The following is a 57,009-nucleotide window of genomic DNA, read 5'->3' on the forward strand; positions in this document are numbered from 1 at the left end:
TTAACGAAGTAAATGTACTGTCTGGTCCATGTGGGATATGCAGGCAGATGCTTTGGGAGTTTGCCGAATTGTCAAAAGGAGACATAGAGATATTGGTGGCTGACAGTAGCAAGGATAAAGTTTTAGTCACAACGATAAAAAACCTGCACCAATATGGGTTCGGGCCAAGATTGTGTGAGGGTGACTTCCAGAAGTACATAAGGAATGGTAACTCACATAAGCATTCAAAGCGTCAAACTGTGAAATCTTAACTTCATAAGACGAGAAGAATTTGATAGAATAAATAAGGTGCGGGCTATGAACAAAATGAATAACACCTGCTTCGGGCGATATTAAAACGGCTAAGAAACCCAGTCCAGGTCTATTACATCGTTGCCGAGATCGTTTATCTGGACCTTGTACTTGGCTATGACGTCGCTTAGCTTCACGAAGCCCACGTACTTCCCGTTCTCCTCCACTATTGGCATCCACCTGGAGTTGTTCTTGTGCATTGAGGACATGAGGTTGTCTATGTTGCTGGTCTGCCTTATTGGGGTCATGTTCTTCATTATCGACTTTCTGATGCTTCCGTTAACCTTCTTGTAGGATAGGACGCCCACGAACTTGCCTGTGCTTGTAACCGGTATCGAATTGAGCTTGTATTTTTTCATGAAGTCTATTCCCTGATCCGTGGTCGCATTTACGTCCAGGCCGTCCTTTATTATCAGGCTTTCCGATATGCTGTACCTCATCGCATCCTTGAGCAGCGGCTTCAGGTGCTCTATCTCGTGGGCTGGGGAAACCTCCCTGTTTTCCACCTGCGACTTGTAAAGGCTGCCGCTGCCCGAAATGAAATACGCTATGAACGTGGCTATCATCGCCGCGGCAAGAAGCGTCAGGCTTCCTGTCATCTCTATCACCATGATCATCACGGCTATCGGCGTCTTTCCTGCCGCGCCGAAAAGGCTTAGCATGCCTATTATGACGAACGGCGTTATCGAAGGCACCAATACCGGGAACATGATGTGCATTGAAGTTCCGAACAATGCACCAAGGGATCCTCCTATGAATATTCCTGGTGCAAACTCCCCTCCGCTTCCTCCCGAGCCGAGGGTGAGCCCTGTCGCGAGTATCTTTGCCAATGGCAGCATGAACAGCACCATCAACAGCGGGAGTCCGAAAGTCGGTATCAGGTTCAGCTGCTGGTTCACGAAAATCTGCAGCCACCCGTACCCTATGGCGATGGTTTCGGGGAACATTATGAATATCAATCCTGCAATAAGGCCGCCCAAAGCGGGCTTGAGGAACCTCCTTATCTTCAGCTTCCTGAACTTGTCGCTTATGTAGTGTGACGACTTGTAGTACATTACCGCATACAGGCCAGTAAGCAGGCCGAGTATGCCGAAGAATATCAGCGTGGTGAGGTTTATCACCCCCGAGTACCTGCCCAATATTGGCGCGAACCCGAAGAACGAGCAGAATATGGTGTAGCTTATCGCTGTTGCTATGAACGACGGGAGTATGGCATTCGCCTCAAAGTCGTTCTTATAAAGCACCTCTGTTCCGAAAATTGCACCGCCAAACGGCGCCTTGAACACTGCTCCAAGCCCAGCGCCTATCCCTATTACGAGCGCTGTCCTCCTCTCTTCTGCATTCAGGCCAAGGAATTCCCCTATGCTCGATCCTATTCCTGCGCCTATCGCCGAGCTTGGGCCTTCGTTCCCTGCGCTTCCACCTGTGCCTATCGTGATGACCGATGCTATGAACCTTATTACCGTGCTCCGCTTCTTTATCTCGCCGTTGTCGTTGTGGAATGCACTTATCGCGCTGCCGGTTCCTCCATAGCCCTCATCAGGCTCGAACGAATGCCTTATCAGCCCCACTATAAGGCCGCCTATTGCTGCTATAATCGGTATGAGCCATATCTTTGCATCAGGCGTGTAATGGTAGCTTATGGTGCCTCCCTCGCTGTAGGAGTTCGGTATGCTCAGTCCTATTATCTTGCCGAAAACCGAGCCTAGCACCGAGCTTACAGTAAAGAAAAACAGAGAGATGGTTAAGCCTACAACAACCCCTATGATAATACTCAATATTATCCATTTGGGGAGGTACGGCAAATCCCTCAGTCTTGTACGTTGCATTTGGTCGCCCTGCTGATAAACACTATATCTATGTAAAAAAAGATTTTAATGCTAGCAAGGGAAAACCAGCTATAAACTACAGGGATTAGTACATGCTCTCCAGCCTTTTTATCCTGTCCTCTATCGGCGGATGGGTGGAAAACAGGTTCATTATCGACCTAACCGTAAACGGGTTTGCAAAGTAGAGCGATGCTGTCATCTCGTTCGCATTCTTTACCGGCGTTGCGTTTGGCTTCTTCTCATATTGCTGTATCTTCTTGAGCGCGCTGGCAAGGTATTCCGGTTCCCTTATTATCCTTGCGCCGTTGGCATCCGCCATGTACTCCCTCCTCCTTGATATCGCAAGCCTGAGCAGCAGGGCGAAGAGCGGCGCCAGGAGCCCAAGCACTATGCCCACAAGCACCAGTATGCCTCCGTTCCCCCTCTCCTCCCCGAATCCGAAGAAGAACAGGTTCCTCAGCACTGCAGACATCAGCCCTATGACCCCTGCAAAAACTACCGCGAACAGCATGAACTGTATGTCATTGTTGTATATATGGGACATCTCATGTGCGATGACCCCCTCGAGCTCGTTCTTGCTCATCATTGAGAGAAGCCCGGTTGTCACTGCAATCGATGCATGGTTCTTGTTCTTCCCGGTTGCGAATGCGTTTGGGTTCGGGTCGTTTATGACATACACGTCAGGCATCTTTATCTGCGATGCCATGGCAAGCCCCTCTACTATGTTGTACAATTGCGGATACTGCTTTTTGTCCGCAATTTGCGCCCTTGACATCTTGAGCACGAGCGCGCTGCCGTACTGGTAAGATACAAAGGCGTAAAGCACTATTATCGCAATGCCGGCGCCGAATGCTATCGGGCCTCCGCCAAGCAGGTACACGAACAGGAAGACTATGCCGCCGAATATCGCGCCGAATGCGAGCATGAGCAGGATGGACTTTAGCTTGTTCCTATGTATCTCGTCAAAGAAGCTTGCCATGATCATCTCCTAATGTGCGCGTTTTGCGCAGTTCATTTGCCCTGGGGCTGCGCCTTGCGCTTCCTGCCACTTCCTTTCCTGGGCTGCTTCTGCGGTGCAGCTGGCGCTGCCTGTGCAGCGGCTGGCTTCTGCGGAGCATTCACGTCATCGAAGTTGACCTGCACCGGCTCAGCCGCTTCAGCCGGGGCCTGGAAGAATTCAGCCTTCTGGAAATGGAATGAGCTTGCGAACACGCTTCCCGGGAATGTCTGTATCGCGTTGTTGTAGTCAAGCACGTAGTCGTTGTACGAGGTCCTTACAAATGATATCTTGTCTTCGGTATCCGTAAGCTCGTCCTGGAGCTGCTTGAAATTCTGCGAGGCCTTCAGATCCGGATAATTCTCAGCCACGGCGAATATCGTCTTCAATGCCTGTGATATCTGGTTGTTGGCCTGCGCCTTGTCCTGCATGCTTCCTGAAACTATCGAACTTCTCAGCTTTGTGACAGTGGTTAGCACGTTCTGCTCGTATTTCATGTAACCCTTTACGGAATTCACAAGGTTGGGTATCAGGTCAAACCTCCTTTTGAGCTGCACGTCTATCTGCGCCTGCGCATCCTGCACCCTGTTCCTCAGGCCTATAAGGTTGTTGTACCCGCCTATGATTACAAGGACCACTATTATTATGACTGCAACAACGGCAAGCGCAACCCAGCCCAGCAAACTCAATAGTAAGAACATATGATTACCTTGGAGGATTTAATCGCTCCACCCAATACTATTTATGGAATTAAATCTTTTAAACCTGATGTTTTTGCGCAAATGCACTGCCATTAGACAAACGGCACAAAAACGCCGCAAAATCAGAATTCATTTTTATGAAAAAAGCAAAGATATATATGCTTTGAATGTAGGGTAATAGTACATTTTATCACTTGGTGGTAGGCTGAGCCACGGTTTCTATCGCTGTGGCATACTACCATCCAAAAAATCCGAAAAACAAATGATCGTTCATGAGGAGCGCGGATGCCAGCACTATCATAAGGACGGGTATAATCCTCTTTGTAATCTATCTGATACTGGTCAAGGCGGATCCGCTGATATCAATAGCGCTACTTGCATTCGCTTTCATAATGGACGGGGTTGACGGATTCCTGGCCCTGAGCGAGGAGAGCAAGGGAAAGATAACGCTGCGCATGTACGTAAGCTACTCCCTGGGGAACAAGAGGTACGCAAAGAAAATAAAGGACACCAAGAACGGGATAGAAAAGAGCGCAAGGTACGGACCAAGATTCGACGTCGCAGCTGACAGGATATCCGAATACTCCTTCTGGGCGCTTTTCACCTTTGTCGGGATACTGCCTTTCTTCCTTCTTGTAATAGTAATAATACGCCATTCTATAGCTGATGCGTTCCTGGGCACCAAGGGCACATCATCTAAGATGAAGACCGGAATAGCAAGCGCGCTTTACGCCTCAAGCATATCAAGGGCAGGCGTCAACGTCCTTAAATTCGTCACGTTCTCATACCTTATACTGGCATATGTTTCGTCATATCCGCTGTTGCCCGCATATGCGCTTAGCGCGCTGCTAGTGATATTCATAGTCGCAAGGGGCGCTGCAGAGGTGTACGAATCAATAAAAGATTGAAGCCGGGTTTTTCTGATGATCCCAATACTGCAGCTTGAAAGCGTTGCCATAACGACCATAACGTTCATACTGACGCTGGTGCTTACGCTGTTCCTCACGAGATCATATCTGAGGGGCAGGAAGGCCAGCAGCCTTTTCTGGAGCCTGGGCATGTGGGCGTTCGCAATAGGTGTCTTGCTCGAGATCCTGTTCGCAATAGGCATATACTCCGAGTTCCTGATGGCCTCGTACATATTCATAGTCGCCATACTTGTGGAGCTGCTGGCGCTAGGATCTATACAATTGGTGAACTCCAGAAGGATAAAGCTGGCATATTACGCATTCTGCGCCGCAAGCACAGCATTCATGCTTTATTCCGTAATCGTATCAAGGTTTGCCAACCTGGTGGTGAGCTACATAGTATACGGACTTCCCCCATTGCTGACGGTTTACGCATCTTCCTTCATAACCTTCCCGGCTGCTGCCATACTGGTCATCGTTGCATTGTCCGGATACCTAAAAGGCAAAAGCTACAGGCACCTAAGCATAATAGCTGGTGTAATACTCGTCAGCATAGCCGGGACGCTGTACATAGCTGCGTTCCCCTCCATGCTTTACATAGCGGAGTTCCTTGGCATACTCCTGCTGTGGGTGGGATTCTTCAGGCCCAAGGGGTAGCATTTAAATAACTTAATTCTTATATTTTAGAGTTTATCGGGGGTTAGATATGCAATTCTACTATTATAGCTTGTTAGCTGGTATAGCGTCGGTGCTTTTCGCCATTTACGCCGCGATGCAGGTGCTCAAGAAACCTGAAGGCACCCCTAAGATGCGCGAGATAGCGAAGGCAATCAAGGAGGGCGCGAGCGCCTACCTGAACAGGCAGCTGCAGGTCATAGCTGTGTTCGCGATAGTGCTCGGCATACTTTTCGGCATATTCCTGCCCTCTGGCTTGCAGATTGTTTTGGCATTCGCAGTGGGTGCGGTTGCATCTTACCTTACTGCATACTTGGGAATGAACGTGGCAGTAAGGGCTAACATAAGGACCGCAAAGAGCGCGGAGAACGGGGTAAAGGAAGCGTTCTGGACCGCAATACTCGGCGGCTCGGTCACCGGCTTTGCAGCAATAGGGTTCGCATTGGTGGGATTGAGCGTGCTTCTGATATTCCTCACCGTATCGCGCATAGCAATACTCATAGGATTCGGGTTCGGCGCCTCGCTAATATCCCTGTTCGCAAGGGTCGGCGGTGGCATATACACGAAGGCGGCTGACGTCGGCGCGGATCTGGTCGGCAAGACCGAACTGAACCTTCCGGAAGACGACCCGAGAAACCCTGCTGTAATCGCTGACAATGTCGGAGACAACGTGGGCGACTGCGCAGGAATGGCAGCGGACGTGTTCGAAAGCTACGCTGTCACGCTGGTAGCCGCGCTCCTCATTGCGGCCGCGCTTGCATCGTCAGCAGGATCCGCAACATCATTCTACGTTACAAACGGATTTGCATACCCGCTGTACGTTGCGATACTGGGTTTCTTCGGAAGCCTTGTGAGCATTCCAATCCTCGGGCGCTTCGGCAGGAAGCCGAACAAGGCGCTCTACATGGGCATGGGATCCGCTGTTATAGTGTCTGCGCTGCTGGATCTAGCGCTCGTATACGCGATGCATCTTGGAATGGGTGCATTCATACCTGTGCTGTCAGGTCTAATACTCGCCATGCTCCTGTTCTGGGTAGCTGATTACTATACCGGGAGCAAGAGCAAGTCCGTAATCAAGATAGCCAACGCCTCAAGGAGCGGCGCGGGCACCAATGTCATAACGGGATTGGCCGTCGGGCTCCGCAGCACCTGGATGCCTGTGCTTTTCATCGTGATAGCGATACTCGTGAGCTATTACACCACCGGGGTTTACGGGATAGGCATAGCCGCAGTAGGGATGCTGTCGCTTACGGCCACGGTGCTCACGATAGACTCATTCGGCCCGATAACGGACAACGCCGGAGGCATAGCAGAGATGGCATCGCTTCCTTCCGGCGTAAGGAAAGTCACGGACCAGCTTGATGCTCTGGGCAATACCACAAAGGCAACCACAAAGGCATACGCAATTGGCGGCGCAGCCCTTTCGGCAACGGCACTGCTGGTTGCGTTTGCGCAGGCCACCCACCTGACAGCAATCGACGCGATAAACCCCTCCGTAATGGTCGGGGTTTTCATAGGCGCATTGATACCATTCGTGTTCTCTTCGTTCCTGATGGAATCTGTAGGATATGCGGCAAACCTGATGGTGGAGGAGGTAAGGAGGCAGGTCAAGACGATAAAGGGACTTCTCCAAGGCACCGCAAAGCCTGATTATGCAAAGGCCGTAGACATAGCCACGATAAACGCGATAAAGTCCCTTGCAATACCAGAGCTCATAGCAATAGTAACCCCAATAGCTGTAGGGCTTATACTCGGAAAGGCCGCGCTTGGCGGGCTGCTTGTTGGGATGATACCTGCAAGCCTGATGCTTGCACTGTTCATGGCAAACGGCGGGGCCGCAATGGACAACGCGAAGAAGTACATAGAGTCAGGCAAGTTCGGCGGCAAGGGCAGCGATGCGCACAAGGCGGCAGTAGTTGGCGATACGCTCGGGGACCCGCTAAAGGATACCGCAGGCCCTGCACTCAACTCAATGATAAAAGTGGTGAGCACGATATCGATACTTCTTGCGCCGGTGTTCCTGGTGTTCACGCTCATACATTAAGCTGCGCGCCTGAGCTTAAGAAGTTCCTGCTCAGCAGTCGGATCTGGTACTGACCAGGTTTCCTTCAGTGTCCACTGAGTACCTGATCCACTTGTTGCCTTCCCCTTCCTCCTTCTTGAATACGTAGTTCTGGCCCCTCAGGAGCACCTTAACCTCAATCACGTCTGTCGCATTCAGGAAACTTTCCACATCGTCATCCTTATGGGTGACCAGCCTGCCCAACCCGTTTCCCTTCTTGTTTACCATTACCATTTTATCACTCAATCCTGCCTAACCAATCTTATTAGGCCTATCAAGATATATATTGGTTTTGTACCTACGCGATTGATCTGCGACATCATTCAAGGTTCTCTATTTCGATGTTGTCCTCCATGTTCTGCATCCGCTTCTTTATGCCTTCCTCTGTGTATTCCGGGAACTCAACCCCGCTCACGACAATCATCACCTTGAGCGCATCCTTCTGCATCTCCGGGTCTATCCTTGCGCCCCACTTCAGCATCGCCTCTCCGCTTATCCTTCCTGCTATGTCCTGGAAGACCGTCTCTGCCTCCCTGAGGGTAAGGCTGTCCCCTCCAACGATATTGACAAGCGCCTTCCTGGCGGTGGTGAAATCAGCATCGAGCATAGGGCTCTTTATCGCGTTTTCAAGCGCCACTACAGCCCTGCTTGTGCCACCGTTGGTCGCCATGCCCTCCCCGCTGCCTATGACTGCATAGCCCGAGTCCTTAAGCACCGCCTTGAGGTCTGCAAAGTCTATGTTTACCATTCCGGGCTTGGTTACCATTTCCACTATCCCCTTGGTGGCACCTGCAAGCACCTCGTCCGATACCCTGAATGCCATGTTCAAGGGCAGGTCAGGGGCAACAGAAAGGAGCTTGTCGTTGTGTATTATGATTGTGGTGTCTGTTACCCTCCTGAGCTTCGACAGCCCCTCCAGCGCGTTTCGCATCCTTGTCCTGCCCTCGCTCGTAAACGGGAGCGTAACTATAGCTACGGTCAGCGCCCCGGCATCCTTGGCTATCTGCGCTATCGTGCTTATGGACCCTGTTCCGGTGCCCCCTCCGAGGCCGCATGTTATGAACACCAAATTCGCGTCGCCGAAAAGGTGCCTTATCTCCTCCTTGCTTTCCACTGCCGCGCCTTCGCCGACCCTTATGTCGCTGCCCGCGCCAAGCCCCCTTGTCAGCTTCTTCCCGAGGAGCAGCTTCCTGTCGGCCTTCATCTTCACGAGATGCGCCGCATCGGTATTCATCGATACTAGGGTGGCGCTCTGGACGCCGATGCTGAACAGCCTGTTTATGGTGTTGGTTCCGCTCCCTCCGGTCCCAACAACAAATATCTTGGGCTTTGCGCTTTCAATAAACCGGAGAATCTCCTCGTCATCCGGGCTCAGGGCATCCATCATACCACCATTGACCATTAACCAATCGTCTTTAATATAATAAAACCTAAAAAGATAAAAAGGTATTATCCAAAACCCAATACAGTCGTCCTAGAGCCCATCATGCAAAAGCCTAAATTATCAGATTACCAATTGGGATATCATGCCAAGGAAAATAGACCCGAAAAAGGCGCTGTTCAGGAAGAGCGTGGAGCTGGGGCACGGCAAAATCCGCGGGTACGACTTCGAAAAGGGGTTTGATGCCGCTGGGTTTTTCGAATCCTACAAGGATACGGGCTTCCAGGCAACCAACCTTGGAAAGGCTATAGACCTGCTCAAGAGGATGCAGAAGGACAAGGCAATCATATTCCTAGGGTTCACCTCCAACGTGTCCACGAGCGGGTTGAGGGACATCCTCACCTACCTTGTTAAGGGCAGGAAGGTGCATTTCCTAGTTACAACTACGGGAGGCCTCGAAGAGGACATAATCAAGACCCACGGCAGCTTCCTGCATGGGTCATTCTCTGCCGATGGCGCCTACCTCAGGAAAAACGGGGTGAACAGGACGGGGAACATATTCATACCCAACGAGCGGTACATATGGTTCGAGAAGTTCATGCGAAGAATTCTGGAAAAGGCATATGCAAGGCAGAAAGCATCGGGGGAATTGGTGGATAGCGTGGATTTCGTGAAGCATATGGGCAAGGCCCTTGAGGGGCTCCCGAACCACAAGGAGAGCTTTACCTATTGGGCATACAGGAACGGCATACCCCTGCTATGCGTACCGCTGGCCGACGGCGCAATAGGCGACCACATCTACTTCTTCAAGAAAGAGCACAGGGATTTCGAGATCGGCCTTGCAAAGGAGGTGGAGCTGCTTTACGACACTGTTATAAATGCGGAAAAGACCGGGGCAATACTGCTCGGCGGATCCGTGCCGAAACACCACATAATGAATGCGCTCATGCTGCGAGAGGGCGCTGATTATACGATTTACGTTAATACCGCATACGAGCAAGACGGCAGCAACGCCGGCGCGAACCCGGAAGAGGCAAAAAGCTGGGGCAAGGCCGCGCTTGACGGGAACAACATAAAGGTATGGGGCGACGCAAGCATAATATTTCCAATACTCGTAGCCGCAGGCTTCAAGCTTGCCGAAAAGGCTAAACCAGCAAAGGCGAAATTATAAATATTACTGCTGCTACAGATAAACTGGCGATAGCATGCCCACTAGATCTTTGGACTCTGATGGTATGAGGAAAGTGGTTCAAAAATGGAGAGAGGACGGCAGCCTTACGGTCAAGGAGAGGCAGATACTTGGCAGGCTCATGAGGGTTATGGACGCAGGCATCTCGGTGTCCGAAAGGCAGGAACTATTCAATCTGCCGATATTCAGGAAAGGCGAGAGCAAGCCTGGCGCTTACGGGACAGCGCAAATAACTGGCGAAGATAATGTTGGCAAAGGCACGATTAGCAAAGACGCAGCAACACAAATAGACGTATGCATACTAAAAATATACAAAATGAGAAATTCCCACCTATTCGAACGCACCAACCCGGCGTCGGAAACCAAATAAATTCAGACTGTCAAAAGAGTCCTTGTATTGTATCTTCCCCTTTTCTCTATATCTTCAAGCCTTTTCAGTATCGATGCGCTTTCCTTGCATGCCGCTTTGTAGCTTTTGATAAAAACGCCGAAATGCGCTTCATCTATTGACCTTTTCATCAATAATATGTCCATCGCCTTGTCCTCCGCGGAAAGGCTTATGTCTGACAATCCAAAATCTATAATGTGCGCATTCTGCTTTTTGTCAATCATTATGTTTGCAGGGGTATAATCTCCGTGGGTTATGTTGTTGTTGTGCAGCACCGCAATGCCCCTGCCTATTTCCGAGAACACGCTGCGCGGTATTTTTCCAGTATTGGATTCAAGAATCCGGTTCATGCTGCTGCCCCTGATCCTGCTCATCAATATGTCATACCTGTCCGCAAGCAGGACTGTGGGCGAATTTATCCCCAATGATGATACGATTCCCATTATCCTTGCCTCCTTCCTCGTCCTCCTAGTCCTTATACTTTCGTCTATCTCCCTTATCCTGTATGGCTTGCTCATCCTCCTCTTCAGTATGCCGTCAAGCCCCATGAAATTCACCGAGTATATGGATGATTCAGCTCCTTCCGAGATCTTGTCCATCGTCACACCAGCCGTATTTTATCTATCCTGTATTTTTGGCTCACCGTGCATTCGGACTTGCGTACCTTGATGCCCATCTCAAGCATTCTTTCCGCAACTATCGCTATCATCGCGCCGTTGTCCGCATTGAACTCGTTAGGCGCAACCCCGAATAGCACACCATGGCTTTTTGATACCGCCTTGAGCATCTCCTTCAGGCGGTCGCTCTGCGCTACTCCGCCGCACAATGCCAGTTCCCTCTTCCTGGTAAGGAGCATTGCCCTTTCCGTTGCCTCGCACAGCATCGAGAAAGCCGTTTCCTGCAGCGAATACGAGACATCCTTCAAGCCGTTCCTCTCGAGCAATCCGATTGCATTGGTGAGAAGCCCTGTAAATGTGAAATCCATGCCCTTTACCGTGTACGGCATTTGTATGTATTTTCCCCCAAGCGCCGACTTTGCTACGGTAGAGCCCCACGCGGGGTTCAGTTTTGCCGCGCGCGCGAATGTGTCAAGCATGTTTCCTATCCCTATGTCGAATGTTTCCCCGTATATGTGGTAATGCCTGTACGGCTCTTCCGATATACCGAGTATCTGGGAATTGCCTCCGCTTACATAAACCGCGAGCGGATCTTTCATGCCGGAAACTGATTTCACTATCTCTATGTGCGCAACCGCGTGGTTGACTGGGAATATGGGAACTTTATAGCGGCCTGAAAGGGATTTAGCAGCAACCTGCGCAACCTCCAGGCATGCCCCTAACCCCGGCCCCTTTGTGTAGCCGACCGCGTCTATGTCCCCCATTCTCAGATCCGCGGAATTCAGGGCCCTGGTCAATGCCTTTTTGACGTTACCGGCGTGGAAGTCTGCAACCCTTGCGGGTATTATGCCCTTGTCAGTTATGTTGTACATCAGCCTTTCGTTGGCTATTACCTTTCCATTCTCGACAATGCCTATGCCCAAAGTGTGCGCGCTGCTCTCTATACCTAGAACTGGCATTGTATCATATAATATGGCTTTATGTATCTTTAATAATTTAGGGATTAGTTAGGTATCTGCGATCCATGGGGCAAAGTACCGATACTGCCCATAACCATAAAATATAGATGGTATTTAAATATCTTAAAGGTCATAAAAGTACTTAGGTGTTTGATATAAAGGTAAAGGACATTAGGGCCCTGTCTGACGATTCGCTGAAGACCACGCTTGGCCAGCTAGTTCTTGAGCTCAACATAGAGAAGAGGAAGAGCGCATCTACTGGTGTTTCAAGCAAGACGGCAAATACTAGGACCGTAAGGCGCACTATAGCAAGGATAAACACGATACTTAAGGAGAGAGGTGCGAAGGTATAAATGGCGGAAATCTGTCCCAAATGCGGTTTGCCGACTGATATATGTGTATGCAACATACTGGACAGGGAGACCGAGACAAAGATAAAGGTCTACACAAAGAAGGCCAAATTTGACAAGTATGTCACTATTGTCGAGGGGATAAACCCGGACGAGATAGACAGGACCACAAAAAGCCTGAAGCGTATTCTCGCGTGCGGCGGTACGAGCAAGGACAATCTCATAGAATTGCAGGGAGACCACAAGCAAGCTACTAAAAAGGCGCTCATAAGCATAGGATACAAGGAATCCAGCGTCGACATGACGTAACATTCTTTTTTGCAATAATCTGGATTTTGTCAACAGGTAAATAAACTACCGGCAAAGCCACAGCCATGGCAATGCATTGGTATAAATATATGAACCAGCGCATTTTTACTGATGATAAAAACCCACGAGGCGCAACCCCCGGCATCGCTGCTATCCCTGGTCAGGGGCGACGCCAGCACGGAAGACGACACCTCGCAAAAGGGCAAAGGGTGGTCTGCCCTCGGAGAGCCTGCCAAGCTGATAAAGACCGAGGATATGGAATTCAGGGACTACCAGTCCAAGATTATAGCTTCCATATTCTCCGGAAAGAACACGCTGGTCATAGTGCCGACGGGAAAGGGGAAGACGGTAATGGAGATCTTTTCTGCAGCAAAGGCCATTTCCGAAGGGAAAAAGGCCCTGTTCGTAGCATCGACAAGGCCGCTTGTGGAGCAGCACTACAACGAATCTGCAAATGCATTCAGGGACAACGGGCGCATTGCAATCCTGACGGGGGAGACGCGACGCAAGGATCGTGATGGGCTGTCAAGTAAAGCGGATATTATTATTGCAACCCCTGAAACTGTGCTGAACGAGGCGAAGAAGGGAAACCTTAAACTTGATGTATTCGGCATGCTGATTATAGATGAATGCCAGAGGACGCGCGGAGAATACGCATACACCCACCTTGCAAGGATGTTCAGGAGAAAAGACACACAGATTGTAGCATTCACCGGCTCGCTGAGCAGCAGGACGGCAGTTGCGGATAGCATAATAGAGGCACTCGGAATTGAAAACATACAGGTCAGGGAGAAAAGCGACAGCGACATAATGCACTACATGATGCCCGTTAATGTAAGGAAAATCGTTGTGGAAAAATCAGAGACGATGCTTGCTGTAGAGAAGCGTTTCCAGGGCATGATGAATGTATACTTCGAATCGATGAGAAAGGTGGGCCTTGTGGGCGAAGACAAGGGCTTCGAGGAAATGCCGCGCGCAGAATTCATGAAGATAAGGTCGGCTGCAAACATGCTTATGGGAAAAGTATATAACAGGGAATTGGAATGGGACAGGCGCGATGACGCCATTGCAGGCGTGAAAAGCTTCTACAAGCTGATGTATATGTCGCATGCCTACGACCTCCTGGAAACGCAGGGCTTCGGGCCAACACTGGATTACCTAAAACAGCTAAAGGGCAAGAAGGGCAAGAGCAAAAGCCTTTCCGAGCTCCTTGAGAACAGCAGCAACCTGAAGGAGGCCGCAAGGATCCTGGAGAGGGCATTGGATTCCGGCGAGGAGCATCCCAAGCTCGGCGTCCTGGTGGACTCGATAAAGGCCAATGGCAAAGACAAGGTGATGGTGTTCGTGCATTACAGGCCCACGGTGAAGATGATAGTAAGAAAGCTGAGGGAGAACGGGATAGAATCAATGCCTTTCATGGGGAAAAAGGAAGGAATAACCGATAAGCAGCAGAGGCAGACGCTTGAGGATTACTCCAAATCCAAGTTCAAGGTTCTGGTATCGACGCTTATAGGCGAAGAGGGCATAGACATAAAGGCCGAGCCCAGCTTGGTGATATGCTACGATACGGTTCCCAGCGCCATCAGGAACGTCCAGAGGAAGGGGCGCACCGGCAGGAACATGCCCGGCAACGCGATAATACTGGTGACGAAAGGCACCAAGGACGAGGCTTACTACAACATATCCGCGTGGCGCGAGTACAGCATGGAAAGGATCACGAAAAAACTAAGGCATTATTCAGCCCCAGCTGCAACGACTGAGCCTGCAAGAACAGGAAAAACAGAAACCGCAAACGCGGTTCAGCAAAGCAAGCCAGCAAAGCAGCTTGATCTTTTCGATTTTAGGAGGCTCGAGACGTTCGAGTATCCCGACTAGATCTGCCACACCAAACAGCATAAATCCTGCTGATGCATAGGAGTCTGAATCCCGAAAGGATAGAGCAACTATTTTAATATTTATTGACTATATATATTGTGTACTCATTTTGGTAGAGACTAACATGGCTAAAACCACCGAAAACGTAAAGATACCTAGCAAGCTCATCGATCAGGTCATAGGGCAGAAAAAGGCAGTCGACATAATAAAGAAAGCCGCAAAGCAAAGGAGGAACGTACTGCTGATAGGATCCCCTGGAACCGGAAAGACGATGCTGGCGCAGGCAATGGCCGAGCTGCTGCCGCCTACGGAGCTTGAGGACATACTCGTGTACAGGAACTTCAACGACGAAAACGTCCCGATAGTCAAGGCCGTCAAGACGTATCCGGACCAGAAGTCTCTGGAGAAGCTCGGGGACGGGCAGGGCAGGCTGATACTGCAGAAGGAGCGCATGAAAAACAGGCTAGCTATGAACAAGGGCAATTCTGCAATAGGGCCAATAGTAACCGTGCTTGTCCTGATCCTCATGGGCCTGACGCTCTTCGGAGTTATAAAGGGATACAACATAATAGTTGTGGCTGCTGTGATTCTCGGGATAATGGTATTCGGATCCGTCGCGCTGCTCGTAAGCGGGCTTGCCAGAAGGGTAGGGCTCCCGGGAATGTCTGAGGGCAACGAGCCTAAGCTGATAGTTGACGACTCTGGTCTTACGCATGCCCCGTTCACTGATGCTACAGGAGCCAAAGCAGGAGCTCTGTTCGGAGACGTGCGGCACGACCCACTGCAATCCGGCGGCCTGGGAACGCCGGCGCATCTTAGGGTAGAGAGCGGGGCCGTCCACAAGGCCAACAAGGGCGTTCTTTTCATTGACGAGGTGTCAAATCTTGATCCGAGGTCGCAGCAGGAGCTTCTGACTGCACTGCAGGAGAAGAAATACTCGATAACGGGCCAGAGCGAGATGAGCTCAGGCGCGCTCGTAAAAACGGAGCCGGTGCCCTCCGACTTCATACTTGTCGCAGCAGGAAACGTCCAGGACCTGCAGCGCATGCATCCTGCCCTGAGGTCGAGGATAAGGGGCTACGGGTACGAGGTGTTCATGGAATCCACGATGGATGACACTGCCGCTAACCGCGCACTGCTCGTGCAGTTCATAGCACAGGAGATAAAGAAGGACAAGAAGATACCACAGTTTGAGCAGAGCGCCATAGACGAGATAATAGAGGAGGCTAAGAGGAGGGCAGGCAGGAAGAACAGGCTTACGCTCATACTCAGGGATCTTGGAGGGCTTGTAAGGGCTGCAGGGGACATAGCAATAGAAAAAAAGAAGAAGCTCGTGACAAAGGAGGACGTGATCGACGCAAAGAACCTCGCGTCGCCCATAGAATCGCAGATAGTGCTTCAGGAGCTTGAGTTCAGGAAGGACTACAGGGTGTTTACAACCCACGGCTACGCGATAGGCAAGGTCAACGGCCTGGCTGTTATGGGCAGCAGCTCCACATATGCAGGTGTCGTTATACCCATAGTTTCCGAGGTGGCTCCCGCTGGCTCAAGGTCCGAGGGCAAATTCATACCAACCGGAAAGCTGGGCAAGGTTGCCAACGAGGCGGTGAAGAACGTAAGCGCGATAATAAAGAAGCACATGGGCAGGGACATAGCCAACTACGACATGCATGTACAGTTCCTCCAGATAGAGGGCGTTGAGGGAGACAGCGCAAGCATATCCGTAGCTGTCAGCATAATATCAGCAATGGAGAACGTGCCAATAGACCAATCCATAGCTATGACAGGATCATTGTCTGTGAGGGGCGAGGTGCTGCCTGTTGGCGGCGTCACGAGCAAGGTCGAAGCCGCTGTGCAGGCAGGGATAAAGAAGGTCATAGTCCCTGCAAGCAATGCCGACGACGTGGTCCTGAGCAAGGACAAGCTCAAGGGCGTAGAGATACTGCCGGTAAAGACCCTTGCGGAGGTGCTGAAATACGCGCTCAAGGACAGCAAGCGCAAGGAGGACATAATAAAGGAGCTCGAGAACTACGAGCTCTCGTCATCAGGCCAGCGTAGGCACGACCACAACGTCAAGACTGGTGCGCCTGTAGGACAGGAAGGGGAGCCTGCACAAAAACCCAAAGCGAAAAAACACGCAAAACCAAGGGGCAAAAGAGCAAGATGAAGAACCCAAAGCCGAAGGAGAAGGACGCAAAGGCCAGCCTTGAGGAGTTCGGGGAAAAAATAGTAAAGGACATTGAATACAAGAGGAACCCGAAATTCGTGACAAAGGTAAGGACGAGGTCGAACATAGTATACGACGACAAGAAGGGCTACCTTTCCCTAGGGCCGTCCCAGGAGGAGCGCAACTTCCTGAATACCGCGCAGTCGAAAAGGTTCATGCAGACCGTCGCAATAGCTTCAAAGTGCCACAAGTTCGTGAAGGAGAACCTGCACACCACTATAAGGGGCCTTTACTACCAGCTCAAGTACTCCCTGGGAGAAGATGTAGACGAGAACATATTCAACGAGCAGGCGGAGTCGAATCCGATAATAGAGGACCTCGAAGTGGCAATGGACCTTAAGAGGGAAGACCTGCACCTCAACGCAAACAGGAAGGGCGTGCTAGCCGGGAACGTAAAGATAATGGACACTTTCGGGAACGAGCGCCAGCAGATAGATGCCAGCAAGATGGGGAGGAGCGGATGGGCCATACCAAGCGACGTGGACAACGACATAGAGTTCATAGACGTCAAGGCTAAGTACGTTCTTGTTGTCGAAAAGGATGCGCTATGGAACAGGCTAAACGAGGACGGGATATGGAAGAAGGAGAACATGATACTCATATCCCCGCAAGGCCAGGCCGCAAGGGGAACAAGGCGGCTCATAAGGAAGTTCGCGGACATGGACCTCCCGATATACGTGTTCAACGATGCCGATGCGTGGGGGTGGTACATATACTGGACCATAAAGACCGGCAGCATGAACCTCGCCTACATAGGCAGCGACATAGCAACCCCCGAAGCGAGGTTCATAGGCGTTACGATGTCGGACATAGAGGAATTCGATTTCCTGAAGAGCCTGACGCTCAAGGCAACCGAAGTCGACCTTAAGAGGGCCGAGGAGATGCTCTCGTATCCATGGATAAACAAGCACAAGGCCTGGGAGGAGGAGCTGAAAAAGGTGCTGAAAACTAAGGCGAAGCTGGAATCCGATGCGCTGCAGGGTCCAAAGCTGACGTTCGTTGGCGACTACCTGAAGGAAAAAATAAAGAACAAGGAATTCCTACCCTGACTTGTTTATCGTCAGCTTCACGCCGCCAATCCTGGGAACCAGCGCGTTGTACACCCACGCCTGCACGAAAGTTGATGCAAAACCTATTATGAAGTACAATATCGGGTACGTTATTATCGCAAATGCCCCTGCCGTGGAGGTGTGCGCGCTCAGTGAAGCGAAATACGCTATCGTCCTGAAGGCCCCTGCTATGAAGCCTATTATTGCGCCTATGACCGCCTCTATCTTGGCATAGGACATCGGGTCCACGCGACTGAGCTCCCTGCCGTTTAAGGAGAATTTCACCCCGCCTATCTTCGATGCGACGAAATTGTATACATACACCAATACCACTGCCATTACGAAAAGGCCTACAGCTAGGCATATTGCAAGTATGAATATGCTTGCTACGCCCAATGCAGCAAACCTGAGCGACCCTGATGCAAGTCCAACTATCGCCACTATTATCCCTATCAAGGCTCCTACTATGGCACCGCAAGCCGCGAAAACCTTTGCAGTCGACATCGTGTCTATGCTGTTTAGCCTGCCCCTGTTTTTCCCAAGGTCCAGCCTTATGCTTCCTGTCCTGTAGGAAATTTCATTGTACAGGAAAGCCTCTATCGCAACAACCATGAATCCCACCACCGCGAGGAACACCGGCAGCGCTATGATTATCGCAGCCCCCCTGAGAAAAGTAGGGAGGTGGGAAGGCCCCAGTACTCCCGCAAGCGACGCGGCAAACAGGAATATAAAAACCGCAATGACGAAACCGAAAATCAGCTCTATTGCAGCCGCCATCTTGGCAGCAGAGAACGCGTCTATGTGCTTAAGTTTGTCCATGTAATCAACATCATACGCGCACGGCAGGCTGCACGCCTGTCACGCCAAGGCTTTTGAGCGCCGAGTCTGGATTGTCGTAGTATTTCTTCACCAGGTCGCTTATGTGGCTTATGCTTCTCTTCCCCTGCTTGTTCAGGGTTTCCAGTATTATTGCCCTTACCCTCTCCTCTGCAAGTATCTCGGTTGGGGGTACCCCGAGCAGATTGGCAAGCATGTCCCTGTAGGTTACGCTCGGAAGTATAGGAGAGCCCCTCCTTGTCTTGTAGTCGTATTTGTAGAGATCTGAGAGCAGCACCTGAGTCTCTATCCCTGAGATTTCCGATATCTGGGTGACCTTCCTGTACGAGGTGTCTGCGTTGTAGAAAGGAGACACCACAACCAGCGCGTCTATAACCGGCACTATGTCCATCGGAACGTTCATTGGCGTGTGCTGCAGCCTGTTTACTATGTCCCTCGAGGAGGAGCCGTGTATGGTCCCCATGGCTATCTTTCCTATGTTCATCGCCGTGATCATGTCGTTGGCCTCGGCGCCCCTCACCTCTCCTATTATTATCAGGTCCGGCCTCATCCTGAGGGCGTTCTTGACAAGCGCCTCCATGGGTATGTCCTCGCTTGTCTCGAGGTTCACGCAGTTTTCCTGCGTCGAAGTGTTAAGCTCGTACGTCTCCTCTATCGTTATTATGCGCTGGTCCGGCCTGAAAAAGGAGAACATCGCATTGAGCAGCGTAGTCTTTCCCGCTGCTGGAACCCCGCCTATGAGCAGGTTTGCGGGCCTCACCTTGAGCCCATCAACATACAGCCAGAGCCTTGCAGCTATCTCGTAGTCCATCACGTTTGTGTTTATCAGATCTAGTATGCTCAGCGGCGTCTTCTTCTGGTTCCTTATCGATATGTTGTAGCCTAGGGGGCTAGAAACGACGTTGGCCCTGCTTCCGTTAGGAAGGTGTATGTCCACTATGTTGCCGCTGTACTTTGAGTTGGTAAGGTAAAGCTTAAGTTTCGCCACAAACCTGTTCAGGTGATCCCTGTCATCGATCTTGCTTTCTATCTTCATGCTCCCCCTTTTGGAGCTGAATGCGAATATGTTGGTGGTGTTGTTTATCATTATGTCCTCAATGTCCTCGTCTGCAAGAAGCTCTGCTATCGGGGCGAAATCGCTCATGTCCTCTATAATGGCGTTAATCTCCGAGTGGCTTATGTCCGGGTAGTGCTTCTTTGCTATGGCCTTTATTATGTCGCTCCTCCTGTCGCCATCGACTATCTCCGAGAACTTGCCCACCATCTGCTTTAGTATTTCCTCCTCTGCATTCAGCAGGCGCTTGTCCATTGCACCACACTGATACTATAAAATAAGAAAGTATATAAAGATACAGAAGTGTTCTGGCATATGGCTATAGCTTTTCGTATGCCCAGCCGAGCATATGTTCTGTCGTTTCCCAGCTTACGCACGGATCGGTAATCGATACGCCATAACGCAGCTCAGCAAGGTTCTTTGGTATGTCCTGGCTTCCTTCATTGATGTTGCTTTCCACCATCAGGCCTATGATCGACGGGTTTATCTTTCCTGCATACTGGTTGATTACGTTGTTCCACACGTATTGCTGCAGTTCGTGTTTTTTCCTCGAATTCGCATGGCTGCAGTCAACCATCACCACTTCTGGGAGCTTCTCCGAGCGCAGCTTTTCAGCAGCCTGCCGAATGCTGTCATAATCATAGTTTGTCTTTGAATGCCCGCCGCGCAGGACCACATGGCTGTTCGGGTTCCCCGTAGTCCTGACTATGCTGGTTATGCCGTCCTCGTTTATCCCGAGGAAGCTGTGCCCATACTGCGTGGCCTTCATTGCATCTATTGCTATTTGCAAACTGCCATCTGTTGCATTCTTCAGCCCTACCGGCATAGAAAGCCCGCTCGCCATCTCTCGGTGCGTCTGCGATTCGGTAGTGCGTGCGCCTATCGCAGCCCAGCTGATAAGATCTGCAGTATACTGCGGAACTATCGGATCAAGGAATTCAGTAGCTGTCGGAAGGCCAATGCCGTTGATCTTGAGCAGTATCCTGCGCGCAAGCCTGAGTCCCTTCTCTATGTCCTGCGAGCCGTTTAGGTTTGGGTCGTTAATCAGCCCTTTCCAGCCTACTGTAGTGCGCGGCTTCTCAAAGTATACGCGCATTACTATCTCCATTTTGTCGGAGAATTTTTCACGCAGGCCGTTGAGCCGCGTCGCATAATCAATCGCGCCCGCCTCATCGTGAATCGAGCATGGCCCGGCTATGACAAGAAGGCGCGGGTCTCTTTTCCCCAAAATCTCTATAATGCGTTTGCGGCTCTTGGCTACTACAGCATCTACTGATTTATCTGTGGGCAAATCCGCTTTCAGCTCCCTCGGAGATGGTAGACGTATGAACTCCTTTATGTGCAGGTTATCCTGCTTTCCAGTACTGCGCTCCAAATATTTTTCTACCATAAAATACATCTGAATTATTCAATATGCCCTTTAGACGGTCTTGTACCCTTTAATAGATGCCTGAAAAAACATAAATAACATGTGTTCCATTTTTGCAGAAGAAATGGGCTTATCATTGTGCGTACCTAATTTTGGGTCATGGAGGAATAGGCGCACAATTGCATTTGCACCGCCCGAATTTTTACATCAGGCACGCTTTTTTGCGATGATGCCCTTTATCTCGCCTGGCGTTTTGCCTTTGAAATAACCATGCAGGACATTGCCCTCTATCTCTTTTTCGGCGAAAATAGGCTTTCCATACCCGAAAGCAAGGCCAAAGTGCAATGCACTGGAAGGCTCTATCTCGCCTGTCGGGTTATGCACAAAAAGAACATCCGATTGCCTTATTGCCAAAGCTGTCTCGTTCGCGTCCACTTTCCTTATAATGCGGGCCATGTCTGTGTAATGGTCCTTCCCCCTAAGGAGTGCAAAATCAATCGCAGGTACCTCCATCGGGCTCATTGGCGACACTACGACAAACCCTGCCGATTGGAATTCGTTTATCCTCCGTTTAAGGCTGTCGTAATGATTCCGAAACGACCCCGAAACAAACACGCTAACCATATAAACCAATCCCTGCTTAGCTGCTTGAAGGTACTATCGCGTCTACTATGTAATTTGGGTTGTAGGGCATGAGCGCATCGTAGCTCTCGCCAACCCCGAAGAAAAGGACAGGTATTCCGGTAGTGTGGGATATGGACAGTGCCCCGCCTCCCTTGGCATCGCAGTCAAGCTTCGTAAGTATTATTCCGTCAATCTTCACGAACTTGTTGAATTCCAGTATCTGCTCAGCTATCTGGTTTCCTGCAGTACTTTCCCCGACGAACACCGTAATGTCCGGCTTTGCTACCCTGACCATCTTCTGTATCTCGTTGATTAGGCTCTTGTTCGTTTCCTGCCTTCCTGCACTGTCAATCAACACAAGGTTGATCCCGTGGGCCTTCGCATACGCTATGGCGTCAAAAGCTATGCTTGCCGGATCGGCTCCATAAGCGCTTTTTATGACCGGAACGCCTATCGCCTTGGCGTGGTGCTCTATCTGCTCTATCGCAGCCGCGCGGAAAGTGTCGCTCGCGGAAAGCACGTTGCTTATCCCCTTCTCCTTGAAGCGGTGTGAAATCTTCGCTATCGTAGTTGTCTTGCCGGCTCCGTTGGGCCCGAGGAAAAGCATCTTCACGGGCAGCTCGTCGGCCTTTTTCCTCATCTCCACGAACTCGTCAACATTTACTGCGCTGCCCGAATAGAGCACAGAGAAAAGCGAGCTCCTTACGCTTTCCACTATGCTTTCCCTTATCCTCTTCGATTCTATCTTCTGCTCCTTCAGCTTGGAATGCAGGTCGCTTATGAAAAGCTCTGCGGTATTGTAGGAAACGTCAGATTCCAGCATCGATATTTTCAGCGTATCAAGGAAATCGTTTATCTCCGGCTCGCTGAGCTTTATCGTACCTACGAACGCGCTTTTAATCTTTGTCTTAAGCGACAATTTTATCGGACTTGGATCTCCGCGCTTGACTTTGTCCATGATTTTCTCTTTTGGCGCCTCCGCCTTCCCTGGCTCTTCCATGCCTTTTGTTTCCCGGCTGTCTGCTTCTGCCTTTTCTTGCGGCGCATCGCCTTCTTCAGCCAGTGCCTCCTGCTTTCTTTCCTCTGCCTGCTCCGCGGCTTCGCTCTCCGGTTTTTCATCGCGACCTTGCTTATTCTCCTTTTCCTCCCTTTTTATGAAGCCCTTGACTGCATTGGAAAGCTTCTTTCGCAACTCGTCGAACATGCATATACCTAGCGCGAGTTCTCTATCCTGTATGAAACTTCAAGAAGCGCGCTCTCTACCTCCTTCTTGTTTTTAGTCAGCCTGTTTAGATCCTCTGTCCGCTTCTTTATCAGCTCCGCAGCATGCGTCTTCGCAGAGTCTGTGTCCTTCTCGATGACATAGCCCTCGCCTATCCCAACAAGCACCTTGCTCTGGTCTTCCACCTTCCCTACAAGGTAAAAGTCCCCGCCTATGCCTGTGAGCGTGTCCTTGCCCTTCACAAGGCCTATATTCTCAAGCGTTTTCTGCGCGGAATTGAGCTCCTGCAGCTCGCGCAACACCATGTTTATCGAGTTGTTTATCATCGCATACTGGTTCTGGTAAACCTGCTGTATGTACCTCAGCTCCTCCATGCTCTGCTGCTTGAATGCCTCGCCATCCCCCTCTCCGTTTGCCATATAATCATACTCATTTGAAAGCTTATATTACTTTTTGCGCCAGAGCCTCATATGCGATATCCTACTCCAGCGCGTCCAATATCCTTGCAAGCTCGTATCCTGTCGTAGTGTCCCCTACGACCAGTCCGTTGGAGTTTGCTATGGTGGCGAGCCCTATGGCGAGCGCACCGGTGTTTGCTGTTGTTATGGTTGAATCGAATCCGCTAATCCTGTCCCAGTCGCTTTTTTCCTTCGCGGTGCTCTTGTTGTTCATCACCAGCCCCCTGTTCGTGAGTATGCTGTTTGCCCCCACTGTCTTGAACCCGTCCACCTGCGCCCTTATGACCTCTACATCCAGCGCATCGCCTATCTCCACGCACTCCTTTTCGCTGTAATCCGGGTTTACTATGGCCATCCTGTCGTTGGCGAGTATGTTGCTTCCAACTGCATTAAGGCTGCTTTCAAGCACGCATACGTTGATGTCCAACCCTGCATTTTTGAGCCCGCTTACCTCGTTGTCTATCGCAAGGTTTGATATTATTATGCCGTTGGAGTTGGCCCTGGCGAACAGTCCTATGAGGTCGGATCCGGATACCTTAAGGTCTATGCACCTTACCCCGAGGACCTTGGCCATCATCTCCTTGCTGTTTCCTGTCAGCCCAGCCCCTGCAAACAGGAAATCGTCAGTGGCAGTTGCAAATACCCCAATATAGTCGCTGCCCATTATGTTGTACTTGGCTGCCTCCATCTGAATCAGTGATTAGGATTTGGTCTGCTTGGTGTCGCTTTTCTTCAAGTCGGCAGCACCAGAGCCCTTCTTCGTCTCGGGTTTTGCGCTTGGCATCGCAGGCCCCTTGGGCTGCGCCTTGGCAGCCGCATCCTTCTGCGGCTTCGCCTCCTGGGCCTTTGCTGCTGCCTTCTGCTCGAATGGCGTGACCGTGGTGATATCCTTGTCTATGCTTATGCTTACCTTAAGCGGCTTCATGCTGTTTATGTATTTCTTCATGACGATGACGTTCAGTTCCTTGCTTATCCTTATGTTGTCGCTTCTTATGTTGGTTGATTTCGCTATCCTGTACTTCAAATAAGTGGAAATCCTCATGGGCCTCTTCCTCCTCGGCTGCTTTACAAGGTATTTCCTTATGTTTATTGTAATGAGCCTGTTTGCCATCCAATCACTTCACGTCCAGCTTCTGGCTCCTCCAGTTCCTGTTGAACCTGTTCTGCTGCAGCCTCCTGTGGGTCCTAAGAGTGGCCAGCAACGGCATCCTGCGTGCCTGCTTAAGCTTCTTCCCAAGCCTCTTTTTTTCGTAAGCGCTCTTTTTCGACATCTTTCCACTTCATTTGCGTTTAAATTCTATTGTTGGTTCATCCTTGTATGTTATCTTTTCAAGTATGGACTTGAGCTGCGCATCCGTTATCTTCCCCTTTATCCTGTTCGTCTGCGCGAGCGACACTATCATGTTGACGAGCTGGTTGTATAGCTCGTAGTTCGATGCCTTTATGTTCATTACTCTCTCATATGCCTGTGGTTCGAGGAACTGCCTCATTATGCCCTTCTTCTGCTCCTCGATCTGCGCAGTTTTCAGCGCGTCAGAAAGCCTTTTCCTGAGCCTCTTCTGGTACTGCTCATCATCGCCCTCTTCCATAAAAGCACTTAAGCGTTATTCAGCTCCTTGGCTATCTTGTCCATGAATGACCTGCCCTGCGGCGTTATTATCCTTCCGGACCTGGTGTTCTTGACGTAGTTCAGCTTCTCAAGCCCCTGCAGCGCGTCCCTTATTATGCTGCCTCCAGCGCGTATGTGGTGCCTCCTGTGTACCACGTGCTCCTTCCTGGACCCGTACCTTGTCCTTAGCCTTGAAACGCCTATCGGGCCGTTTATGTATACCTGCCTCAGTATCGATGCGCTCCTCACGTAGAAGAAATCCACGTCGTCCGGAACCCTCTCCTTGTTGGGCCCTGATTTTACGAAATCCACGTAGGACGGCTTAACTATCTTGCCCTTTAGCCTTTCAGCCGCTAGCCTTACCACGTCCGAGGACTTTACATCGTATACATTCGCCATTTACTCACAAATTAGAGCAGCAACTAGACAGAACAGATTAATAATAAGCCCATAAACATATTAATACCTTGCCCTCATCGCAGCCGCAATCTAAGGCACCGAAATCCTATACCTCTCCGATTCTATGTAATATTGGTTGAATGCGGATACGTAAAGCGTAGTGTTCCCGTTCACGAGCGCCAGCTGGTAACGCAGGGTGTAATTGAGCGACGAATTGGGCTCAAGCGTGGAATTCAACGACGAGTTCAGTATGTATTCATAGCCGCCCGGATCCCTGCTCACGATGTAAAACGACAGCGGCTGCGGGTAATCAACATTGCTCCTCACAGTGACTATCACTCCGCCCAAGCTGAAAGGCCCGACGAAGCCAGCCTTCCCGTATATTATCGGGGTTATCTTCTCTATCCTGAACGAGCCGCTGTTGGAATACGAGGCATGGCTCAGTATTGCCAGCGATGCAAAAACCGCAAGAATGGCGCCAAGCGCGTAGAGCATGGGCTTTTTGCTTCTGATGATGTCTTTTGCCGCGCTATCTTCCTTGACGTAATAGATCGCAATTATTACCGGTATGAAAGGTATACCGTATATGGAGATGTTCCTCCATGCGAGGAAGAATACCATAATGGGGGCAACCGCTATGAGCGGCCTGAGCGTATCGGTGTACAAATAAAAAGCGCCAAGCAGCGCGATTATCGTTGAAATGGAAAGTGCCGCAGGATACCACGAATGCACAGGATAATACGATACGAGAAGCTGCATGATGTTCGGCCCGAATACCACGAGCTTCGAAAGCCCGAACACCGCAAACACATTGCCTACAAAGGCCCTCGGGGAAAGCAGCAAGAAATACCCGTTGACAAGGAGGAACGCAAGCACCGCGAAGCCTATGCACCTTGCGGTGTGCGCACTTCCATGCTCCCTATAGGCAAGTATGAAAAAGAAAGGTATGGCGAACCACGCCAATTGCACTATGCTTGCCGAAAGCCCTATGAGTATCCCTGAAACGATTGCCCTCTTCCTCTCGAGATAGGCAAGCAGGAAAAGGACGGAAACCGCAAGGTACTGGTTGACTGTCCCTACGAGCGTGTATGTAATCATGAGCCATACCCCTATCGGTATCAAGGCAAGCTTGTTGTATCCGGATCTGCGGTAAATTACGTATCCCATAAGCACTGAAAGGAATATCAGTATGATTATGAAGGCGAAAAAGTTGGAGATTCCTAGGATAGGCATGAACAGGTACGGCAAAAAGCTAAATGCCGGGTAATCGTACGCGTATTCAAAAGTGCCGTTGAGCTGGACGGTCGGGAATATGTTCCGCTGCTGCAGGATCGGCTGCATGCTTGCGGTATAGGGGTTTATCCCGTGCGCAAAAAGATAAGAGGAATAGTAATTGTAAGCCAATTCGTCTATTCCATTCCAGTTGACGCTCCTGAAGCTGTACATTACAGAATAAGATGCAACCGATATTATGGCAACGCCGATTATCACAGTAATCCAGAACCTGTACGATTTCATCCCGTTTGTCAGTCTCATGAGCGCATACATTCCGGCTATTGAAGCCGCAACCGCACCAGATGAAAGGAGCAATATCACCGGTATCTGCGAGTACGCGGTGTGTGCTATCCCGTCGAAGTATACCTCGAAGAGCACCAGTCCTGCAACTGCGATGACTGAAAGAATTGCCAGCCTATCCGCCTTTATTCCGAATACGTAGTTTGAGGCCCTGCACCAGTGCAGCACCAATATAATCAATGCCGATGAGAGTGCAATCAGGAACACGATGGCCATCGATGCTACGGAGAAGTACTGCTGCCCTGTGTACAGGATGTATGACAAGGCAATGAATACTATGGCAGCAGACAAAAGCAAAGAGACGCGATCCATGGAATCCCTTAAGTATTTGCATTTTAGGCCTTAACCGTGCGAGCCCATTACGGCTATAATGGAATCCATATCGCTGGCAGGTATTATATCTATTCCTGTACTGCCGAACTGCTCCTTGTAGTGCTGGAATTCCGCATCATTTGTTATCATGAGCACCACCGGATATTTCTCAAGCCGCATGGATATCATCCTTAACGTGCTGCCATTGGACTTGGAGCCCGTCTCGTACTCTATAGCTATCCTCTTACCATTGGCGCTGGATATTATGTCAGGGCCTTTTGAGTTGTCAACTATCCTGCTCATTAATCCGTGCGATTTTAGCAATTCAGATATCTTCATTACCATTACCTCGTGCTCTATGCTTACGGAGCTGTTGTGGGCCATTATCCACCTTTCCTCATTTCCATCATGGCTAAAAGTAAAACTGTCCAAGGTCCCATCGCCCTCGAGCTTTTCCAGGGAGCCTTCCAAATCTACTCCCATGGCGCGCAGATCGTCATACCTTATCGGGCGCCTTGCCTTTGCCCTGATGATGCCGTAAGCCTCGGATCCAGAAACCATAAAATCGCAAAAGGCCGGCAATTCGTCGAATTTAGGCGTCGATACGACTACTGGGTCCCTGAAGTGGTTGCTTACGATTATCGCCTGGTTCTGCCTCAGCCTTGATATCCTCGCCTTTACCAGCTCCGACATGCTGGAATCGCTTCCCGAAAGCACCCTTGATATGTAATTAATCTCGGAAGGCTCCCTTGCATAGAAGGTCGCGAACGTGGCGCAATTCGCCATTATCTTCCTGTTTAGCGTGCTTGCAGCGTGCGTCACTATTATGACCCCCAATCCATATTTTCTGCCCTCCTCTATCAGCTTTGATATCACTGAGTTGTTGTTGGAGTTGTCCACCAAGAACTGCGCCTCGTCTATCATCACGTAGAGCCTGACGCTGCTTTGCTTGTCGCTGTCGTGCATTGTCGCATAAAGCCTGTTCAGGAGCTCGCCTATGTATATGAGCTGTACTTCCTTGCTCTTGATTCCACCCAGGGAGAAGGAATGTAGCCCGTCATTCAAACCCTCCATGCTTATGAATCCGCCTGTAAATGCGTAGCTGTTAAGCAGCGATATGCGGGCCCTGAGGTGCACAAGTGTGTTCCTTTCTCCGACGCTCTTGGAATTCCTTATGAATATGCTCAGCTCGTCAATAAGGTCCTTAACCGTGGGTGTCCTGGCCAAGCTCCTGTCAAGCCGGCTCCTGGCGCCGGCCTTCCTGTAGGTGTACCAGAGGCACTCGCTCAATTTTGTTGCCTGTATGTATCCGAGGGAGTAGACCTCCTTGAGCAGCCTTGAAAGCTCGGATATCCTTTCGGACACGCTTGCACCGTCCAATTCAAGTATGTTTATCCCTGAATAGAGCGCATTGTGCACCACCCCGTCCATGTTCCTCACCATAGTGGAATGCTCGTCGTGTGCATCGAACAGTATGCAGGATATCCCCGACTTCCTGATGTCAAAGAGCAGGGACTTGAAAAGCGTGCTTTTGCCGAATCCGCTCATACCTGATATTACGACATGGGGGTTGGCCTCCAGTTGCGGACATATGTAGATGGCTCCGCTCTTCCTCCGCCATCCGTGGTAGCTTCCAGAATACGCCCTGTCCCTGCTAAAATTAACGTCCAGATTGCGATGCATAATCTCGCATTTTTCCCCGAACCTGAGCCTGAGAAGGCGCTCATCCTTCCTAATTCTTAAAAATCCAAAAACCTTTTTTTCCAAACTTACAATATTGTCAATTATACCAAACATTTAAGCACCACAAAGTAATTTAAATTTCAAAAAGAGAAGTACTGTTATGGCAAGCAGGGTTCCGCCTGGTCAGGTAGTGACCAAGACGTTTCCGGTGTTGAGCGCTACAGACCCTCCGGAAACAGACCTTGACGCATTCAGGTTCAGGGTGTTCGGCGCAGTGGACAACCCATATTCTATGACGTGGAAGGAGCTAATGGCCATGCCTAAGGTAAAGAAGACCCTTGACATATCATGCGTGACCCATTGGAGCAGGCTAGATGACGTATGGGAGGGGATATCGATGAAGGCTGTGCTTGAAAGGGCAAGGCCAAAGGGAAAATTCGTGATGCAGCACTCAAGCCTAGTCGGCTACACTACCAATGTGCCGATGGAAAACTCGACGACCGAAAATGCCATGCTGGCGTACAATTTCAACGGGAAACCGTTGGAGCCCAAGCACGGAGGCCCGCTAAGGGCCGTAATACCGGAGCTTTATTTCTGGAAGAGCGCAAAATGGATTGACGGCCTGGAGGTCATGGAAGAGGACAGGCCCGGATTCTGGGAGGTAAGGGGCTACAACATGCACGGCGACCCGTGGAAGGAGGAGCGCTACTGGGACGTCGCTGAGAGCGTCAGCAGCATACTCAAAAGGGTCCTGAACGTAAGGCAGCACAAGGAGGAGAAAAGCCAGGAAAAGCAACAATAATATATTAATGCGTGGGAAATACCTTTAGGTGCCAGGGTGGCGGAATCCGGTAACGCGCCGGTCTTGAGCTTCAAAGCGTCAAGAGCTGATTGGTGATGCGAACAGGGCAACCGGTTTCCTCACGGAATTTAGGGTTCAAATCCCTACCCTGGCGAATTTTCCATATGGCAGGTCATTTGTGCTCAATGTCCTTGATGATGTCCTTTTCGACTATATACATAAACTTCTCGAGGACCATCCTAAGGAAAAGGAGTATAACAACGCCGGCAGCAACAACAAGGACCCCGTAGATGTCTATCCTGAAGAGCACGAATGCCATCGCAATGCCTATTGCTGGCGGGTGCTCCGCGCCTCCTATATACATTACCAGGGAGAAAAAGAATATGACTATGCCTGCAACGACATACAGCGGAAGCGCATACAGCATGTAGAAGCCTGAAAGGCCCAGCAAAGCGCCGAATATATACGCCTTTACGAAGCTGCCAATCTTCGCGGCCTTCGACTTCGGCATCATGAAGAGAACGAAAGCGCTGGTGCCGAAGGATGCAAACAATATCGCTGAGGACCCGCTCCCGTACGATAAGTCAAAATTCAGGTAATAGAGTATTAGGGTAAGGATGGACACTGCAAGTGCGGTAAGCGTCGCAGGTATTACCTTGTTCTTAAGAAGAGTCTCATTTTTCCTTAGATTCCCTTTTTTCATCTAGTCGGATATAAATGCAAAACAAGATATAAAAAAGCGTGCAGAGGTCCTAGCAAGGCTTATATTTTTTGATTCATAAGGTAAATGTGGTGAAATGTCATCAAAAAGGGTCATGAGCGCGCGGTCCGGAGTTTACTCCAAAATTCTGGAGAATAGGGAGATAGAGCGTAAATTCCTTGTTGCAAACCTACCAGACCTTGGGAAATACCAATGCAAGGAAATAGTGCAGGCTTACATATTAAAGAGCGACGACATTGAAATAAGGATCAGGAAGGAGGGTGATGATTATTACCAGACGATAAAGAAGGGCTTGGGGCTGGTGAGGGGCGAGTTCGAGACTCCTACAAGAAAAAAGGATTTCGATACGCTGCGCTCCGGCCTTGCCTCTGGGCGCGAGATCGTAAAGTCAAGATATTACGTGCCATATGCGGACAACACCATTTTTATAGACGTATACAAGGGCGCGCAAAAGGGGCTTGTCGTGGCAGAAGTCGAGTTCAAGAGCGAGCAGCACGCTGCAGAATTCGTCCAACCGTCATGGTTTGGGAAGGAGGTAACCGGAGATGCAAGGTACAGCAACGGAACGATGGCGCTTCAGAATTCAGGCATCAGGATGCTGAGAAGGACACCACGCGCCAGGCCGCTATCTTTGGGGCAAGGTATAGAATACCTCAAAAAGAAGATGGATGCGCTTGACGCTTCACAAAACGGCGCTTTCATAGTGCAGATTGCAGGAGGCTCGGCATCAGGAAAGACCAGCATGGTCGCGAAAAAGGCATACGAAGCCTTTATCGACAGGGCGGTGCTTATTTCGATGGACGATTACTACAACGGCGCAAAATACATGGAAAGGGAAAAAGCAAAGGGCAACGAGATAAACTTCGACCATCCGGATTCTATAGACATGCCGCTCCTAAAATGGCACCTCAGGCAACTGAAGGCCGGAAATAGCATAGAAAAGCCGATATACGACTTCAAAACCGCGGAGAGGATCGGCACTGAAAATGTGGAGCCAAAGAAGATAATAATACTGGAGGGGCTTTTCGCCCTCAACGACGAGATAGCGCCAGAGGGCAAAATCAGGGTATTCGTCGATACGGGAGTACACGGTAGGGTGATAAGGAGGCTGCTTAGGGACTCTGAAAGATCCAGCTGGAAACCAATCGAAACGATGCGATACATGATGGACGTCGTGGAGCCCATGTACAGGAAATATGTCGGAACTACAAAAAGCAACGCCGACATAGTCATAAGCAATGAGTACAACCCGGACAAAGAGGCAAACAGATCCAATATCAGGGAAGTCCAGATAAAATACAAACTGAATTTGGACCAGGAGCGACTTAGGGCCATAGGTGCGGAAAGGATCATGTCATCGGTGCAAAGGGATTGCTATTACGCACCGGAGAACGGCCAATTCAAAAAGACTGGCGAGCTGCTCAGGGTGAGGAGCGAGGGCAACAAGATAGTGCTGACGTACAAGGGTCCCAGGAACGGCCCGCTAAATGAAAGGCCGAAGTTCGAGTTCGAGATAGATCCAGAAATAGAGAGAAACCTCCTTTCCATATATGGCAGCGAGTCAAAGACCATAGAGAAGACTAGGACGCTATACAGATACAACAACCTCGTATTCAGCATCGATGGCAACGTCCTAAAAACCGAGAACGGCAGGAAAACCAGCCTTGGGGACTTCATCGAGATGCGCTTCCCGGAAAACAGGATAGACGAGTCGCTTGCAGCTGATCTTTTAAGGAAACTGAAGGCTGACAGTCCCGCAAGGATAGCTGAGTCGTATCACGAGATGTAACGCACCGCGTAAAAAACAAAAAAGGATTCAATGAGGAAGGAGATACTTGTACCAGGGCTGGGCTGGATTTCATCAGGCATAGTATCCATTGCAGTGTGGTATGTGCACCCAGTAACGAGCCACCTGCTGCTCTACATAGGCGTATTGACGATTGCCGTGGGCATTTCATTGCTTGTCTCAAGCAAAAGGCTTTCGGCAATTATAGACGAATACAAAAAGACAAAAAAATAAAGAAAAGAAAACGGGGATCTGTCAAATTCAATCTGAACCATGCGACTCGTTGTCGTTGTGCTCAACCATCATCGGGTGCATATGCGTACCGTTTATGGTATTTGATGATATGCACGTCTGAAGCTTGCCGAAAGAGCCGTTCAAATCCGACCTGAGCGTCTGCACCTGCGTCTTATTCTTGACAGCACTAAATGCATCGCCGAAAAGCACCATCAGCTCGCCCCTGAATGCTATCAGGTCGCCCCTTAAGGTGTGCACAGAAGCGTTGCTCCCTATGTCTGCCTGCAGCTTCGAATTCGCTTTGTCTACTCCCGAAGAGTTCAGGCTTACGTTAAGCACATTTGACGCTACCGGAGCGGCAGAATCAACGAAAGTCGTCTTGCACTGCACCAACGCGCCCAGCTGCTGCTTACTGGTTACGAATTTCCCGAATCTGCCCCACAAACCCATTCTCATCAACCCATGGCCCATTCCATGATTCTCAGCAAAATTCGGGGTTTCATTCAGCGCATTTGAATTCAGGACGCTGCTTCCGTTATGCCTGAAGTTCAGGCTTACCGCGCCTATGCTTGCCGCCAATATGGCTGCTGTTGCAATGAATACCAACAATATCTTCGTTTTCATGTCATCACTTTATTTGTCATATCGTTATCATGTCTATCATATGCTTGAGTTCACCATGCTTACCGCATTGGCGCTTATCGTCCCGGTGGAATTGAGCACCCCTCCTGTATTGCTCGTGATGGAGTTGATTCCTGCTACGACATTAGAGGACGAGCTTGCACCAGTTTCGGGAAGGCCTATGGTGCTTGTCGTGGCGCTCGATAAGGTTGTGCTGCTTGATGCCTCTACGGTGCTTGTTACTGAAACGCTATCCGTAGAATTTAGGTGCACGTGCCCTACATCTATTGCTATTTCGGAAATGTTTCCCGTTATGCCTGCACCGCATGAGAGCGCGCCATTTTGCAAGCTGCATTGCGTGCTGAAAGCGCCATTACTTGAATTATTGACTGATATGTTCAGCTCCGAGCTGCTCCCGCTGGATCCTCCCCTGCTCATCAATCCGTGGTTGAGCGCCGATGCGCTTATGTTCTCCTCAACGTGCTGCGAGCCTGCATTCACCACGTCCTGCACTGTTGCATTCCCTGAAAACCCTTCTGTTGAGTTCGTGGCTATTCCTATCGGCCAGCACCTTCTCACCGCGACTTTGCCTGAAGAGGTGCTTATGTACGTCGGATAGCAGCAATTTATCACAGGTGGGTGCGAGCTTATGCCTGTTACGCTTACCTTTGATGTCGTCCCGACCTGGACGTTGCTGCCTATCACTGCGGTGCTGTTGTTTTCGAACGGGTGCGCGTACAGGGCGCAGCACATCCTGATCAGCGATGCATCGTCCTTTGCGCTTATGTTAAAGCTGCTCCCGTTCTGCGGCAGCTGGCTTATGCAGCTGTTGTAGGCTATCCCTGCAAGGGACTTGCTCTGGAAGCCGGCGCTGTGGTTGCTTCCAGATATCCCTATGCCTCCTGTAAGGTTCAGAATGCTACTCGCATCTCCTCCTATGATTATGCCGGTCCTTGTCCTGACTATTACAGGTATCTTGGCGCTGCCGTAAAAGTTGATCCTCCCGTTCGATGAAACTATGTTTATGTCCTGCGGAACTGAATAATTGCTTACCATGGTGCCATTTTGGTCCATGCCCTCCTCAAACTCCCTTTTTATCATGCCCGGGCCATTTGCTACTATTATGGAGCTTTGGTTAAGCTGCAGCTGATTGTCTGAAACATGCCTGAGGTTAACCACGGGCATCATGACTATGCTTCCGCTTCCCGTAACGTGCAGCGAATGCTCTAGGTCGAAATCTATGTTTATCCAGTTTGTTGTGTCATTTGTTATGTTGAAATCCACCATCATCCTCAGCTTTCCTGAAGGCAGGACTACGCTCTCCTTCGTGCCATTTACGGTTGCCGTTACGTTCGATATGTTCAACACAACCTCGTCATAGATCCCATTGCTCAGCGTTATGCCTGCGAGTATCGTGGATATGTTCTTGAGCTGTACAAGATCAAAGCTCTTCGCCTGCAGGGGTATGTTGTACCACTTCCCTGTCGTATCACTGTGTATGCTTGCGCTGTCGGCGGTGACTACCAGCGAGCTTATGTTGTAGAATGACGGCGCATCTGAAACTGTGAATATCGTGCTGCCTATGGGCACCGCCGCACCTGGCGCAAGATAGACCATATTGCTTGATGCAACATGCGGATTACCATGGAATATCAAGAATGCCGCAACCAGGGCTATTGCAATGGCTGCAAGAGGCACTGCAATCCTTTTTGGATCTATCCACCTGTTCACATTGGGCCTATTAAGTATCTCGTACCTGCTATTGTCCCTGATAAGTTCATAATATTTCCATTTTCTCGGTCTATCCTCAACAAGCCTTATCGTTCCAGAATCTGTAAGTTCCTGCAGATGCTGGCTGATTGTTGAAGGTGCAAGACCTAGCCTGTTGCTGATGTCTGTTAGGGTAACATTCCTTTCACCCAGGATTTCAATAATCTTCTTTTTGGTATCTCCTGTTTTGCTCATCCTAACACCTGTTATCTATGACTTCCGATAAGTATATAAAAGATACCCATCTTTTCGGTTTTCATTTCGGTTTTACGACGTAAAATATGCATAAAATATTTCGGTAAAATTTAAGGAAATTTTATTAGCGGAATAATATATCGGAAACAAACCGTAATGTAAAAATATTTCGGTTTTCGCAATGATTACTGATACCGAATTAAATAAATCATGCATTTATACCTAAAGCACCAATAATTGATGAATAAACAGCATAAGCTTCTGGGATATGAATGATGAGGCACAAAACACTTGGCGATACTGGCGAACGCCTTTCGGAAATAGGAATAGGCACATGGAAAATGGGCATCAATCCGGAAAAGGAGACACTGGCGCTGCAATCCGCGCTTGATGATGGCATTAATTTAATAGACACTGCAGAGATGTACGCAACCGAGGCGATTGTGGCCAAGGCCGTAGAAGCACGTAAGGGCGTATTCATAGCCACAAAGGTTTCCCCTAATCATTTCAAATATAATGATCTGATAAATTCATGCGATGCAAGCCTTAGAAGGCTTGCCGTAGGGCAGATAGACCTATACCAGCTCCACTGGCCGAATCACCGTATAAGCATAAAAGAGACGATGCGCGCAATGGAAGACCTTGCAGAGGACGGGAAGATAAGGCATATAGGCGTAAGCAATTTCAGCGTCAACGAGCTCATAGAGGCCCAAACCGCCATGGACAGGTATGAAATAGTATCGAACCAGGTAGAATACAGCGTGCTAACAAGGGAAATAGAGGAAGACCTGCTCGATTTCTGTGAGGATAATAAGATAACCATAATAGCATACAGCCCGTTCGGCACAGGGCTTTTGTTCGATAATAGGTACCGCAAAACCTTCGATGCATTGGATATGATAGGGAAGCGGCACAATAAAACCGCGGTACAGGTTGCCCTGAACTGGCTTACATCGAAAAAGGGCGTCATAGCGATACCGAAAACCAGCGACCTGGATCACGTAAACGAGATAATCGGTGCGTCAGGCTGGAAGCTTTCCAAAAGCGAGATAAACGAGATAAACTCGCTGAGCCAGAGGAAAGCGCCGCTGGGGGGATTCCTGAAGCCTGTCCTGAAGGGCACCAGCATGTGGGCAGGTGCAATGCAGTCATTCAACGAAAAGAGGATCGCTGCGCGTCAAAACCGCAATACTGCTATGTCCTCAAAAAAATAATGCCCCTTTGAAACAATTTCAGCATGCAGCCTTTCCACGTCTTTCTCAAAGCGGTTGAAGGAGCTTTCAACGATGAGCACGCAATGCCTATCCAAGACATGCTCTTTGTATGAACCTATGAACCTGTCTATGTAGTGCCTGCCGTTCTCGCCTCCGTCTAGAGCCAGATGCTTCATTTCCTTGCTTATTACGTACGGCGGGTTGAATACTATGGTGTTGAACCTTTCACCTATACTGTCGAACATGTCTGATCTCAGGAATTTCCCGGAAACGCCATTCTGCTCGGCGTTCGCCCTGGCGCATTCCAGTGCTTTTTCATCTATGTCGGAGAACGTGACCTCGCATCCTTTGAGCGCAGCTACAATTCCCTGTATTCCCGTGCCCGTCCCGAGATCCAGCACCTTCCCGAACGCGTGCATGTTTACCGACTCGGCAAGCATGTACGAATCCTCGCGCGGCTCATAGACGCCCCTGCATTCGTTTAATTTTATGTCCTTGACGTGCATTAAACCATTGATTGTGCCTGATTAATTTACTACAGCATAAAATAAAAAAGAAAAAGAAAAAAACAAACAAAGCCATGGCCGATTACTCTGGCGGATTGCTGCTGCGCGCTACTGTATAAGACATGCCATTCCTTCCAACTTCCACGTCTATCTTGTAGCTGACCTTCCTGGACTGCTCAGACATCATGCGTTCGCTTATCTTCTTGCACCTTATTGCCTCCTTTATCTGGCTTATGAGTGAGTCCCTCAATCCTATGTCACTCATTCTGGAGTCCAGCATCGCCTCTTCAGTGAGGTCCGCGCAGTATATCCTGCTCATTTCGTCCACCATGGAATCTATACACCTCTCGAGCTCTCGCTCGCTTATGTGTTCCGATCCCATACGTTAACCCCTGAAACGCACCTACGCTACACTACAGGCATAACCTCAGAAAAAGCGCCCGTACACAACAGCACAGGCAATTACCTATTTGTATGGCGCAGTGATGCGCAGCTTTCTTGGTAAAGCTTTGGATTTAAAATATTTATACTTTACTATAAATCTTTTACTTTAATAAATATTGATGTACTAAAAGAAACAAATAAATACTTTTGCATGCATAAATATTACTACCAAGCAAAACTTGGCCAACCTCGGAAACGCGCCTGCGCTTCGGCGCAGGCAAATTAAATGCCCTTTACGCTCTTTTTTGAAACAAGCCTCTTGACTATCTCGTTGCCTATCTCTGTGCCTGCTGTTTCTTCGGCCAGGACCGTCTTGTATGCCCCAGCCTTCTCAAGCCTGTCAGCATTGTCCTCCTTGTTGGCTCTTACTATGACGTCTATGTCCTTATGGGCCGTTTTCGCTGTTATTGAGACGAGGGCATTCTGCATGTCGTCCTTGCTGCATGCGATCACGCACCGCGCCCTATCTATTCCCGCAAGCCTGAACACCTCCGCAGACCTCAGGTCCCCATTTATAGCCAGGCCGTTTTCCCTGTAAAGCTGCCTGAGCTCCTTCTGGTTTTGCGCTATTGTCACGGACTTTATGCCCTGCTTCTTGAGATCTTCCGAAAGCACCTTCGAGAAGCTGTTGTACGGGACTATGATTACGTGTCCGCGCAGATTGTTAATCCTTGAAGATATGATGCGCTCCCTGAGGTTGAAATTGTTTATGAAATCGAAGAACCATGAGGCAAGTAGAACGGTAAGGAGCGGGAATATCGTTGCATCAAGCAGCTTTGAAATGAAGAAGAGCGGGTTGGAGGCCTCGCTGAAGTTGACAAGGTAAAAGCTCACCTGCAGCGAATCCAGCGAATTTTCTATGATTGCCGTCCACAGGCCTACTCCCGCAGCTACTGATAATGCCAGAGATGCAAGAAATAGTACCGCGACTATGAGGATCAGGGTGTATTGGGTTCTCTTAAGGTTCACCATATTTCACACCTTCGATATCCTCTCGCCCAGTTCAACCCCTGCAACAATCTCGGGCACTAGGCATAGGTCCGCACCGCCGCGCTGCATCTTCCTTACGTTCATCTCGTCCCTGGCATTGGATATTATCTTTATCTTAGGATTTGCATTGTGCGCGGTAACTATCCCCAAGAGGTTCGTGAAATCGCTTTCTGTCGCAAATATTATTGCCTTTGCGTTCTTCAGCGATGCATTTTCAAGTACCTTCCTTTCAGTGAAATCCCCCTCAATGACATTGAAGCCAATGTCGCGAAGAAGATTTACCTTTTCCTGGTTTTTTTCTATTATGACAAAATGCATCCTGCCCGCGCCGAGGTCGTTGCAGAGCCTTTCGGCAAGCATTGAATATCCGCATACTATTATGTGCCCCCTCAGGTGCTTTGCGGTTATTGTCTCAAGTTTTGACTTGAGGTCTATGTTTGAAAGAAGGTTTATGAATGCAGCTATAAGGAAACCTATTATGACCACCTTGGCCAGGCCGTCTAGTATCGATACTATGACGAAACTGTAGAAAAGGTAGCCGTAGTTGTTTGCAGCCAGCGCTGCGGTAATGGGCACCCACGAGCCTTCGCCGTTAGCATCGAACAGAGCGGAGAGCGTATAGTAACCCGCGGCATAGATATTGTGCGATATAAGGTCTAGGATCACAACAGAGAACAGCATGAAAAGGATAGTGGCTACTACCAGGATTACTATCACCCTTGTGGCAATGCTTTCCGAAGGGTTTGGATTTGAGCCGGTCATTTTCAGGACTTTAGCTTCTTTATCTCCTTCAATATCTCGCTGCTTGCTGTTCTCTGCGGCATTACTATGTAGTCCGCGCCAACCTCTACAAGCTTCTCCCTGACGAATTCATCGTTAGCCCTAGCGGCTATGAAGAGCCTCTTATTCAGATCGTGCGCGGCAAGGACGGTGAACAGGTTTTTCGCGTCATCGTCGAGCGCAACCGCTATCGCCTTGGCATTTTCTATGCCTGCGCTCTTGAGCGTCCTTGAATACGTAGCATCGCCCTCTATCACGTTATAGCCGAGCTCCCTGAGCATCTGTATCTTCTTCTGGTCATTCTCTATCACTACGAAACTCATGTTGTATTCAAGGAGCACATCCACTATCTTCTGGCCTACAACCCCATATCCGCAAACTATGACATGGCCCTCCAATCCCATCTTATTAGCCATCTATGCACCAAAACATCCATACGGCAAATGATTCAATATTGCAACCAAGCTTTAATAATTGTTGATATGGCATTGAGATATCTAAAAGTTAAATCTGCACTGAAACACCACGGTCCGTTACTCTGGCAAAAGGAAAAGCCCGCTGCGGTGATACATATAAATATGAGGCCAAGGACAGATTATCCGTGGGATAAAATGGCAACTAAGGATATCGAAGCCGCAGAGACCAAGCGCGAAGAAATAAGAAGCATGGGGGAAACCATTGTAATACTGGCACCAAAGCAATGGGCGGATCTTGCAGGTACCATTAGCATACTGGAGGCGAATGGCATGAGGCTGCTAAAGGAAAAGGAGTCTTTTGCACACATAATGCAAACAAAGGAGCTTGGCAAAAGGCTTGCCGGGGAGTGGTTTTTCATAGACGGGCGCGGAACGGATAAAAAAGGCTATTATAACGTACGCGAAAACGGGGATCTTGTAAAGTTCGGGATAATGGACCACCTATTGAGAAACTTCAAGGACCCTGAAGGCATAGCGCATGCAAGCAGCGGAAACTGGTCCCTGTGCATGGCAATCTCACCGCCCAATCATATGGCGATGGGCAGGCAGTTTGAGCTGATGGGCGGGATATCTCCGGAACAGCGCGCACCTGTCGCTGTCGGCATAAGGGAGAGCCGCAAGGCAGCCGGACTCCTCCGGTATGACAAATAATAGAGCCAATAAAACTATGATTTTAGCTCCGGCATAAGCCAATGTCGAATTTGAGTTTATCCGAATAAGCTTGTTATGCATTATTATGAAGAATGTTTATCTTAATAAACCTCTACCTACAAAGATAATAGCAGAGCTTGCAGCTTTAATATTTTCAAGTTTGGTGTTATAAATATGACTGAAAAGACGAAAAACAATTCTAATGAAAAAGAAACAGAAGCTAAAAATAATAATAAATACGGTGCTATTCTTCTGTGTGGCGGTAGGGGTACTAGACTTAGAGAATTAACACACGATGAAATACCCAAATCTTTGGTTAAAGTTGAAGGTAAGGAACTTATTGGATACAGTATAGATGACATGTTGTACTCTAAAATGGTCGACAAATTAGTATTTGCTGTTGGCTATAAATCAGAACAAATTATCAACTATGTTAATAATCTGAAACTAGATACCAAGGTAGAGTTTTCATATCAAAGTAAACCAGGAGTTTTATGCGCTGTGAAAGAAGCAGCAGCACATATAGAGGGAAGCAAAGTGATTTTCTGTAATAGCGATGAAATTAGAGTAAACTTACATTTAGACGAAGCTATCCTTTATCACGAAACTTCTAGTTATGTTGCTACCATGGTAGCTACCTATACTGATGCTTTACATGAAAAGGGCGTATTAGAATTAGATGATAAAAATGTTGTATTAAAACTCAGACTAAGAGATTCTGTTTATGCCTCTAAACCTGAAGAGACCGGTTTAGTAAATGCAGGTATTGTTATAATGAACAAATCTGCTATAGACTATTTTGATCCAAGTTATGAAAAAGATTGGATGGGTATTATCGAACCTTTGATTAGAACTAGCAATTTAAGGGCGTATATAGATTCAAATATAAAATTCCTTCATGGAAATACACGAGAACAAGTTTCAGAAGCCAAAGAATATATAGGAAAATTGCAAAGAAATAAAAAATAATTATATTTTTATATCATCTTTTTAACTTTCTAATTTCACTTAATGCATCTACAACTTCCCTATCTAGTTTTTCATCTGCAGACCCCGCAAATCCCTTATGTAAAGTCAATATGCCCTTTGCAAAATAACCTATATTTGCCACTAAAGTTAGATTATTTGAATTTTTTGCAGCTTTGACACCTTTCATTATGGTTTCCGTTTTTTCTTCGATGGAGGTCATAGAATTTGCGCCTCTAATTGTCTCTCCAATCAAAATATCTAGGTACATCTTACCAGCTACATCCCAAAATTTTTCTGATTTAGCTTTATCATCAGCTAAACCATATGCCTGAGCGGATTTCTCTATTAAAGCGATTATTTGTTTATATTTGGTATATACTTCTCTATTGCCAACTATATTGCCTGTGTCTAATCTATTTAACCTCCTGCTTGCCTCCATAGCAAATGCTTCTGGATCTATCAAAGATTTTTTTGTTGCTGTTTCTACCATGTTATCTATTATAATTAACTATTAGGGGATATTTATATTTTTGTGTTAATAGTTGCAAATGCTTAAAAAGCCCTCACCCGACTAAAAAGTCCGACGCGAAGCACCATTATCTTAGATACATCTTTTCTAGACATATTAAAGAAATGTTAAATGCTTAAATTATTAATGTAATAAACAATAATTACATCATTGGTGTAAGGTCGATGGTAAATAAATGGAAAGTGCTAGAACATAAAAAGGTGTATAGTTCACCGTTCGTTAATGTATATATTGATAAAGTAAGGTTACCTAATGGGAAGGTTATAGACGATTATAGCGTTATAGAAAAACCAAGTTATGTGATACTTGTTGCAACAGATCACAGTGGTAAGGTTGTTACAATAAAGGAGTACAAACACGGTGCAAAAGAGATACAATTGACACTCCCTGCAGGATTAAAAGAAAATAATGAATCTCCAATCCAGGCAGCTAAGAGAGAATTAAGGCAGGAAACGGGCTATGTTGGTGGTAAATTTAAATATGTGGGTAAAATCAACGAATATGCATCTAAAGACACACATAATGTATATATTGTAAAGGTTACAGGGTTGAAGTTAAGAGGAAAACAAGATTTAAAAATCGGTGAAGAAATAGAAGTAAAACCTCTCACAGTTCCGGAATTAAAAATGCAAATTCGTAAGAAGATGTGGAAAAATGGCAGCGCACTTGCAGCTTTAGCATTTTCAGGTTTGTTGTTGAGAACAGAATAATTGATGGATAAATTTGAATTGATTCATCATCGAAATAATATAAGAACTTCTATTAAAAGTGCACTAGGGACATCTACCAAACTACGACTATAAGCACTAAATAAAATACTAGCTAGAAAACATGACTTTTGAGCCATGTCCTAAGTGTAAAGTAGCTCCAGCCAGATTCGAACTGGCGTTTACGGCTCCAGAGGCCGCCGTCCTTTTATGGTTGCAAAATGCAATGACCACTAGACGATGGAGCTAAATACAGTATATTATTCCGCGCAGGTTTTATATGTTATTGTTAAAAGTAAAGCTATGGCAGTCGGGCGTAGCGTTACGTCATTGGAGGAAATAAGGGACATAATAATAGCCGATGTAGTGCTTATCACGGCGTTTTCGCTCACCAGGATTGGTGGAATACCCGGTTTCCAGGGAAACCAGGGCGCCCTGGGGCAGTTCCTTTATTACCTCCCAATAGCCGCAATAGGCGTCACCCTGAGCTTCATACTTCACGAGCTCATGCACAAGTTCCTTGCAATGAGATACGGCGCAGCTGCGGAATTCAGGACCTCGCTGTCCGGCCTTGCGGTAACAATCGTAACCGGGGCGTTTGGATTCCTGCTCGGCATACCTGGCGCAACATACATATACACCAACTCTTTTACCGACAAGGAGAACGGCCTTGTATCCATTGCCGGCCCGCTTACTAACCTTGCGGTATTCGTGGTCTTTCTTGGCATAGCGCTGGTATTCTCCCCCCCTACGAATTCCTTCCTTTATTCAGTTACATCATTCACGATATTCATAAGCATACTCCTTGCGTTCTTCAACATGCTGCCGATATACCCGCTTGACGGAAGCAAGGTGCTCCACTGGAGCAAGCCGATATATGCGGTCTCGATGCTTGCCATTTTCGCGCTGATGGTGCTTTTCACGGGCATAGGCATATTCGACATAATAATATTCGTTGTCGTGGCGCTGGTGTTCTCCCTGTTTTACAGGTTCGTGCTCTGACAAGGAGTATAAAACCGTAACGGCAGCCTTTTATAAGTATTATAAACATTTGTTAGCAATTATCTATGTGTTTTAATGGCGGATGAACCTGCAGGAAAACCCAAAAAGAGCGAAGGTAATCCAGAGATAGGAGAAACACGAACATCGATAGATGCACTCCTTGAGCTGCTCAGGGAGAAGGGAAGGATGGAGCTGAGCAGCATCGCGATAAAGCTTAACGTTGACGCAAGGATGGTGGAGAACTGGGCCAAGGTGCTGGAGAACGGCAACCTGATAAGGATAACGTACGAAGTAGGCAGGATGTACCTGGAGCCAGTCAATCTTACCCCCGGGCAGCAGAAGGACCTCAAGACGAAGACCGACATAACCAAATTCATACTGGAGGAGGACCTCGCCATAGAGCGCATATCCCTTGACAAGTTCTCTAAGAGCATAGACGAGCTAAACGAATCCCTTGGAAGCCTCAACAAGATGTACCAAAACAAGCTCCCAGATGTGCAGCGCATACTTGCCGAAGTCGACAACGTGTATGCACCCCTGGAAGCTAAGAAGAAGAGCATGGACAGGATAAAGGACGAGATAGAGAAGGACTTCGAGGAAATAGACAAGAAGGCCGACGCGCTGTACGCGAAGCTCAACAGCTTCTCCCCCAAACAAACAGAATCAAAGGTGAACGACAGGCGCGACCAGCTAAGCAAGGTACTCGAGAGCACTAACGATTCGCGCGAGGCCATAAACGATATGGAGAACAACAAGGACAAGTTCTTCAATTCGATGGAAGCAGAAATAAGCTCCCAGATAAAGGAGATAAGGCACCAGTTCGCGAATTCAAAATACAACATAGAATACGCCCTGAAGACCAACTCCAAGCAGCTCAACGGGCTAATAAAGGACATACAGGCCCAGGTGAGATCCGCGCAGAAGGTATCGAAGGAAGTGGACAGCTACAGGAAGGAGTTCGAGACCGCAAAGCACGATCTCGAGGTGCTGAAGAGCGATTTCAAGGACAAGTACCAGAGGATAAAGCAGGGCATGGAAAAGGACAACAAGCTCATAGAATCAGAGTCGAAACGCGCCTCTGACATACTCAATTCGATAAAGGACAACTTCGGAGACGTGGCGAAGTTCGATGACGACCTGAAGCGGTGGAACAGGAACATCAACGACATGAGCCGCGACGTTTTGTCGACAAAGACCGAGATAATAAAGCTAACCAACCAGCTCAACGCGCTTGACTCCAACAAGAACATGTCCATAGAGAAGAGGGCAAAGGCCCTGGACGACCTGAAAAAGGACGGCAAGGCCACGAAGGACAAGACTGCTGCAATAAAGAAGGCCATAAAGGACGTTTCCGACGAGATAAAGCGCAAAGCTGACGAGGCGAAGTGACAATGTACGAAGGTACCGAAACCATACTCGCTGAATACGAGCTTGACGCACACGGTACCCCTGTCAAGATAATAATATTCGAGAGCGCGGATTTCGTGCCGCAGTACAGCATAACGTTTCCGGGCATAGGTGACGCGACAAAGCTTCTAATAATGTCGCTTAGGGGCGAGCTAACCGCTATGGTGCCCATAGACCCAGCAAGGATAGAGGACAAACGCTATTCCAGTTCGCTGAACCAGAAATACATAGACGCTGGCAACATACTGATAGACAAATACGTGCCAGGCACAAGGCCGGAAACCAAAAAGCTGCTCACGTCCTACATACTCAACATGATGCTCGGGCTCGGCGACCTCGAGGCCCTGATAGCGGATGACAACCTTGAGGAGATAGCCGTCAACGGGCCCAAGGATTTCATCTGGGTATTCCACAAGAACCTTGGATGGTGCAAGACCAACATAAAGCCGGTAAACGACAATACGATATACGACCAGGCGTCGCAGATAGGCAGGAGGATAGGCAGGCAGATAAACAACCTCTCGCCGCTCATGGATGCGGAGCTTGCAGACGGCTCGAGGGTAAACGCCACGCTTTATCCCATATCCCAGTCCGGCAACACGATAACCATAAGGAAATTCGCCAAGAACCCGTGGACCATGCCTGCGCTGGTGAAGGTCGGGTCCATATCGCCGGAAATAGCCTCGCTCGTGTGGCTCTGCATACAGAACGAGATAAGCCTCATATTTTCCGGAGGGACAGCAAGCGGCAAGACAAGCTTCCTTAACGCGTGCAGCATATTCTTCCCCGCCAACAGGAGGATAATATCCATAGAGGAAACAAGGGAGCTTCAGCTTCCGAACTTCCTGCAATGGATAGCAATGGTCTCAAGGGAGCCAAATCCGGAGGGCAAGGGCGAGATAACGATGTACAGGCTCATGATAAACGCGCTGAGGCAGAGGCCTGACATAATGCTCGTCGGGGAAATAAGGACGCAGAAAGACGCAGAGACGCTGTTCGAGGCGATACACACCGGTCATGCGGTATACGGCACGGTTCACGCCGACAACGCCCAGGACACTATCGTCAGGATGACCAATCCCCCTATAGACGTGCCAAAGATAACGATGAATGCGCTCGGCGGGGTTGTCGTGCTGTTCAGGCACAGGTCTAAGGGGATAAGGCGAATGCTCGAGTTCGGGGAGATGCTCAATACCGGTGACGTTAACGTGCTGTACAAGTGGAACATACTGAACGACAGGTTCGGCCAGATAGGCGAGATGACCAGGCTGCTTGACACGCTCACCCTTTACGGCGGCCTCACAAGGAAGGACGTTGGGGAGGACATAGCGGAGAAATCTGCAATAATGAAGTGGATGGTGAGGAACAACGTCGTGTCAATAGACGATGCGGGTTTCGTTATAGCCAACTACTACAAGCATAAGGATAAAGTAATTAAGCTGGTAAATGATAATGTTGAGTATTCGAAGAAGGTATTCTAAAGTGGTGCATTGGACGTAAAATATTCCGATCTCTTGAAGATCGTCGAGGAGGTTGAGTCCGGCTCTGAAAAGACCGAGTTCAACACAATAGACATCTCGAAGATCAAGAGCTCGAAGATACAGAGGACTTCCAAGCCGCCGTTCAAGCCGCTGCTCTCATTGGCTATTGGCATGGAATCCGGCCATGCGCCGGCAAGGCCCGCGGGGGCACAGCAGCAGGCACGCCCAAAACAGGCACCTCCACCAAAGCAGCAAGCCAGCATGCCAATCCAGCCAGCAGAGCAGAAGAGCCAGGTAAGCGAGGTCAAGAAGGAGATAGGCTCGTTTGCGAACATGCTGAGCGGCAACGAATCACGGGATTCCCCAAGCAGTTACCAGCTTTCCGAGCTTTCAGTGCAGGACCAGATATCAGAGATCAACAGGATAATAGAAAGCGCGCGCAAGCATACGCTTGACCAGGAGCAGATGCAGGTCATGAAGATGGGGCTTTACAGCCTTGACAGGCAGCTCATGGAGCAGAAGCAGCAGGGCAAGATGGACAGGTCCGCGCAGAACATGGCGAAGATAAGGGACAAGCGCCTCTCCGAGGCGATAGAGCTGTTAAGTGATGGCAAATGAGCCTACTGGGCAAGAAGACTACTTCGGACAGCAGGAAACGCAGCACAGCCAAAGCCCAGCCCGCAAAGCCAGAGGCAAAGGCCTCGCGCGAGGCAAGGATTCCTGGCAGCCAAAGGGCGCCAAACGGCTTCAAAACATATCTTGAGGGCATAGGGTCAAAAAGGAAGGGCCTCGAGATGGCGCTGAGGGAGCAGGGGGTCAAGGCCACGCTCTACGAGTTCGTAAGGAACATGCTCATAGCATCCATCGCATTGGGCATAGTTCTTGGCGCTACGATATTCCTGCTTTTCCAGCACATAGGCCTGCAGCTCATGCAGGGCGTCATACTCAGCGGGCTCATGGGTGTAGTGGTCTTCTACATGTCCTTCCAGACGTTCCTCAACTTCCCCACGCACAAGAGCAGGACCGTATCAAAAAACGTCGAGCGCGACATACTCTTCGCCGCGAGGGACATGATAATATCACTGAGATCCGGGATGCCGCTGTTCAACGCGATAACGTCCATAAGCACAGGCTACGGAGACGCCAGCAAGGAGTTCGCCAAGATAGTGGAGCGCGTGCAATTGGGTATACCACTTGAGGACGCGATAGACCAGACCGTATCGGAATCCAAGAGCAAGTCCTTCAGGAGGATAATGCTCCAGGCCGCGGTGAGCATAAGGGCCGGTGCCGATGTCATATCTGCGCTCCAGAGCGTAATAGACCAGCTATCGCAGGAGCGCATAATAGAGCTGAGGAGATACGGCCAGAGGCTCAACGCCATAGCCATGTTCTACATGCTGTTCGGAATAATACTCCCGAGCATGGGGATAGCCGTTGTCACGATACTGACAACCTTCATTGCCATATTTACCATCAACACCACCGTCCTGGAATTCGCGCTTGTCGGGATAGTGTTCCTGCAGATAGTGTTCCTTGAGATGATAATCGGCTCCAGGCCTGTATTCTCGCTGTGATGCAATGCCAGGTATAAGATTCGAAAGGCTGGTTTCCAGGGACCTTGGCATAAAGCTGTCAAGGGAGCTGGACCTTGCCGGAGTGAAAATGGAAGTGGAGAAGCTGCTCAGGATAATGATAGTGGGCGCGGTGCTGCTTCTCGTGTTCGTTTCGTTCACTCTTTACGTGCTGGGTTTCAACGTACTCATAGACGCAGCTGGAGGCCTTGGCAGCGCAGCCGTGTTCATACTAGTCATATACTTCGTCCTCGAATACAAGATAGACGCGAGGAAGAGCCAGGTGGAGGAGATGCTGCCTGATTACCTCCAGATAGTGTCAGCCAACCTGAGGAGCGGGATAGCGCTTGACAGGGCAATGCTCCTGGCTGCAAGGCCCGAGTTCAAGTTCCTAACCGAGGACGTCAAGGAGATGAACAGGCGCATATTCGGGGGCGAGAACTTCGACTCGTCGCTGAAGACGTTCGCCGCGCGCTACAGGTCGTACCAATTATCCCATGCCATAAGGATGATACTCGAATCGCTCAAGTACGGCGGGGCCATGGCTGATCTGATAGAGCAGATATCCAAGGACATGAGGAACCAGCAGATGACCCAGAAGGAGGTATCCAGCCAGCTTTTCATGTACAGCATATTCATAGCATTTGCCGGGCTTATAGCTGCGCCAGTGCTCTACGGCCTTACCGCGCAGATGATAGTGGTTACCGATGCGGTATGGAAGGGGATACTCACTCAGAATCCCGGAGGGCTACCGACAACCGGAATATCGTTCCTGAAGCCGAGCCCGCCGCAGATATCGCCAACTACCTACCACAACTTCTCGCTTGCAGCGATAATAATAATAACCGGGTTCGCAAGCCTGATAATGTCTGCAATATCCTCCGGATCGGCCATAAAGGGGCTGCGCTGGCTTCCCATATTCATAATCATCGGGATCGTAATATTCATAGTAATGCAGGCGTTGATAGGCGGGATATTCGCAGGTATCGGAGCAGGAATATGACATTTCACGGCTGCGAGTATGAGGCGCCGCAGGCGTTGCCTATCGTGTTCGAATTGGTGCATACGCCCTGAGAATCCGCAAAGTATGCTGGGTTCAGGCCGTTCGCTGTATTGGTGCTCTGGTTCATCAGGCCATTGTACCCTATTGACAAAGGCCACCTGTCTGTCGGCGCATTGCCTACTATGCTGTCATTTAGGAAGAGCTGCCCTACCTGCGCTCCTGAAAGCTGCACGTTGTAGAACTGCACGTCAGCCATCTTCCCTGCAAAGGTGCTTGCTACCTCTGCCTGCAGGGTGCACGAGCCTGTGCACGAAGTGGACCAGTAGTCAACGCTGCCCCCGTTGCCCGTGAACGATCCTGATCCTGATCCTGCATTTGCCCCATCAACATAAAGAGCCTCGGTTCCAGATACCTGCGAATAGGTAAGGACTATGTTGTGCCATGTGTTGACATTAGCCACGGAATAGGAGATTGCCGAGCCGCCGTTTACCCCTGGAAGAGCTGCGTATATCGTGTTCCTTCCTATGCTTAGCGCAGGCACGCTGGAGCATGAGCCTGGAGGCACCTTGCATCCGATTACATCCACTACGGGGCCGCTGGCAGCTGCGCTTACATATACCCATGCTGAAATGCTGAATGACGAAAGCGAATTTCCATAGTAGCTGCCAAGGCCTCCAAATGCATATCCATTCCCGTTGAACGATCCTACGTTCGGTATTACCGCATTGGCAAGCCCCAGCGAAAGTGCCTCGGCCCCGCCTGCGCCCGATGGCCCTGCATCCCCAAGGTAAAGGTGCTGCAACGTGGAATCGCTGCATGAGTTTATGTTGGCGCAGTTGTACGCTCCCTCAACCATGTTGGTGATGTTGCCGAAGCCGAGCGATCCGCCGTGCACCGGATCTCCCGTATAGCCGTACATGTAGGCGTAAGGCACGGAATTTGCGCCATAAAGCACTACGTTGCCGTTGTTGCGCCTGCCGCTTATGTCATTGGAATTTCCGGAAAGCGGCCACCACCCCGCCAGGTTGCCCTTGCCGAGCGCGATCCCCCCTATTCCCTCATAGTACAGCCTTGCTGACTGATATCCGCTAAGCGTTGTATTGTATACCTGTATGTTGGCCATCGATCCGTTGAGCCCCCCGGATCCACCTCCTATAATGAAATTGCTGGGAGATGAGCTGCACATGGAGAACCCTCCCGTGCCTATCCTCACGCCGTCAAGATATATGTATGCGTTATAAGATAGCGGGGCTGTGGAATTGTACACCGCCACTATGTTGTGCCATGTATTCTGCGCAACAATTCCGCTTATCTGTATGGAATTTACAGCGCCGCATGAAGGCGTCTGCGAGCCGAACACCACCGCAGAATTCTTTATTTCAAGCTCAAAGGAGGGTCCCGACGCTGAAAGCTGCTGCACAAGAACCGCATTGGAATAGCTTGATATCTGGTTTCCCGAATCGAACCAAACGGAAACTCCGAACCCGCTGCCTGTCGAAGAAAGCGCCTGATTCGCGCCTACAGACTTTATCCCAGATGGGGAAAAAACCGCGACCGGCCTGTTGTAAATCCCGAACGAGTATATACCATAAGACGACTTTTTGCTGATGTTGTTCTGGGACCAGTCAAGATACGATGGCGCTGCGCCCGAGCTGTAATAATTGTTGCTCAAAACGTCATCATGCACTTTGGATATGTCCAGCAAAGAAAGGCCGGCGCCGCTGAGCAGGAGCGACGTGCCGTTGTCCAGAATCGAAATGATGTTGCTGCTGCTTCCATAAACAAGGTAAGGCACACCATACGCGCCGCCGATCGCATTGTAGGTTACGACGCCCCCGAACCCGCACGAGCCGATAGGATAATCATCAGGTATTGCAAGTATGTATCCAGAATTTCTGAAGCGCTGCGGTATGCCGCTGCAGGAGCTTATCCCGTTCTCAACGATCAGAGTGCCGTATGTGAACTGGAACGGCGCAATGCTTCCCGACAACGCATATTCATTACCTATTACGTAAGCGCCCCGGTAATCCTTGGTGAGGCTTATCTGGCGGTTGCTTCCGCCTTCTACAGCGTAAATGTCAGGGCTCCCGTTAAGCTGCACTGTCGTGCTGGCCGTTATCGGATACGCAAAGGATCCGGAGCTTGAATTGATTATGGCAACGGCCCTGTACGTTGCGTTAATGTAGTAAGGATTCTCCTCGTGCACCTCTATGCTCGAATTCGTTATGTTCAGCATGAACCCCTTAAGAAGTGCCTGGCGCTCCACAGAGTTGGTATAGTTGGCCAGCGTCGCACCTCCCATGAGCGCCATCTCGCTGCTTCCGTAAACCGTGCCGTTTGAAACGAGGGACCGCAGCGCATATTGGGTATCGTTGACGTAATGCCTGTTCAGGGTGTTTGACTCGTAGGACCCAAGCGCACCCAGCGCGGAATACAGGCTGGCATGCAGGAAGGAAGCTGTTCCGCTGTTCAGCGAGCTTGCAAGCTCCCCGCTTCCCATGGCCACTTCCCCGAAAGACGATATGTTCTCGTAGCTTATCTTAAGGTAAACGTATGTTATCAGCTCGGCTATCATGAGCACTAGCAGCACTATGGTCACAAGCGTCAGAAGAATGCCCTTTCTTGATCTTGCTATCTCCATTCAACAACACTCACGTTATAATTCCTGTATGTCCCGTTCACTTTGACAGGCATCGCAACGGATGCCCTGCTCACCTCGTATGCGTTGTAGAAGCTAGCAGGCATGTAGACCGTATTGCCGTATTGCACGCCCTGCTGTACGCCGAAGTTGAAACTGCCTGAAAAATCATTGGTGCTACCGAGCAGCGGCATCCAGAGCACATCGCTGCTGGAATTCACGGGGCTACCGAACGCGCCTTCCTGATAGAGCCTGCTGACCTGCACCCTGCTTATGGAGTTATTGTATATCTGGTAGTTGAGCATCTTTCCCGTGAAATAGGATCCGGAGCCGCAGTTTACCGAATCGCCAGAGCCAAGCGGATAGTACATGAGCGCGCCGCCCCCCGGAACGCTCCTTGAGCCCTTGATGCTGTTGGACTGCATCCCGTTTACGTATCCATTTTCATATCCGTTGTATGTCAGCACTATGTTGCTCCATTCACCTATTGGTATGGCCCCTAGATACATGCACTGCAGGTTGTATACCCTTGCATACAACTTTCCGCTGACCAGCTCCAGCATGCTCTTGTGCCAGCTCCCGCCAAGGTACTGCTGCCCCAGCTCGTCAACTATTACGCCGTTATTTGATGCCGGGTTTACCCAAACGGAAATGCTGAAGCTGTTCGCCGCGCTGTCCATCCACTGGAAGCCGTTTGTCTGCCTTATGTAGCTCTGCGCGGCTGAATTGAACGTTGCAACGCTAAGATCAGGCGCGAACGTGTTGTTTATGAATATGCCAGCATTTGTCGAGTTGTACAGCTTTTGCATTACAATGTCTGAATATCCGCCCTTCCCGTTGAGGTACATGCTGCTAACAGCCTGGAGTATGCTGTCATTGGGCTTTGCGCCGTAAGCCCCAAAAACATACAGCGTATTGCCGCTTGCTACGTACATTTTACCATATGCAAGGGCTATGTTGGAATAGCCGCTGTAGAGATAGTTTGAAGTCAGGGTTATGTTGAAGATCTTTTTGCCGCTGCCCGAATAGCCCTGTATAGCATTGCCGTTTATCAAGGTGTAGATCCCCCCATCGGATGCGGTTGGTACCGAATTCTGCGAGTCCGATACTGTATTGACTGAAAATATGGTGTTTCCCATGCTTGTGAACCCGTACATGCCCTTGACCGTCTGCACGTAATAGCTGTTCCCGTAGGAGCTTATTCCCAACACCCTTGAGGAAAGATCGCCGCTCTGGTATATCTTTGTGCCTCCAGCCGTAAATATGTAAAAGTAGTCGCCGCTGCCAACAGCTATAGTGCTGTTCGTAGAGCTCGGCAGCGTAACCGAAGAGCCCGCAAGCAACGCATTCCAGGTATTGGTAAGGGAATTGCCGGAGCGGGAATAAGAGTAAAGGCTGCCTTGGGCTGCCGAAACAGAAGCCACGTACTCCCCATCAAGATAGAGTATGCCGCCAACCGGAGAGCCCGTCGGGGCGAAAGCCACATAATTACCGTTCAGCGGATTAAGCAGGTATATGCCGTTGGACGTGCCGAAAGCGAGGTAGCGGTTCTCAATTTCCATTGGTGTTGTTACGGAATTGGATGCGGTGAATGCCCATTTCTGCGAGAGATTGTACAAGTTAACGCCCTTGACTGCACCGCTCGCATTTGCATAATACAGCATATTCATGTAAATTGCAGGAGCACCGACCACATTGGCAGGGTTTCCCGAAGGTATTGCCCCTACCTGGTTCCCCGTGGTGGAATTTATTATGTATATCCTGTTGCCTGAAACCAATGCAGTGAATCCCGAATCCGTGGCCGCAAACGGCATCATAACGTTTGCCGTGCTGAAAGTGTAAAGGAGTAGCGGCGCATCTACGGAATATCCTGAGCTTGAGCTGAGGAGGCCGTCATGGCCAAGCTGGCCCCAGGAGAATGTTGAATGCTGCGCGGACTCGTTCAGGTAATTGACGTAAGGGCCGGAGGACGCTGAAGCTATCGTCGTGCTCAGCGCGCTCTGCAGTATGGCATACGCCTGCGATGTAGCACCGTTGTAGTTAGAGACGGTTACGGAATTCATGTAAAGCAGCACCGACACACCTACCGCTGCAACGACCAGCGCGAACACCGCATCTAGCGTGAATACGAATCCCTTCATTTTGCTTTTTCGGGCCATGTGATCATGTTGTTGCGATTGTGGTATTTGTCCAGAGTATTATCGTAACCGATACCGGTGCGCCGCTCATCGTTGCGTATTCCCTGCTTACGTACTCGGTAAGCGGGGCTCCTCCCAAAGGATTCCTGCCTATGCTTATGTTCATCCCGCTTGCCTGGGGATCGCCGCTTATCCTTATGTAGTAGTCGAATCCCGTCCCGAGCGCCTCCTTTGTCGCCTCATAGTTGCTGTTCGACATGGAAGCCAGGGCGTAAACCTTGTCAGGGGAGAGGGAGTAGCTTCCATCTGCATTGGCCAGCCCAACGGATAGACCAGCCCATGTTGCGCTGTCAGTGGAATTCTCAATGCTCTGCCAGTTGCCCGGATACCCTTCGGAGAGCAGGCTCCTTGACAGCGACTTGAGCTGCAGCTGCATTATCCCGGAGCCGTTCCCGTATCCTATCGCAAGCTCGCTGCTCAGGTTGAACCATGTGTATGCCAGTACTGTTATCGCGAAGCTGAATATGATCATCGCGAATATGACGTCAAAACTCCAGAACTGCGCTTTTTGCATTTTATCTAACCTACGGATATGTTGAACCTGTGCTGCTCGGGGAGGCCCTGGCCGTAAATCTGCATTGCCTGCTGGCGCGTGAGCACGGCGTTGTAAACCTGCACATCTGCAATCTGGCCCGCGAATCCCTTCGAATAGGCTCCAGACCCGATGTAAAGCGGATCCCCGCTTCCCAGCAGAGCCGGCATGCCAGAATAAGCCCCATGCGATGCGATGTTCCCGTTCATGTATATGCTCCATCCCGTGCTGTTGAAAGTTTCTACTATGTTGTACCACTGGTTCCTGTTGAAGGAAAACGGATAATCGACATTGGTGCTCAGCCATGCGCTGCCTGTTCCTATCTCCCCATGCAATCCTGTCAGGCCGCACGAGTTGTTGCCGCAGATGTTCATGTCAAACGCGTACCCGTTTGGCGCTTCAGAATTTATAAGTGCGCTGTTGAAGCTGCTGAATGAGCCGTTGAAGCTCAGGAACCACAGGCTTATGCTGAATGCGTTGCTTGCCTCGGCGAGATTCTGCGAGTATGGTATAATTACGTTTGATGCCCCGTTAAAAGTCGCGAAACTGGCACCGGTCCTGGATGTGTTGTATGCCGAGTTTACGTATGTCACGTTGTAATTTGCCGCGCCGCTGTCCATATTATAGGAGTAATCCGCTGCGCTGCCGAGGAGCGGCCACCACCCGACAAGCCCGCCAGGAACCGGCGGCGCGCTGATTCCGGAGCTGTAGGTGGAGTTTATCTGCCCTTGGGTAAGGTAGCTGTCGTAGAGCTGCACGTTCGTTACCAGCCCGTTGAATGTGTCAATGCCTGCCGGCTGCGAGGCGTCATTACCTATGTAGTACTGGCCGCTCTGCGCAAGGTTCAGGTTCTTCGGCAGTATGGCGGTTGCAAGTAGAGTGCCGTTCAGGTAAACATTGGCATATCCTGTGTTCCCGTTGTATTCTGCAGTTACCATCTCCCATGTGTCCTTGGGGAACGATTGCATGCCGTTTGGGAATCTAACGTAGTTTCCGCCTATGTACAGGACAGCATTGCCTGTGCACGTTATGCAATAGCCGATAAGCTGGAAGCCCCCTCCGCTTCCGGGCCAGTCGCCGAATATTCCCTGGTTGTGGCCCGGCGTGGGTCCCTTGTAGTATATCCAGGAAACCAGGGTGAAAGTATTGTTCCCTGTTATCCCGCTATTCAGCCTTGCGGAATTTACGGTAACAAAGCCATCGTAAATCTGGTTTCCCCCAATTCCTTGCCCGTCCCCCGGGAATGATGCAGCCGCAAAATTCACCATGCTAGGGGATTTCATCCATGCGCCGTTGAATGAGCCTGAATCCCCAGATTTCCCGAAATCAGGCACGCTGGATTTGTATCCGAAGTCCAGCGGCCACCACCCTATCAGATTTCCGGAAGTGGTTATGTTTCCGTTGAAGACATCTGCCACTGCGCTTAAATTCCCATAAATGTTCGCCGTTATGAACCCGTACGCCTTGCCATCGGAACCGGTATAAGCTGCTGAATGGACTATGGTGCCGTTCGGGCTGCTTGCGCTTCCCGCAAACCCGACCAGCGCATTGGATAGCGCATTGCCCGAAAGCGCATGCACTTCAGCGCTCAGCTGCACCACGTAATCGTATTTTATGCCGTTGACTGCAGATCCATGATTTCCATATCCGCTATAATCATTTGGGTTGCCGTCCAGCGGCCACCACCCAACAATTCCTGCGCTTGGGGAGCCTCCAATCCCCTCATAATACAACTTCCCCACCTGCGCCTGCGTCAACACGCTGTTATATACCTGCAAGTTTGCAATCAATCCGTTGAACTCTAAATCGCCGTTGCCTATGCGTATTATGTTGGAATCATACGGCAGCTGCGGCAGGCCGGTTTCAGATGCTACCTTGGCGCCGTTTATGTACCAGTCCAGCTCACCGCTTGCCCCGTTGAAAGTTGCGGCAGCGTTTATCCAGCTTCCAGAGGGGAAGGATGTAGTCGGCACCGAATGCCCAATCCCGCCTGAATAGTAGTTGAAGTCCAGCGTGTCGTTCGGATAGTACCCAGAAGAGCAAAGCCCTGCAAGGCCTATGGAAAGAAGCGAGGAGTCCGGCTTGCCGAAAATCGTGCCGCAGCCGTCCCTGTACTGGTTTGCATAGAACCAGAAATAAACGGAAAGGGAATTTCCAGTTGCAAGCGCACCGGATCCGTTTATGGAGACATACCTCTCCTGCGCCAGGCTGTCGTTGAACTCGGCAGCCCTGACCTTCGCCTGCTCTGAAAACGTGCCTATTCCGGGCAGATATGAGACCGCGGGGGATGGCACGTCTATGTATATGATGCCGTTGAGATTTGATATCCTTATGAAGCCCTTGAATGTTGGAACGCTGTAAATGCTTATCCCGTTAGCGCTGGTCTTGGCGGTGCCATTAACAATCAGGCTCTTGGCCTGGCTGAAACCGTATGCGTTGATCTGCTGGGTACCTGCAGTTGTACCCACTATTACCACGCCCGTGCTTGATATCGAGAGCGTGTACGTGTCCCTGGCAAACCCGCCTACGAGCGGGACCGTGGCGGAATAGCCAGATCCGGCCTGCACCGCCTGATCTATGTAGCTTGCTATGTTCTGGCTCTGCAGCTGCAGCAGCGAATACTCCTGCTGGTTGATCGATGCGGCCCTCTGCGATGCGATTACGGAAAAGATGAGTATGAAAACGATGAGCACGAAGGAATACACTATTATGAACTCTAGCGCTATCTGCGATTTCCCACCAATAGGCATGGGCATAAAATCAACTTATATTCTGAAGGAATTAATAAATACATGACATAATCCAATATTTGTATGCGGAAGAAAAATCCGGC

58 protein-coding genes and 2 tRNA genes (2 of these 60 only partly in view) are annotated in these 57,009 nt (G+C 49.6%); 26 read left to right on the top strand and 34 right to left on the bottom strand.

All coding sequences use genetic code 11. The annotated features are described in order from the left end of the window. Positions 1-251, top strand: partial view of a cytidine deaminase gene (locus tag KGI06_00690; protein MDE1870741.1) — the 3' end only. 265 nt of this gene lie to the left of the window's left edge; 251 of the gene's 516 nt are visible here — the last part of the coding sequence; the start codon falls outside the window, past its left edge; it ends in the stop codon at positions 249-251. A 90-nt stretch (positions 252-341) separates the two neighbouring features. Here KGI06_00690 and KGI06_00695 read toward each other — a convergent pair whose 3' ends face one another. The 3 genes from KGI06_00695 to KGI06_00705 all read right to left on the bottom strand — a co-directional run bounded on the left by KGI06_00695 (position 342) and on the right by KGI06_00705 (position 3,818). Beyond that, on the bottom strand, positions 342-2,120 hold the full coding sequence (locus KGI06_00695; protein MDE1870742.1) for a chloride channel protein: 1,779 nt from the start codon (positions 2,118-2,120) through the stop codon (positions 342-344). Positions 2,121-2,205: 85 nt separating this feature from the next. Then, positions 2,206-3,099, bottom strand: coding sequence for a M48 family metalloprotease (locus KGI06_00700; protein ID MDE1870743.1), 894 nt, complete (start codon positions 3,097-3,099; stop codon positions 2,206-2,208). A 32-nt stretch (positions 3,100-3,131) separates the two neighbouring features. Next, positions 3,132-3,818, bottom strand: coding sequence for a LemA family protein (locus KGI06_00705; protein ID MDE1870744.1), 687 nt, complete (start codon positions 3,816-3,818; stop codon positions 3,132-3,134). 272 nt (positions 3,819-4,090) lie between these two features. Here KGI06_00705 and KGI06_00710 point away from each other — a divergent pair, with 272 nt between their 5' ends. Genes KGI06_00710 through KGI06_00720 form a run of 3 tightly spaced genes read left to right on the top strand, consistent with a single transcriptional unit; the run spans position 4,091 to position 7,445 of the window. Next, entirely contained in the window at positions 4,091-4,726 is a 636-nt protein-coding gene (locus KGI06_00710; GenBank protein MDE1870745.1) for a CDP-alcohol phosphatidyltransferase family protein, read from the top strand. Positions 4,727-4,741: 15 nt separating this feature from the next. Continuing rightward, the gene (locus KGI06_00715) at positions 4,742-5,383 is read left to right on the top strand and encodes a hypothetical protein (protein MDE1870746.1); all 642 of its coding nucleotides are present in this window, start codon (positions 4,742-4,744) and stop codon (positions 5,381-5,383) included. Positions 5,384-5,432: 49 nt separating this feature from the next. After that, complete coding sequence (locus KGI06_00720; protein MDE1870747.1) at positions 5,433-7,445, top strand: sodium-translocating pyrophosphatase; 2,013 nt, start codon at positions 5,433-5,435, stop codon at positions 7,443-7,445. Positions 7,446-7,475: 30 nt separating this feature from the next. Here KGI06_00720 and KGI06_00725 read toward each other — a convergent pair whose 3' ends face one another. Beyond that, complete coding sequence (locus KGI06_00725) at positions 7,476-7,697, bottom strand: hypothetical protein (GenBank protein ID MDE1870748.1); 222 nt, start codon at positions 7,695-7,697, stop codon at positions 7,476-7,478. An 85-nt stretch (positions 7,698-7,782) separates the two neighbouring features. Beyond that, complete coding sequence (gene ftsZ, locus KGI06_00730; protein ID MDE1870749.1) at positions 7,783-8,865, bottom strand: cell division protein FtsZ; 1,083 nt, start codon at positions 8,863-8,865, stop codon at positions 7,783-7,785. A 124-nt stretch (positions 8,866-8,989) separates the two neighbouring features. Between ftsZ and KGI06_00735 the strand changes: the two genes are divergently transcribed. Further along, a complete protein-coding gene (locus KGI06_00735) occupies positions 8,990-10,015 on the top strand; it encodes a deoxyhypusine synthase (GenBank protein ID MDE1870750.1) in 1,026 nt (341 codons plus the stop codon). A 64-nt stretch (positions 10,016-10,079) separates the two neighbouring features. After that, positions 10,080-10,403 (top strand): hypothetical protein, encoded by a 324-nt coding sequence (locus tag KGI06_00740; protein ID MDE1870751.1) that lies wholly within the window; start codon positions 10,080-10,082, stop codon positions 10,401-10,403. Positions 10,404-10,405: 2 nt separating this feature from the next. Here KGI06_00740 and KGI06_00745 read toward each other — a convergent pair whose 3' ends face one another. Together KGI06_00745 and tsaD are read right to left on the bottom strand one after the other, a co-directional pair. Beyond that, on the bottom strand, positions 10,406-11,020 hold the full coding sequence (locus KGI06_00745) for a Kae1-associated serine/threonine protein kinase (GenBank protein ID MDE1870752.1): 615 nt from the start codon (positions 11,018-11,020) through the stop codon (positions 10,406-10,408). A 2-nt stretch (positions 11,021-11,022) separates the two neighbouring features. Next, positions 11,023-11,997, bottom strand: coding sequence for a tRNA (adenosine(37)-N6)-threonylcarbamoyltransferase complex transferase subunit TsaD (gene tsaD, locus KGI06_00750; protein ID MDE1870753.1), 975 nt, complete (start codon positions 11,995-11,997; stop codon positions 11,023-11,025). A 146-nt stretch (positions 11,998-12,143) separates the two neighbouring features. Here tsaD and rpmC point away from each other — a divergent pair, with 146 nt between their 5' ends. The 5 genes from rpmC (at position 12,144) to KGI06_00775 (ending at position 17,807) form a co-directional block, all read left to right on the top strand. Continuing rightward, positions 12,144-12,350, top strand: a complete 207-nt coding sequence (gene rpmC, locus KGI06_00755) for a 50S ribosomal protein L29 (protein ID MDE1870754.1) — start codon at positions 12,144-12,146, stop codon at positions 12,348-12,350. Beyond that, positions 12,351-12,656: a stress response translation initiation inhibitor YciH gene (gene yciH / locus KGI06_00760; GenBank protein MDE1870755.1), complete on the top strand. Its 306-nt coding sequence runs from the start codon at positions 12,351-12,353 to the stop codon at positions 12,654-12,656. Positions 12,657-12,767: 111 nt separating this feature from the next. Beyond that, complete coding sequence (locus KGI06_00765; GenBank protein MDE1870756.1) at positions 12,768-14,531, top strand: DEAD/DEAH box helicase; 1,764 nt, start codon at positions 12,768-12,770, stop codon at positions 14,529-14,531. Between the two features lie 124 nt (positions 14,532-14,655). Continuing rightward, positions 14,656-16,698, top strand: a complete 2,043-nt coding sequence (lonB, locus tag KGI06_00770; protein ID MDE1870757.1) for an ATP-dependent protease LonB — start codon at positions 14,656-14,658, stop codon at positions 16,696-16,698. Then, positions 16,695-17,807 carry a DNA topoisomerase IV subunit A gene (locus tag KGI06_00775; protein ID MDE1870758.1) on the top strand — a complete coding sequence of 371 codons (1,113 nt, stop codon included), beginning with the start codon at positions 16,695-16,697 and terminating at the stop codon, positions 17,805-17,807. Before lonB ends, KGI06_00775 begins: the two co-directional genes overlap by 4 nt. On the opposite strand, the gene KGI06_00780 is transcribed toward KGI06_00775, so the two are convergent. From KGI06_00780 to KGI06_00840, 13 genes are all read right to left on the bottom strand, one after another. After that, the gene (locus KGI06_00780) at positions 17,799-18,626 is read right to left on the bottom strand and encodes a hypothetical protein (protein ID MDE1870759.1); all 828 of its coding nucleotides are present in this window, start codon (positions 18,624-18,626) and stop codon (positions 17,799-17,801) included. The genes KGI06_00775 and KGI06_00780 overlap by 9 nt on opposite strands. A 10-nt stretch (positions 18,627-18,636) precedes the next feature. Next, positions 18,637-19,953 (bottom strand): CpaF family protein, encoded by a 1,317-nt coding sequence (locus KGI06_00785; GenBank protein ID MDE1870760.1) that lies wholly within the window; start codon positions 19,951-19,953, stop codon positions 18,637-18,639. Positions 19,954-20,017: 64 nt separating this feature from the next. Next, a complete protein-coding gene (locus KGI06_00790) occupies positions 20,018-21,088 on the bottom strand; it encodes a 3-deoxy-7-phosphoheptulonate synthase (GenBank protein MDE1870761.1) in 1,071 nt (356 codons plus the stop codon). A gap of 186 nt (positions 21,089-21,274) precedes the next feature. After that, a complete protein-coding gene (locus tag KGI06_00795) occupies positions 21,275-21,691 on the bottom strand; it encodes a hypothetical protein (protein MDE1870762.1) in 417 nt (138 codons plus the stop codon). Positions 21,692-21,707: 16 nt separating this feature from the next. Further along, positions 21,708-22,649 (bottom strand): signal recognition particle-docking protein FtsY, encoded by a 942-nt coding sequence (gene ftsY / locus KGI06_00800; GenBank protein MDE1870763.1) that lies wholly within the window; start codon positions 22,647-22,649, stop codon positions 21,708-21,710. Positions 22,650-22,903: 254 nt separating this feature from the next. Continuing rightward, positions 22,904-23,332 (bottom strand): prefoldin subunit alpha, encoded by a 429-nt coding sequence (pfdA, locus tag KGI06_00805; protein ID MDE1870764.1) that lies wholly within the window; start codon positions 23,330-23,332, stop codon positions 22,904-22,906. A 61-nt stretch (positions 23,333-23,393) separates the two neighbouring features. Continuing rightward, positions 23,394-24,059, bottom strand: coding sequence for a translation initiation factor IF-6 (locus KGI06_00810; GenBank protein MDE1870765.1), 666 nt, complete (start codon positions 24,057-24,059; stop codon positions 23,394-23,396). A gap of 12 nt (positions 24,060-24,071) precedes the next feature. Further along, positions 24,072-24,482, bottom strand: coding sequence for a hypothetical protein (locus KGI06_00815; GenBank protein ID MDE1870766.1), 411 nt, complete (start codon positions 24,480-24,482; stop codon positions 24,072-24,074). 4 nt (positions 24,483-24,486) lie between these two features. Continuing rightward, on the bottom strand, positions 24,487-24,642 hold the full coding sequence (locus KGI06_00820; protein MDE1870767.1) for a 50S ribosomal protein L39e: 156 nt from the start codon (positions 24,640-24,642) through the stop codon (positions 24,487-24,489). Between the two features lie 9 nt (positions 24,643-24,651). Then, entirely contained in the window at positions 24,652-24,960 is a 309-nt protein-coding gene (locus tag KGI06_00825; GenBank protein MDE1870768.1) for a hypothetical protein, read from the bottom strand. An 8-nt stretch (positions 24,961-24,968) separates the two neighbouring features. Beyond that, entirely contained in the window at positions 24,969-25,379 is a 411-nt protein-coding gene (locus tag KGI06_00830; GenBank protein ID MDE1870769.1) for a 30S ribosomal protein S19e, read from the bottom strand. 90 nt (positions 25,380-25,469) lie between these two features. Beyond that, entirely contained in the window at positions 25,470-27,266 is a 1,797-nt protein-coding gene (locus KGI06_00835; GenBank protein MDE1870770.1) for a hypothetical protein, read from the bottom strand. 30 nt (positions 27,267-27,296) lie between these two features. Continuing rightward, positions 27,297-29,033, bottom strand: coding sequence for an ATP-binding protein (locus KGI06_00840; protein ID MDE1870771.1), 1,737 nt, complete (start codon positions 29,031-29,033; stop codon positions 27,297-27,299). Between the two features lie 76 nt (positions 29,034-29,109). Between KGI06_00840 and KGI06_00845 the strand changes: the two genes are divergently transcribed. Further along, positions 29,110-29,751: a sulfite oxidase-like oxidoreductase gene (locus tag KGI06_00845; protein MDE1870772.1), complete on the top strand. Its 642-nt coding sequence runs from the start codon at positions 29,110-29,112 to the stop codon at positions 29,749-29,751. 30 nt (positions 29,752-29,781) lie between these two features. Next, positions 29,782-29,905, top strand: a tRNA-Ser gene (locus KGI06_00850). 18 nt (positions 29,906-29,923) lie between these two features. Here the strand turns inward: KGI06_00850 and KGI06_00855 are convergent. Beyond that, positions 29,924-30,454 carry an HPP family protein gene (locus KGI06_00855; GenBank protein MDE1870773.1) on the bottom strand — a complete coding sequence of 177 codons (531 nt, stop codon included), beginning with the start codon at positions 30,452-30,454 and terminating at the stop codon, positions 29,924-29,926. A gap of 94 nt (positions 30,455-30,548) precedes the next feature. Here KGI06_00855 and KGI06_00860 point away from each other — a divergent pair, with 94 nt between their 5' ends. Then, entirely contained in the window at positions 30,549-32,261 is a 1,713-nt protein-coding gene (locus KGI06_00860; GenBank protein MDE1870774.1) for a CYTH domain-containing protein, read from the top strand. Between the two features lie 30 nt (positions 32,262-32,291). Then, positions 32,292-32,492, top strand: a complete 201-nt coding sequence (locus tag KGI06_00865) for a hypothetical protein (GenBank protein ID MDE1870775.1) — start codon at positions 32,292-32,294, stop codon at positions 32,490-32,492. Positions 32,493-32,519: 27 nt separating this feature from the next. Here KGI06_00865 and KGI06_00870 read toward each other — a convergent pair whose 3' ends face one another. Both KGI06_00870 and KGI06_00875 read right to left on the bottom strand, forming a co-directional pair. Beyond that, the gene (locus KGI06_00870; protein ID MDE1870776.1) at positions 32,520-33,116 is read right to left on the bottom strand and encodes a hypothetical protein; all 597 of its coding nucleotides are present in this window, start codon (positions 33,114-33,116) and stop codon (positions 32,520-32,522) included. Between the two features lie 36 nt (positions 33,117-33,152). Then, complete coding sequence (locus KGI06_00875) at positions 33,153-35,078, bottom strand: DUF4382 domain-containing protein (protein MDE1870777.1); 1,926 nt, start codon at positions 35,076-35,078, stop codon at positions 33,153-33,155. A 272-nt stretch (positions 35,079-35,350) separates the two neighbouring features. Here KGI06_00875 and KGI06_00880 point away from each other — a divergent pair, with 272 nt between their 5' ends. Further along, positions 35,351-36,292, top strand: a complete 942-nt coding sequence (locus KGI06_00880) for an aldo/keto reductase (protein MDE1870778.1) — start codon at positions 35,351-35,353, stop codon at positions 36,290-36,292. Here KGI06_00880 and KGI06_00885 read toward each other — a convergent pair. The 5 genes from KGI06_00885 to KGI06_00905 all read right to left on the bottom strand — a co-directional run bounded on the left by KGI06_00885 (position 36,256) and on the right by KGI06_00905 (position 39,428). Next, the gene (locus KGI06_00885; protein MDE1870779.1) at positions 36,256-36,798 is read right to left on the bottom strand and encodes a methyltransferase; all 543 of its coding nucleotides are present in this window, start codon (positions 36,796-36,798) and stop codon (positions 36,256-36,258) included. The two genes, KGI06_00880 and KGI06_00885, sit on opposite strands and share 37 nt — an antisense overlap. 82 nt (positions 36,799-36,880) lie before the next feature. Beyond that, positions 36,881-37,180 (bottom strand): hypothetical protein, encoded by a 300-nt coding sequence (locus KGI06_00890; GenBank protein MDE1870780.1) that lies wholly within the window; start codon positions 37,178-37,180, stop codon positions 36,881-36,883. Positions 37,181-37,464: 284 nt separating this feature from the next. Beyond that, positions 37,465-38,214, bottom strand: a complete 750-nt coding sequence (locus KGI06_00895; protein MDE1870781.1) for an NAD-binding protein — start codon at positions 38,212-38,214, stop codon at positions 37,465-37,467. A 3-nt stretch (positions 38,215-38,217) separates the two neighbouring features. Next, positions 38,218-38,994: an NAD-binding protein gene (locus KGI06_00900; protein ID MDE1870782.1), complete on the bottom strand. Its 777-nt coding sequence runs from the start codon at positions 38,992-38,994 to the stop codon at positions 38,218-38,220. Between the two features lie 2 nt (positions 38,995-38,996). Next, on the bottom strand, positions 38,997-39,428 hold the full coding sequence (locus tag KGI06_00905; protein MDE1870783.1) for an NAD-binding protein: 432 nt from the start codon (positions 39,426-39,428) through the stop codon (positions 38,997-38,999). A 195-nt stretch (positions 39,429-39,623) separates the two neighbouring features. On the opposite strand from KGI06_00905, the gene KGI06_00910 reads away from it, so the two are divergent. Further along, entirely contained in the window at positions 39,624-40,139 is a 516-nt protein-coding gene (locus tag KGI06_00910; protein MDE1870784.1) for a hypothetical protein, read from the top strand. Between the two features lie 174 nt (positions 40,140-40,313). After that, positions 40,314-41,108: a nucleotidyltransferase family protein gene (locus KGI06_00915; GenBank protein MDE1870785.1), complete on the top strand. Its 795-nt coding sequence runs from the start codon at positions 40,314-40,316 to the stop codon at positions 41,106-41,108. A gap of 13 nt (positions 41,109-41,121) precedes the next feature. Here the strand turns inward: KGI06_00915 and KGI06_00920 are convergent, their stop codons facing one another. Further along, a complete protein-coding gene (locus KGI06_00920) occupies positions 41,122-41,598 on the bottom strand; it encodes a hypothetical protein (protein MDE1870786.1) in 477 nt (158 codons plus the stop codon). A 203-nt stretch (positions 41,599-41,801) separates the two neighbouring features. Between KGI06_00920 and KGI06_00925 the strand changes: the two genes are divergently transcribed. After that, positions 41,802-42,347: an NUDIX hydrolase gene (locus KGI06_00925; protein MDE1870787.1), complete on the top strand. Its 546-nt coding sequence runs from the start codon at positions 41,802-41,804 to the stop codon at positions 42,345-42,347. A 152-nt stretch (positions 42,348-42,499) separates the two neighbouring features. Here KGI06_00925 and KGI06_00930 read toward each other — a convergent pair. After that, positions 42,500-42,592: transfer RNA gene (locus KGI06_00930), tRNA-Gln, on the bottom strand. Positions 42,593-42,647: 55 nt separating this feature from the next. On the opposite strand from KGI06_00930, the gene KGI06_00935 reads away from it, so the two are divergent. The 6 genes from KGI06_00935 to KGI06_00960 all read left to right on the top strand — a co-directional run bounded on the left by KGI06_00935 (position 42,648) and on the right by KGI06_00960 (position 48,808). After that, positions 42,648-43,346 (top strand): site-2 protease family protein, encoded by a 699-nt coding sequence (locus KGI06_00935; protein MDE1870788.1) that lies wholly within the window; start codon positions 42,648-42,650, stop codon positions 43,344-43,346. Between the two features lie 75 nt (positions 43,347-43,421). Next, the gene (locus tag KGI06_00940; GenBank protein ID MDE1870789.1) at positions 43,422-44,735 is read left to right on the top strand and encodes a hypothetical protein; all 1,314 of its coding nucleotides are present in this window, start codon (positions 43,422-43,424) and stop codon (positions 44,733-44,735) included. A 2-nt stretch (positions 44,736-44,737) separates the two neighbouring features. Continuing rightward, positions 44,738-46,234, top strand: a complete 1,497-nt coding sequence (locus tag KGI06_00945; protein MDE1870790.1) for a CpaF family protein — start codon at positions 44,738-44,740, stop codon at positions 46,232-46,234. A gap of 9 nt (positions 46,235-46,243) precedes the next feature. Next, positions 46,244-46,852, top strand: coding sequence for a hypothetical protein (locus KGI06_00950; protein MDE1870791.1), 609 nt, complete (start codon positions 46,244-46,246; stop codon positions 46,850-46,852). Continuing rightward, positions 46,849-47,808, top strand: coding sequence for a type II secretion system F family protein (locus KGI06_00955; protein MDE1870792.1), 960 nt, complete (start codon positions 46,849-46,851; stop codon positions 47,806-47,808). The genes KGI06_00950 and KGI06_00955 overlap by 4 nt, the downstream gene beginning before the upstream one ends. A 4-nt stretch (positions 47,809-47,812) precedes the next feature. Next, positions 47,813-48,808: a type II secretion system F family protein gene (locus KGI06_00960; GenBank protein MDE1870793.1), complete on the top strand. Its 996-nt coding sequence runs from the start codon at positions 47,813-47,815 to the stop codon at positions 48,806-48,808. 4 nt (positions 48,809-48,812) lie between these two features. Here KGI06_00960 and KGI06_00965 read toward each other — a convergent pair whose 3' ends face one another. The 4 genes from KGI06_00965 to KGI06_00980 are packed head-to-tail and all read right to left on the bottom strand — an operon-like array spanning position 48,813 to position 56,932. Then, positions 48,813-51,449, bottom strand: coding sequence for a hypothetical protein (locus tag KGI06_00965; GenBank protein MDE1870794.1), 2,637 nt, complete (start codon positions 51,447-51,449; stop codon positions 48,813-48,815). After that, entirely contained in the window at positions 51,440-53,605 is a 2,166-nt protein-coding gene (locus tag KGI06_00970; protein MDE1870795.1) for a hypothetical protein, read from the bottom strand. The genes KGI06_00965 and KGI06_00970 overlap by 10 nt, the downstream gene beginning before the upstream one ends. Positions 53,606-53,609: 4 nt before the next feature. Continuing rightward, positions 53,610-54,158: a hypothetical protein gene (locus KGI06_00975; protein ID MDE1870796.1), complete on the bottom strand. Its 549-nt coding sequence runs from the start codon at positions 54,156-54,158 to the stop codon at positions 53,610-53,612. Positions 54,159-54,163: 5 nt separating this feature from the next. After that, a complete protein-coding gene (locus KGI06_00980) occupies positions 54,164-56,932 on the bottom strand; it encodes a hypothetical protein (GenBank protein ID MDE1870797.1) in 2,769 nt (922 codons plus the stop codon). Positions 56,933-56,989: 57 nt separating this feature from the next. On the opposite strand from KGI06_00980, the gene KGI06_00985 reads away from it, so the two are divergent. Then, on the top strand, positions 56,990-57,009 hold the 5' end (the start) of the coding sequence (locus tag KGI06_00985; GenBank protein ID MDE1870798.1) for an NUDIX domain-containing protein. It continues 508 nt past the right edge of the window; the window shows 20 of its 528 coding nt (coding positions 1-20); it begins with the start codon at positions 56,990-56,992; its stop codon lies off the right edge, out of view.

This window comes from Candidatus Micrarchaeota archaeon (assembly GCA_028866575.1).
Taxonomy (GTDB): Archaea; Micrarchaeota; Micrarchaeia; order Micrarchaeales; family Micrarchaeaceae; genus UBA12276.

Excerpts from the sequence above, each read along its gene's own strand:
- KGI06_00695 (MDE1870742.1), bottom strand. The coding sequence starts at position 2,120 with ATGCAACGTACAAGACTGAGGGATTTGCCGTACCTCCCCAAATGGATA.
- KGI06_00700 (MDE1870743.1), bottom strand. The coding sequence starts at position 3,099 with ATGGCAAGCTTCTTTGACGAGATACATAGGAACAAGCTAAAGTCCATC.
- KGI06_00705 (MDE1870744.1), bottom strand. The coding sequence starts at position 3,818 with ATGTTCTTACTATTGAGTTTGCTGGGCTGGGTTGCGCTTGCCGTTGTT.
- KGI06_00710 (MDE1870745.1), top strand. The coding sequence starts at position 4,091 with ATGAGGAGCGCGGATGCCAGCACTATCATAAGGACGGGTATAATCCTC.
- KGI06_00715 (MDE1870746.1), top strand. The coding sequence starts at position 4,742 with ATGATCCCAATACTGCAGCTTGAAAGCGTTGCCATAACGACCATAACG.
- KGI06_00720 (MDE1870747.1), top strand. The coding sequence starts at position 5,433 with ATGCAATTCTACTATTATAGCTTGTTAGCTGGTATAGCGTCGGTGCTT.
- KGI06_00725 (MDE1870748.1), bottom strand. The coding sequence starts at position 7,697 with ATGGTAATGGTAAACAAGAAGGGAAACGGGTTGGGCAGGCTGGTCACC.
- ftsZ (MDE1870749.1), bottom strand. The coding sequence starts at position 8,865 with ATGGTCAATGGTGGTATGATGGATGCCCTGAGCCCGGATGACGAGGAG.
- KGI06_00735 (MDE1870750.1), top strand. The coding sequence starts at position 8,990 with ATGCCAAGGAAAATAGACCCGAAAAAGGCGCTGTTCAGGAAGAGCGTG.
- KGI06_00740 (MDE1870751.1), top strand. The coding sequence starts at position 10,080 with ATGAGGAAAGTGGTTCAAAAATGGAGAGAGGACGGCAGCCTTACGGTC.
- KGI06_00745 (MDE1870752.1), bottom strand. The coding sequence starts at position 11,020 with ATGGACAAGATCTCGGAAGGAGCTGAATCATCCATATACTCGGTGAAT.
- tsaD (MDE1870753.1), bottom strand. The coding sequence starts at position 11,997 with ATGCCAGTTCTAGGTATAGAGAGCAGCGCGCACACTTTGGGCATAGGC.
- yciH (MDE1870755.1), top strand. The coding sequence starts at position 12,351 with ATGGCGGAAATCTGTCCCAAATGCGGTTTGCCGACTGATATATGTGTA.
- KGI06_00765 (MDE1870756.1), top strand. The coding sequence starts at position 12,768 with ATGATAAAAACCCACGAGGCGCAACCCCCGGCATCGCTGCTATCCCTG.
- lonB (MDE1870757.1), top strand. The coding sequence starts at position 14,656 with ATGGCTAAAACCACCGAAAACGTAAAGATACCTAGCAAGCTCATCGAT.
- KGI06_00775 (MDE1870758.1), top strand. The coding sequence starts at position 16,695 with ATGAAGAACCCAAAGCCGAAGGAGAAGGACGCAAAGGCCAGCCTTGAG.
- KGI06_00780 (MDE1870759.1), bottom strand. The coding sequence starts at position 18,626 with ATGGACAAACTTAAGCACATAGACGCGTTCTCTGCTGCCAAGATGGCG.
- KGI06_00785 (MDE1870760.1), bottom strand. The coding sequence starts at position 19,953 with ATGGACAAGCGCCTGCTGAATGCAGAGGAGGAAATACTAAAGCAGATG.
- KGI06_00790 (MDE1870761.1), bottom strand. The coding sequence starts at position 21,088 with ATGGTAGAAAAATATTTGGAGCGCAGTACTGGAAAGCAGGATAACCTG.
- KGI06_00795 (MDE1870762.1), bottom strand. The coding sequence starts at position 21,691 with ATGGTTAGCGTGTTTGTTTCGGGGTCGTTTCGGAATCATTACGACAGC.
- ftsY (MDE1870763.1), bottom strand. The coding sequence starts at position 22,649 with ATGGACAAAGTCAAGCGCGGAGATCCAAGTCCGATAAAATTGTCGCTT.
- pfdA (MDE1870764.1), bottom strand. The coding sequence starts at position 23,332 with ATGGCAAACGGAGAGGGGGATGGCGAGGCATTCAAGCAGCAGAGCATG.
- KGI06_00810 (MDE1870765.1), bottom strand. The coding sequence starts at position 24,059 with ATGGAGGCAGCCAAGTACAACATAATGGGCAGCGACTATATTGGGGTA.
- KGI06_00815 (MDE1870766.1), bottom strand. The coding sequence starts at position 24,482 with ATGGCAAACAGGCTCATTACAATAAACATAAGGAAATACCTTGTAAAG.
- KGI06_00820 (MDE1870767.1), bottom strand. The coding sequence starts at position 24,642 with ATGTCGAAAAAGAGCGCTTACGAAAAAAAGAGGCTTGGGAAGAAGCTT.
- KGI06_00825 (MDE1870768.1), bottom strand. The coding sequence starts at position 24,960 with ATGGAAGAGGGCGATGATGAGCAGTACCAGAAGAGGCTCAGGAAAAGG.
- KGI06_00830 (MDE1870769.1), bottom strand. The coding sequence starts at position 25,379 with ATGGCGAATGTATACGATGTAAAGTCCTCGGACGTGGTAAGGCTAGCG.
- KGI06_00835 (MDE1870770.1), bottom strand. The coding sequence starts at position 27,266 with ATGGATCGCGTCTCTTTGCTTTTGTCTGCTGCCATAGTATTCATTGCC.
- KGI06_00845 (MDE1870772.1), top strand. The coding sequence starts at position 29,110 with ATGGCAAGCAGGGTTCCGCCTGGTCAGGTAGTGACCAAGACGTTTCCG.
- KGI06_00855 (MDE1870773.1), bottom strand. The coding sequence starts at position 30,454 with ATGAAAAAAGGGAATCTAAGGAAAAATGAGACTCTTCTTAAGAACAAG.
- KGI06_00860 (MDE1870774.1), top strand. The coding sequence starts at position 30,549 with ATGTCATCAAAAAGGGTCATGAGCGCGCGGTCCGGAGTTTACTCCAAA.
- KGI06_00865 (MDE1870775.1), top strand. The coding sequence starts at position 32,292 with ATGAGGAAGGAGATACTTGTACCAGGGCTGGGCTGGATTTCATCAGGC.
- KGI06_00870 (MDE1870776.1), bottom strand. The coding sequence starts at position 33,116 with ATGAAAACGAAGATATTGTTGGTATTCATTGCAACAGCAGCCATATTG.
- KGI06_00875 (MDE1870777.1), bottom strand. The coding sequence starts at position 35,078 with ATGAGCAAAACAGGAGATACCAAAAAGAAGATTATTGAAATCCTGGGT.
- KGI06_00880 (MDE1870778.1), top strand. The coding sequence starts at position 35,351 with ATGATGAGGCACAAAACACTTGGCGATACTGGCGAACGCCTTTCGGAA.
- KGI06_00885 (MDE1870779.1), bottom strand. The coding sequence starts at position 36,798 with ATGCACGTCAAGGACATAAAATTAAACGAATGCAGGGGCGTCTATGAG.
- KGI06_00890 (MDE1870780.1), bottom strand. The coding sequence starts at position 37,180 with ATGGGATCGGAACACATAAGCGAGCGAGAGCTCGAGAGGTGTATAGAT.
- KGI06_00895 (MDE1870781.1), bottom strand. The coding sequence starts at position 38,214 with ATGGTGAACCTTAAGAGAACCCAATACACCCTGATCCTCATAGTCGCG.
- KGI06_00900 (MDE1870782.1), bottom strand. The coding sequence starts at position 38,994 with ATGACCGGCTCAAATCCAAACCCTTCGGAAAGCATTGCCACAAGGGTG.
- KGI06_00905 (MDE1870783.1), bottom strand. The coding sequence starts at position 39,428 with ATGGCTAATAAGATGGGATTGGAGGGCCATGTCATAGTTTGCGGATAT.
- KGI06_00910 (MDE1870784.1), top strand. The coding sequence starts at position 39,624 with ATGGCAACTAAGGATATCGAAGCCGCAGAGACCAAGCGCGAAGAAATA.
- KGI06_00915 (MDE1870785.1), top strand. The coding sequence starts at position 40,314 with ATGACTGAAAAGACGAAAAACAATTCTAATGAAAAAGAAACAGAAGCT.
- KGI06_00920 (MDE1870786.1), bottom strand. The coding sequence starts at position 41,598 with ATGGTAGAAACAGCAACAAAAAAATCTTTGATAGATCCAGAAGCATTT.
- KGI06_00925 (MDE1870787.1), top strand. The coding sequence starts at position 41,802 with ATGGTAAATAAATGGAAAGTGCTAGAACATAAAAAGGTGTATAGTTCA.
- KGI06_00935 (MDE1870788.1), top strand. The coding sequence starts at position 42,648 with ATGGCAGTCGGGCGTAGCGTTACGTCATTGGAGGAAATAAGGGACATA.
- KGI06_00940 (MDE1870789.1), top strand. The coding sequence starts at position 43,422 with ATGGCGGATGAACCTGCAGGAAAACCCAAAAAGAGCGAAGGTAATCCA.
- KGI06_00945 (MDE1870790.1), top strand. The coding sequence starts at position 44,738 with ATGTACGAAGGTACCGAAACCATACTCGCTGAATACGAGCTTGACGCA.
- KGI06_00955 (MDE1870792.1), top strand. The coding sequence starts at position 46,849 with ATGAGCCTACTGGGCAAGAAGACTACTTCGGACAGCAGGAAACGCAGC.
- KGI06_00960 (MDE1870793.1), top strand. The coding sequence starts at position 47,813 with ATGCCAGGTATAAGATTCGAAAGGCTGGTTTCCAGGGACCTTGGCATA.
- KGI06_00965 (MDE1870794.1), bottom strand. The coding sequence starts at position 51,449 with ATGGAGATAGCAAGATCAAGAAAGGGCATTCTTCTGACGCTTGTGACC.
- KGI06_00970 (MDE1870795.1), bottom strand. The coding sequence starts at position 53,605 with ATGGCCCGAAAAAGCAAAATGAAGGGATTCGTATTCACGCTAGATGCG.
- KGI06_00975 (MDE1870796.1), bottom strand. The coding sequence starts at position 54,158 with ATGCAAAAAGCGCAGTTCTGGAGTTTTGACGTCATATTCGCGATGATC.
- KGI06_00980 (MDE1870797.1), bottom strand. The coding sequence starts at position 56,932 with ATGCCCATGCCTATTGGTGGGAAATCGCAGATAGCGCTAGAGTTCATA.